The sequence below is a fragment of the Streptomyces sporangiiformans genome (assembly GCF_005768555.2).
Classification (GTDB): domain Bacteria; phylum Actinomycetota; class Actinomycetes; order Streptomycetales; family Streptomycetaceae; genus Streptomyces; species Streptomyces sporangiiformans.
On the sequence record NZ_VCHX02000043.1, the window covers coordinates 1 to 55875 of the forward strand.

The 55875-nt window shown below is 70.4% G+C and carries 55 protein-coding genes and 1 pseudogene (1 of these 56 only partly in view); 15 read left to right on the top strand and 41 right to left on the bottom strand.

Annotated features, from left to right (window positions below; translation table 11 throughout):
* Positions 1-368: 368 nt before the first annotated feature.
* The 5 genes from FGD71_RS02680 to FGD71_RS02700 form a co-directional block, all read right to left on the bottom strand.
* Positions 369-1226, bottom strand: a complete 858-nt coding sequence (locus tag FGD71_RS02680) for a sugar phosphate isomerase/epimerase family protein (RefSeq protein ID WP_119098730.1) — start codon at positions 1224-1226, stop codon at positions 369-371.
* A gap of 102 nt (positions 1227-1328) precedes the next feature.
* The coding region (locus FGD71_RS02685) for an ATP-binding cassette domain-containing protein (RefSeq protein WP_140935807.1) at positions 1329-2189 on the bottom strand (861 nt) is incomplete at its 5' end.
* A gap of 135 nt (positions 2190-2324) precedes the next feature.
* Complete coding sequence (locus FGD71_RS02690) at positions 2325-3401, bottom strand: ABC transporter permease (protein ID WP_162931001.1); 1077 nt, start codon at positions 3399-3401, stop codon at positions 2325-2327.
* Positions 3401-4417: a sugar ABC transporter substrate-binding protein gene (locus FGD71_RS02695; RefSeq protein ID WP_119098732.1), complete on the bottom strand. Its 1017-nt coding sequence runs from the start codon at positions 4415-4417 to the stop codon at positions 3401-3403. Before FGD71_RS02695 ends, FGD71_RS02690 begins: the two co-directional genes overlap by 1 nt.
* A 93-nt stretch (positions 4418-4510) precedes the next feature.
* Positions 4511-4810: a hypothetical protein gene (locus FGD71_RS02700; protein WP_119098733.1), complete on the bottom strand. Its 300-nt coding sequence runs from the start codon at positions 4808-4810 to the stop codon at positions 4511-4513.
* Positions 4811-4949: 139 nt separating this feature from the next.
* On the opposite strand from FGD71_RS02700, the gene FGD71_RS02705 reads away from it, so the two are divergent.
* On the top strand, positions 4950-5984 hold the full coding sequence (locus tag FGD71_RS02705) for a LacI family DNA-binding transcriptional regulator (protein ID WP_119098734.1): 1035 nt from the start codon (positions 4950-4952) through the stop codon (positions 5982-5984).
* A gap of 112 nt (positions 5985-6096) precedes the next feature.
* Here FGD71_RS02705 and FGD71_RS02710 read toward each other — a convergent pair whose 3' ends face one another.
* The 9 genes from FGD71_RS02710 to FGD71_RS02745 form a co-directional block, all read right to left on the bottom strand.
* Positions 6097-6555 carry an RrF2 family transcriptional regulator gene (locus tag FGD71_RS02710; protein ID WP_119098735.1) on the bottom strand — a complete coding sequence of 153 codons (459 nt, stop codon included), beginning with the start codon at positions 6553-6555 and terminating at the stop codon, positions 6097-6099.
* Between the two features lie 98 nt (positions 6556-6653).
* Positions 6654-7553 (bottom strand): TauD/TfdA dioxygenase family protein, encoded by a 900-nt coding sequence (locus tag FGD71_RS02715; RefSeq protein WP_119098736.1) that lies wholly within the window; start codon positions 7551-7553, stop codon positions 6654-6656.
* A gap of 121 nt (positions 7554-7674) precedes the next feature.
* Positions 7675-9048 (bottom strand): LLM class flavin-dependent oxidoreductase, encoded by a 1374-nt coding sequence (locus FGD71_RS02720; protein ID WP_119098737.1) that lies wholly within the window; start codon positions 9046-9048, stop codon positions 7675-7677.
* Positions 9049-9177: 129 nt separating this feature from the next.
* A complete protein-coding gene (locus FGD71_RS02725; RefSeq protein WP_119098738.1) occupies positions 9178-10218 on the bottom strand; it encodes an ABC transporter permease in 1041 nt (346 codons plus the stop codon).
* Positions 10215-11051 (bottom strand): ABC transporter ATP-binding protein, encoded by an 837-nt coding sequence (locus tag FGD71_RS02730; RefSeq protein ID WP_119098739.1) that lies wholly within the window; start codon positions 11049-11051, stop codon positions 10215-10217. Before FGD71_RS02730 ends, FGD71_RS02725 begins: the two co-directional genes overlap by 4 nt.
* Positions 11052-11055: 4 nt before the next feature.
* Positions 11056-12156, bottom strand: coding sequence for an ABC transporter substrate-binding protein (locus FGD71_RS02735; RefSeq protein WP_420878227.1), 1101 nt, complete (start codon positions 12154-12156; stop codon positions 11056-11058).
* Between the two features lie 174 nt (positions 12157-12330).
* On the bottom strand, positions 12331-12474 hold the full coding sequence (locus FGD71_RS47875; protein WP_205571078.1) for a putative leader peptide: 144 nt from the start codon (positions 12472-12474) through the stop codon (positions 12331-12333).
* Between the two features lie 117 nt (positions 12475-12591).
* A complete protein-coding gene (locus FGD71_RS02740) occupies positions 12592-13821 on the bottom strand; it encodes an acyl-CoA dehydrogenase family protein (protein WP_119098741.1) in 1230 nt (409 codons plus the stop codon).
* Positions 13822-13835: 14 nt separating this feature from the next.
* On the bottom strand, positions 13836-14405 hold the full coding sequence (locus FGD71_RS02745; RefSeq protein WP_119098742.1) for a winged helix-turn-helix domain-containing protein: 570 nt from the start codon (positions 14403-14405) through the stop codon (positions 13836-13838).
* Positions 14406-15245: 840 nt separating this feature from the next.
* On the opposite strand from FGD71_RS02745, the gene FGD71_RS02750 reads away from it, so the two are divergent.
* From FGD71_RS02750 to FGD71_RS02780, 7 genes are all read left to right on the top strand, one after another.
* Positions 15246-16397, top strand: a complete 1152-nt coding sequence (locus tag FGD71_RS02750) for an LLM class flavin-dependent oxidoreductase (RefSeq protein WP_119098743.1) — start codon at positions 15246-15248, stop codon at positions 16395-16397.
* Entirely contained in the window at positions 16394-16930 is a 537-nt protein-coding gene (locus FGD71_RS02755) for a GNAT family N-acetyltransferase (protein ID WP_119098744.1), read from the top strand. The genes FGD71_RS02750 and FGD71_RS02755 overlap by 4 nt, the downstream gene beginning before the upstream one ends.
* Positions 16931-16959: 29 nt before the next feature.
* Positions 16960-17955: an amino acid ABC transporter permease gene (locus FGD71_RS02760; RefSeq protein ID WP_119098791.1), complete on the top strand. Its 996-nt coding sequence runs from the start codon at positions 16960-16962 to the stop codon at positions 17953-17955.
* The gene (locus tag FGD71_RS02765; protein ID WP_119098745.1) at positions 17952-18758 is read left to right on the top strand and encodes an amino acid ABC transporter ATP-binding protein; all 807 of its coding nucleotides are present in this window, start codon (positions 17952-17954) and stop codon (positions 18756-18758) included. The genes FGD71_RS02760 and FGD71_RS02765 overlap by 4 nt, the downstream gene beginning before the upstream one ends.
* A 98-nt stretch (positions 18759-18856) precedes the next feature.
* Entirely contained in the window at positions 18857-19840 is a 984-nt protein-coding gene (locus FGD71_RS02770; protein WP_119098746.1) for an ABC transporter substrate-binding protein, read from the top strand.
* Positions 19841-19916: 76 nt separating this feature from the next.
* Positions 19917-20474 (top strand): NADPH-dependent FMN reductase, encoded by a 558-nt coding sequence (gene ssuE / locus FGD71_RS02775; RefSeq protein WP_119098747.1) that lies wholly within the window; start codon positions 19917-19919, stop codon positions 20472-20474.
* Positions 20475-20530: 56 nt separating this feature from the next.
* The gene (locus tag FGD71_RS02780) at positions 20531-21691 is read left to right on the top strand and encodes an LLM class flavin-dependent oxidoreductase (protein ID WP_119098748.1); all 1161 of its coding nucleotides are present in this window, start codon (positions 20531-20533) and stop codon (positions 21689-21691) included.
* Positions 21692-21776: 85 nt separating this feature from the next.
* On the opposite strand, the gene FGD71_RS49615 is transcribed toward FGD71_RS02780, so the two are convergent.
* The 10 genes from FGD71_RS49615 to FGD71_RS02830 form a co-directional block, all read right to left on the bottom strand.
* The gene (locus FGD71_RS49615) at positions 21777-21977 is read right to left on the bottom strand and encodes a hypothetical protein (protein WP_276147117.1); all 201 of its coding nucleotides are present in this window, start codon (positions 21975-21977) and stop codon (positions 21777-21779) included.
* 82 nt (positions 21978-22059) lie between these two features.
* Positions 22060-22899, bottom strand: a complete 840-nt coding sequence (locus tag FGD71_RS02790; protein ID WP_205571081.1) for a class III extradiol dioxygenase subunit beta — start codon at positions 22897-22899, stop codon at positions 22060-22062.
* 1 nt (position 22900) lies between these two features.
* Entirely contained in the window at positions 22901-23257 is a 357-nt protein-coding gene (ligA, locus tag FGD71_RS02795; protein ID WP_119098750.1) for a protocatechuate 4,5-dioxygenase subunit alpha, read from the bottom strand.
* A 32-nt stretch (positions 23258-23289) separates the two neighbouring features.
* The gene (locus tag FGD71_RS02800) at positions 23290-24033 is read right to left on the bottom strand and encodes an SDR family NAD(P)-dependent oxidoreductase (RefSeq protein ID WP_119098751.1); all 744 of its coding nucleotides are present in this window, start codon (positions 24031-24033) and stop codon (positions 23290-23292) included.
* Positions 24030-24311: a muconolactone Delta-isomerase family protein gene (locus FGD71_RS02805; RefSeq protein WP_119098752.1), complete on the bottom strand. Its 282-nt coding sequence runs from the start codon at positions 24309-24311 to the stop codon at positions 24030-24032. Before FGD71_RS02805 ends, FGD71_RS02800 begins: the two co-directional genes overlap by 4 nt.
* 19 nt (positions 24312-24330) lie before the next feature.
* Positions 24331-25038 carry an alpha/beta fold hydrolase gene (locus tag FGD71_RS02810; RefSeq protein ID WP_119098753.1) on the bottom strand — a complete coding sequence of 236 codons (708 nt, stop codon included), beginning with the start codon at positions 25036-25038 and terminating at the stop codon, positions 24331-24333.
* Positions 25035-26078 (bottom strand): aromatic ring-hydroxylating dioxygenase subunit alpha, encoded by a 1044-nt coding sequence (locus FGD71_RS02815; RefSeq protein WP_119098754.1) that lies wholly within the window; start codon positions 26076-26078, stop codon positions 25035-25037. Before FGD71_RS02815 ends, FGD71_RS02810 begins: the two co-directional genes overlap by 4 nt.
* A gap of 28 nt (positions 26079-26106) precedes the next feature.
* Positions 26107-27093, bottom strand: a complete 987-nt coding sequence (locus FGD71_RS02820) for a PDR/VanB family oxidoreductase (RefSeq protein WP_119098792.1) — start codon at positions 27091-27093, stop codon at positions 26107-26109.
* A 314-nt stretch (positions 27094-27407) separates the two neighbouring features.
* Complete coding sequence (locus FGD71_RS02825) at positions 27408-28157, bottom strand: PIG-L deacetylase family protein (RefSeq protein WP_119098755.1); 750 nt, start codon at positions 28155-28157, stop codon at positions 27408-27410.
* Positions 28154-29914 carry an AMP-binding protein gene (locus FGD71_RS02830; protein ID WP_119098756.1) on the bottom strand — a complete coding sequence of 587 codons (1761 nt, stop codon included), beginning with the start codon at positions 29912-29914 and terminating at the stop codon, positions 28154-28156. Before FGD71_RS02830 ends, FGD71_RS02825 begins: the two co-directional genes overlap by 4 nt.
* 283 nt (positions 29915-30197) lie before the next feature.
* Here FGD71_RS02830 and FGD71_RS02835 point away from each other — a divergent pair, with 283 nt between their 5' ends.
* The 3 genes from FGD71_RS02835 to FGD71_RS02845 all read left to right on the top strand — a co-directional run bounded on the left by FGD71_RS02835 (position 30198) and on the right by FGD71_RS02845 (position 33560).
* Positions 30198-31838 (top strand): sensor histidine kinase, encoded by a 1641-nt coding sequence (locus tag FGD71_RS02835; RefSeq protein ID WP_119098757.1) that lies wholly within the window; start codon positions 30198-30200, stop codon positions 31836-31838.
* Positions 31826-32473 (top strand): response regulator, encoded by a 648-nt coding sequence (locus FGD71_RS02840; protein WP_119098793.1) that lies wholly within the window; start codon positions 31826-31828, stop codon positions 32471-32473. Before FGD71_RS02835 ends, FGD71_RS02840 begins: the two co-directional genes overlap by 13 nt.
* Positions 32474-32648: 175 nt before the next feature.
* Positions 32649-33560, top strand: a complete 912-nt coding sequence (locus FGD71_RS02845; RefSeq protein ID WP_119098758.1) for an SDR family NAD(P)-dependent oxidoreductase — start codon at positions 32649-32651, stop codon at positions 33558-33560.
* Positions 33561-33655: 95 nt separating this feature from the next.
* Here FGD71_RS02845 and FGD71_RS02850 read toward each other — a convergent pair whose 3' ends face one another.
* Positions 33656-34813, bottom strand: coding sequence for a sensor histidine kinase (locus FGD71_RS02850; RefSeq protein ID WP_119098759.1), 1158 nt, complete (start codon positions 34811-34813; stop codon positions 33656-33658).
* 168 nt (positions 34814-34981) lie between these two features.
* Between FGD71_RS02850 and FGD71_RS02855 the strand changes: the two genes are divergently transcribed.
* On the top strand, positions 34982-35353 hold the full coding sequence (locus FGD71_RS02855; RefSeq protein ID WP_119098760.1) for a DUF4333 domain-containing protein: 372 nt from the start codon (positions 34982-34984) through the stop codon (positions 35351-35353).
* A 49-nt stretch (positions 35354-35402) separates the two neighbouring features.
* On the opposite strand, the gene FGD71_RS02860 is transcribed toward FGD71_RS02855, so the two are convergent.
* From FGD71_RS02860 to FGD71_RS02880, 5 genes are all read right to left on the bottom strand, one after another.
* Positions 35403-36449 carry a LacI family DNA-binding transcriptional regulator gene (locus FGD71_RS02860; protein WP_240436360.1) on the bottom strand — a complete coding sequence of 349 codons (1047 nt, stop codon included), beginning with the start codon at positions 36447-36449 and terminating at the stop codon, positions 35403-35405.
* A 93-nt stretch (positions 36450-36542) separates the two neighbouring features.
* On the bottom strand, positions 36543-37871 hold the full coding sequence (locus tag FGD71_RS02865) for a glycoside hydrolase family 27 protein (protein WP_240436361.1): 1329 nt from the start codon (positions 37869-37871) through the stop codon (positions 36543-36545).
* 51 nt (positions 37872-37922) lie between these two features.
* Positions 37923-39440, bottom strand: a complete 1518-nt coding sequence (locus FGD71_RS02870) for an alpha-N-arabinofuranosidase (RefSeq protein ID WP_119098761.1) — start codon at positions 39438-39440, stop codon at positions 37923-37925.
* Positions 39441-39791: 351 nt separating this feature from the next.
* On the bottom strand, positions 39792-40019 hold the full coding sequence (locus tag FGD71_RS02875; RefSeq protein WP_119098762.1) for a DUF397 domain-containing protein: 228 nt from the start codon (positions 40017-40019) through the stop codon (positions 39792-39794).
* The gene (locus FGD71_RS02880; protein ID WP_119098763.1) at positions 40016-40879 is read right to left on the bottom strand and encodes a helix-turn-helix domain-containing protein; all 864 of its coding nucleotides are present in this window, start codon (positions 40877-40879) and stop codon (positions 40016-40018) included. The genes FGD71_RS02875 and FGD71_RS02880 overlap by 4 nt, the downstream gene beginning before the upstream one ends.
* A 127-nt stretch (positions 40880-41006) precedes the next feature.
* Here FGD71_RS02880 and FGD71_RS48375 point away from each other — a divergent pair.
* Both FGD71_RS48375 and FGD71_RS02890 read left to right on the top strand, forming a co-directional pair.
* Positions 41007-41207: pseudogene (locus FGD71_RS48375) on the top strand (RNA polymerase sigma factor); the annotation flags it as partial.
* A gap of 1 nt (position 41208) precedes the next feature.
* Positions 41209-41850, top strand: a complete 642-nt coding sequence (locus FGD71_RS02890; RefSeq protein WP_119098765.1) for a hypothetical protein — start codon at positions 41209-41211, stop codon at positions 41848-41850.
* 154 nt (positions 41851-42004) lie between these two features.
* Here FGD71_RS02890 and FGD71_RS02895 read toward each other — a convergent pair whose 3' ends face one another.
* From FGD71_RS02895 to FGD71_RS02930, 9 genes are all read right to left on the bottom strand, one after another.
* A complete protein-coding gene (locus FGD71_RS02895) occupies positions 42005-43387 on the bottom strand; it encodes a protoporphyrinogen/coproporphyrinogen oxidase (protein WP_338120033.1) in 1383 nt (460 codons plus the stop codon).
* A gap of 1 nt (position 43388) precedes the next feature.
* On the bottom strand, positions 43389-44987 hold the full coding sequence (locus tag FGD71_RS02900) for a class I adenylate-forming enzyme family protein (protein ID WP_119098767.1): 1599 nt from the start codon (positions 44985-44987) through the stop codon (positions 43389-43391).
* Positions 44988-45109: 122 nt separating this feature from the next.
* Entirely contained in the window at positions 45110-46090 is a 981-nt protein-coding gene (locus FGD71_RS02905; protein WP_119098768.1) for a UbiA family prenyltransferase, read from the bottom strand.
* The gene (locus tag FGD71_RS02910) at positions 46087-47547 is read right to left on the bottom strand and encodes an FAD-dependent oxidoreductase (RefSeq protein WP_119098769.1); all 1461 of its coding nucleotides are present in this window, start codon (positions 47545-47547) and stop codon (positions 46087-46089) included. Before FGD71_RS02910 ends, FGD71_RS02905 begins: the two co-directional genes overlap by 4 nt.
* The gene (locus FGD71_RS02915; RefSeq protein ID WP_119098770.1) at positions 47547-49349 is read right to left on the bottom strand and encodes a class I adenylate-forming enzyme family protein; all 1803 of its coding nucleotides are present in this window, start codon (positions 49347-49349) and stop codon (positions 47547-47549) included. The genes FGD71_RS02910 and FGD71_RS02915 overlap by 1 nt, the downstream gene beginning before the upstream one ends.
* A complete protein-coding gene (locus FGD71_RS02920; RefSeq protein WP_240436362.1) occupies positions 49346-51184 on the bottom strand; it encodes a CoA transferase in 1839 nt (612 codons plus the stop codon). The genes FGD71_RS02915 and FGD71_RS02920 overlap by 4 nt, the downstream gene beginning before the upstream one ends.
* Positions 51181-51996: a class I SAM-dependent methyltransferase gene (locus FGD71_RS02925; RefSeq protein WP_240436363.1), complete on the bottom strand. Its 816-nt coding sequence runs from the start codon at positions 51994-51996 to the stop codon at positions 51181-51183. The genes FGD71_RS02920 and FGD71_RS02925 overlap by 4 nt, the downstream gene beginning before the upstream one ends.
* Positions 51997-52049: 53 nt before the next feature.
* Complete coding sequence (locus FGD71_RS48380; protein WP_240436364.1) at positions 52050-52376, bottom strand: hypothetical protein; 327 nt, start codon at positions 52374-52376, stop codon at positions 52050-52052.
* 100 nt (positions 52377-52476) lie between these two features.
* Complete coding sequence (locus tag FGD71_RS02930; RefSeq protein ID WP_119098773.1) at positions 52477-52977, bottom strand: hypothetical protein; 501 nt, start codon at positions 52975-52977, stop codon at positions 52477-52479.
* A 262-nt stretch (positions 52978-53239) separates the two neighbouring features.
* Here FGD71_RS02930 and FGD71_RS02935 point away from each other — a divergent pair, with 262 nt between their 5' ends.
* Positions 53240-54496, top strand: a complete 1257-nt coding sequence (locus tag FGD71_RS02935) for a nucleotide sugar dehydrogenase (RefSeq protein WP_119098774.1) — start codon at positions 53240-53242, stop codon at positions 54494-54496.
* Positions 54497-54518: 22 nt separating this feature from the next.
* Here the strand turns inward: FGD71_RS02935 and FGD71_RS02940 are convergent, their stop codons facing one another.
* Both FGD71_RS02940 and FGD71_RS02945 read right to left on the bottom strand, forming a co-directional pair.
* Positions 54519-55646 (bottom strand): DegT/DnrJ/EryC1/StrS family aminotransferase, encoded by a 1128-nt coding sequence (locus tag FGD71_RS02940; RefSeq protein WP_119098775.1) that lies wholly within the window; start codon positions 55644-55646, stop codon positions 54519-54521.
* Positions 55643-55875, bottom strand: the 3' portion of a protein-coding gene (locus FGD71_RS02945; protein ID WP_119098776.1) for a DegT/DnrJ/EryC1/StrS family aminotransferase. The gene runs 979 nt beyond the window's last position; 233 of the gene's 1212 nt are visible here — the last part of the coding sequence; its start codon lies off the right edge, out of view; it ends in the stop codon at positions 55643-55645. The genes FGD71_RS02940 and FGD71_RS02945 overlap by 4 nt, the downstream gene beginning before the upstream one ends.

Consider the following 55875-nt stretch of genomic DNA (forward strand, 5'->3'; position numbering starts at 1 on the left):
CGGCCCATGGTCAGCACTTCGAACGGCATCACGCACGTATCCCTTCGCTCCGGAGACTCCGGGGAGTTGTCACGGGAGGACTTAAAGCGCTTTAAAGGCGCTCACAGCGAAGAACGATGCCTTCGCTCAAATGTCATGTCAATAGGTGGTTACTGCGAGATTTCGCGATCTGATGGTCGCGCCCCGGGCCGGCGAGGGTCGGCGCCGGCGGAACCGGGTCTGTGCCCGCCACTCGGGCATGATCTGCTGGTCAGTCAGGTCGGGCCCGAGTGGCGGGCTGTGCCAGGCATACCGCTCGTCTGGGCACCGTGGGACTGCCTGAGGCGCGTGCCCGGCGTGGCCGCGCGCCGGGGCGTGGCCGTCGCGCGTCAGGACCAGGTGGCCAGGTATTCGTCGATCTTCTTCCGCATGAAGACGGAGGATTCCTTGGCTCGTTCTTCCCAGGCGAAGACGCAGGACGTCAGGGTGCCGTCGAAGCCGTTCGCGCGCAGCTCGCGGAAGAGCTCGCCGAAGTCGACCTCGCCCTGTCCGATGTCAAGGTGCTGGTGGATGCGCGCCGGGGTGCCAGGCGGGTTGAGGATGTAGCGGTTGCCGGACGAGGCCGTGTGGTCGAGCGCGTCGGCCAGGTGGACGTGGGTGAGGAGGTCACCGGCGTACTTGACGATGCCGGGGGCGTCGCTGCCGATGTGGAAGGTGTGCGGGGCGCAGTACAGGAAGGTGACGTTGGGGTGGTTGATGCCCCGGATGAGATTGACCGCGTCGTAGCCGTTCTCGATGAAGTCGTCCGGGTGGGGTTCCAGGGCCAGGCGTATGCCCTCCTGTTCGAACAGCGGCAGCAGCTCGTCGAGTGACTTCCAGAACTGGGCCTCGCTGCGGTCGGGGTCCTCCGGCCGCCCGTTGAACTCGGAGATCATGCTGTCCACGCCGAGGTCGGCGGCGATCTGGATGGACCGTTTCCAGTAGCGGACGGCCGCCTGCCGGGCGTCCTCGTCCGGGCCGGACCAGCGGAACAGGGGCAGGAGGGAGGAGATGCCGACGCCCGCCGTGTCCAGTGCCTTGCGGAACTTGCGTACGGTGGCGTCGTCCACGCGCGGGTGACGGAAGAACGGGATGAAGTCCTCCCGGGGGGAGAGCTCTATCCACTCGTAGCCCAACTCCGCTACTACGGAGGGTAGTTCGAGGAGCGGGACGTTGCGGATCATGTACGGGTCGAGGGCGATCTTCACGAGGGAGTGCCTTCCGGTGTGTCAGTGGGAGGAGTCGGCTCGCACGGTGTGCACATTCGGGCGGCGCCGCACGGCTTGCGGACAGCTGATGCGTGCTCCATGTCAGGACGTCCCTTCGGACGAGGCCGGTACGGGGGCGGTGAGGTCCTCCTCTTCGGGGAGCTCTTCGACGTCGACGCCGCGGACCGTCGCCAGTTCGTGTTTGAGGGCGGCGAGTTCGGCGCCGCCGGCCATGTGGTTGGTGAGTTCCTCGAGGCCGATCTCGCTGCGGGCGGCGCTGAGTTCGAGGGTGCCCAGGCGCAGCACGCTGAAGTGGTCGCCGACCATGTAGGCGTGGTGCGGGTTGTGGGTGATGAAGATGACGCCGAGGCCGCGGTCGCGGGCGGCGGCGATGTACTTCAGCACCACGCCGGACTGCTTGACGCCGAGTGCGGCGGTGGGCTCGTCCAGGATGAGCACGCGGGCGCCGAAGTAGACGGCGCGGGCGATGGCCACGCACTGGCGCTGGCCGCCCGACAGCGTGCCGATGGGCTGCTCCAGGTCGTCGAGGATGATGCCCATGGCGCGCAGTTCCTCGTCCGCGGTCTTCTTCATCCGCTCGATGTCGAGGCGGCGCACGGGCCAGGGGCCGCGGGTCATCTCGGAGCCGAGGAAGAAGTTCCGCCAGACCGGCATCAGGGGCACGGTGGCCAGGTCCTGGTAGACGGTGGCGATGCCGCGGTCGAGGGCTTGGCGCGGGGTGGTGAACCGCACGGGCCGGCCGTCGACGAGGAACTCGCCCTCGGAGTGCTGATGCAGCCCGGAGATGATTTTGATGAGGGTGGACTTGCCGGCGCCGTTGTCGCCGAGGACGCAGGTGACCTGGCTGGGGAAGACCTGCAGGTCGACGCCGTGCAGCGCGCGGACGTTGCCGTACGACTTGCCCGCGCCGCGCAGTTCTACGATCGGCCGGCCGTCTGCGGGNCGCGCGGACGTTGCCGTACGACTTGCCCGCGCCGCGCAGTTCTACGATCGGCCGGCCGTCTGCGGGTGCGGTGTCCTTGGGCGCGGCCCCGTCGGGCTCGGGGGGCGTGGTTTTGTTGGTGGTTGTCATGGGGGTCACCTCCGGGTCGCGGTGCGCTGGACCCACAGATTGATCAGGGTGGCGCCGAGCAGCATCACGCCGAGGAAGGCCATGAACCAGTCGGGGTTCCAGCCGGCGTAGACGATGCCCTGCTGCACCATGCCGAACATGAAGGCGCCGAAGACCGGGCCGATCGCGGAGCCGGAGCCGCCGGTGAGCAGGCAGCCGCCGATGACGGCCGCGGCGATGTAGATCAGCTCCTGGCCGACGCCCTCGCCCGACTGCACGGTGCTGAAGGAGAACAGCTGGTGCATGCCGACGAACCAGGCGCCGAAGCCGACCAGCATGAACAGGGAGATCTTGGTGAAGGCCACCGGTACGCCGACCGCGCGGGCGCTGGCCTTGTTGCCGCCGACCGAGAAGATCCAGTTGCCGTACTTGGTGCGCAGCAGCACCCAGGTGGCCAGGGCCGCGAAGACCAGCCACCACACAATGGTGATCTTCACCGTGACCCCGCCGATGTCGAAGGTCGAGGCGAAGATCTTCTTGGCCTGGTCGAAGCCGTCCATGTCGCTGATGTTGTCGGTGGCGACGTTGCCGGTGATCAGCTTGGTGACCGCGAGGTTGACGCCCTGCAGGATCAGGAAGGTGCCGAGAGTGACCAGGAAGCTCGGCAGCCCCGTACGCATGATCATCCAGCCGTTGAAGGCGCCGATCGCGAGCGAGACCAACAGCGCGACGATCACACCCACCCACACGTTCATGCTCAGTTGGTAGCTGAGCATGCTCGCGGTCAAGGCCGAGGTGATCACCGCGACACCGGACGAGAGGTCGAACTCGCCGCCGATCATCAACAGTGCCACCGGCAGCGCCATGATCCCGATGGTCGACGACTGATAGAGGATGTTGGCCATCGAGCTGCCGTCGCGGACGGGCGGCGCGGTGACGAGGAAGAACACGAACACCGCGACGGCGCCGAAGAAGACGCCAACTTCGGGCCGGGCGAGCAGCCGCAGCGCCAGGGGGCGCTGCGCGGTCCGCCCGTCGGTCTTCTGGGGGCCGGGGGCCGGCGGTGAAGTCACCGCCGGCGCAGCCTGCTGGGTCATACGGATCACCGAGTACCCTTCGCGGCGAACTTGGCGATCGTGTCGACGTTGGACTTGTCGACGAAGGCCGGACCGGTCAGGACCGGGGCCTCGCCGCCGCCCATGTAGTTGCCGTTGTTCTTGTAGAGCCACAGCGCGTCCACGGCGAGGTAGCCCTGCAGGTAGGGCTGCTGGTCGACGGCGAACTCGATGTCTCCGTCCTTGATGGCGCTGGTCAGGTCCTTGTTGAGGTCGAAGGTGGCGACCTTGGCCTTGCTGCTCGCGTCGGAGATCGACTGGATGGCGGTCAGGGCGAACGGGGCGCCCAGCGTGACCACCTGGTCGATGGAGGAGTCCTGCTTGAGCTTGGCGGTGATCGTGGACTTCACGGACGGCATGTCGGTGCCGTTGACGTACAGGTTGTCCGTCTTGCCCTTGAAGGTCTTCTCCACGCCCGCGCAGCGCTGCTCCAGGCCGACATGGCCCTGGACCTGGACCACGCAGATGGCGTGCTTGGCGCCGGTCTCGTTCAGCTTCTTGCCGAAGGCCTCACCGGAGACGGACTCGTCCTGGCCGAAGAACTCCAGCAGGCCCTGGTCCTTCCACTGGTCCATGCCGGAGTTGAGGCCGACGACGGGGATGCCGGCCTTCACCGCCTTGGCGACCACGGCCTTCATGGCGTCCGGCTTGGCGAGGGTGACCGCGATGCCGTCGACCTTCTGGTCGATCGCGTTCTGCACGAGGCTGGCCTGGTTGGCGGCGCTCTCGTCGCTGGAGTAGATGAGCTTGACGTTGTCCTTGGCGGCGGCGGTCTCGGCGCCCTTGCGGATGATGTCCCAGAAGGTGTCGCCCTGCGGGGCATGGGTGACCATCGCGACCGTCATACGGGGTGTACTGGCCTTGCCCGCCGACGCTTCGGCCGCCCCCTCCTCGGCCTTCTTGCCGCCCGAACTGCTGGAACAGCCTGCGAGGGTGAGCGCGGCCGCGGCGGCCACGGCCACGACGGGGACGATTCTGCGGGAACGGGGAAGGGATGTGTTCATGCTTCGTGCACCTCGCTGTGCAACTCGGAGGGTTCAGGGGGCAATGGATCCGCGGCTGCTGGATGGGGCCGGGGGCTGTCGCGACGGCCTCGGTCAGGCTCGCGGTGCGGGAGGGGAGATCAGACTGAATCCGGTTCGGCCGGTCTCAGAAGCGGGCGGGGGCACCAGGAACGTGGTCGGTAAGACGATGCCTCGGCCGGCATCGGTATCCGTGGAGCCGTAGCCGCGGGCCGCGTCGCGCGCGAGTGCCTTGTGGGCCTCCTCGACGGCGACCAGGCACAACTCAGGGAGCCCGGTGTCCTGCACGGTCGGGACCGTTCGGCAGCCGCCCGGGTGGGCGCGGTCGGCCATGCCGACGCCGATGGCGCCGACCCCGATCGACTGCGTCCTCACTGAGGCTCCCCACTCCCGAACTGGCTTCGTTAGATCGAACAACAGGACAATTTAAAGCGCTTTAAGTTCTGGTACTATCGGCTCGTTTCGCGAGCGTGTCAAGGGTGTTGCGCGAGGAGATTGCGGTCAGGAGGCGGACGTGGGCGATATCGGTTCCGCGCGTCGCCCGAACGGCACGAACAAACGCCCTCGACTCGAGGATGTGGCCGCCCGTGTGGGTGTGTCCACCGCGTCCGTCTCCCTGGTGCTGCGCGGGGTGCCCGGTCCCAGTGAGCGCACCCGGCAGCGTGTCCTGAAAGCCGCCGCCGAGCTCGGCTACCAGGTCGACCGCACCGCCAGCCTGCTGGCCAGCAGGCGTACCCGGCTGCTCGGCGTCATGGTCGACATTCACAGCCCCTTCCACGCCGAACTGGTCGAGCACCTGCACACGGCCGCCGAGGAGGTCGGCTACGACCTCGTCCTGAGCACCCTGACGAGCACCCGCGACGAGCACACCGCCGTGGAGACGCTGCTGGCCTTCCGCAGCGAGGCCCTGATCCTGCTCGGCCCGACGCTCCCCGCCGACACGCTCGCCGCCCTCGACCGCAAGGCCCCGGTCATAGCCGTCGGCCGCCGGATCGCCGACGCGGGGCTGGACGTCGTCCGCACCGCTGACGACGAGGGAGTCGGCCGGATCGTCGACCATCTGGTGGGTCGCGGCCACCGCGCGATCACCTACGTCGGCGGCGGCAAGGGCGTCATCGCCACCGACCGGCGCCGCGGCTACCACACCGCCATGCGCCGCCACGGCCTGGGCGCGCACATCAGGGTCCTGCGCGGCGACCACACCGAAGCGGCCGGCGAACGGGCCGCCCGCCAGCTCCTCGACGGTGCCGGCCCGCCCACCGCCGTGGTCGCCTTCAACGACCAGTGCGCCATAGGCGTCCTGACGGCTCTCTCCCGCGCCGGTGTCGCCGTCCCGGGCGAGGTGTCCGTCGTCGGCTACGACGACGACACCCTCTCCCGGCTCAGCTGCTTCAACCTGACCACCGTGAGCCAGAACGCGCGGGAACAGGCCCGGCACGCGGTGGCCGCCGCCGTGGAACGCCTGGATGAGGGCCGCACCGAACCCCGCGAGGTCGTGCTCACCCCGCACCTTGTCATCCGCGGCACCATGGCAGAGCCCGCGGCCTGACCCGCTTCCCGCTCTGGCGGGCGGGGAGCGGGTCAGTCGAGGGAGTCGTCCGTACGGCGAACGCCGTGCTCTCGCTCGCTCCGCGAGATCACGGCGAAAATCGCCCGGCGGGTCAGGGGTTGGCCCAGGCGCCGGGGGCGTCGGTCAGGGCGGATATGTCGGGGGGAAGTCCGGTCGATGCGATGTCGGCGAGCGACACGCCCTCGAGGATCGCGCGCACGTTGGACCGCAGGGCGATCCACAAGGGGAGCAACGACTCGGCAGGGCCCGAGTAGGAAAGGTCCGGGGGGCGGACCCCGCGCACCGAGACCAGCGGCCCGTCCACGACGCGTATGACGTCGGCGATGCTGATGGACTCGGCCGGCTTGGCCAGCCGATAGCCCCCGTTGCCGCCGCGCTGGCTGAGTACGAGGCCGCCCCTGCGCATATCGTTCAGGATGCTTTCAAGAAATTTGTGCGGGATGTCCTGGGCGTCGGCGATGGCCTCGGCCTTCAGTGGCCCGTCGTCCCGTGACGCGGCGAGTTGCAGCGCGGCACGTACCGCGTAGTCCGCCCTGGCTGAGATCCGCATGTGTGCATTATTCCGTACGGCTCCGGTCGGATTCCGCTGCGGGCGGGCCACCGGGCAGGCAGGTGCAGGTGTGCGCTGCCCGGCGGCAGGGGGGGGGCTCAGGCCGCGGCGGGTGTGTAGTGGGAGGCGTCGTCGCCCTCGACGACATGGCTGAGTGTGCCGTCGACACCGGCGGGGACGTCGCCCGCGACGGTCACCCGGTGCAGCAGTCGCGGCAGGTCGCCGTAGTCGTCGGGTGCGTAGTGCTGGGTGATGCGGTTGTCGAACAGGACGAGGTCGCCCGGCGTCCAGACCACCCGGGCGATGTTCTCCGGGCGGGTGACGTAGGACTGGAAGATGCGCAGCAGGTCGCGGGAGTCGGAGGTGCCGAGACCGACGATGCTCTGGGCGAAGCCGCCGATGAACAGCCCGCGCTCCCCGGTCTCGGGGTGGACGCGGACGACCGGGTGGGCGGTGCGGTACTTGCGGGAGACGAACCGCCTGCGGTGTTCGGCCGCCTTCTCGTTCTTCGGGGCGGCGTAGTCGTAGTCGTTGGTGTGCACCGCCCACAGTTTGTCCGCCAGCTCGCGCAGCGGCTCGGGCAGATCCCGGTACGCGGCGGCCGAGTTGGCGATGAGGGTGTTGCCGCCGTAGGGCGGGACCACGATGCTGCGCAGCGTGGACGCCTTCGGGGGCGTACGGACGAAGGTGACATCGGTGTGCCACTGGTTGGCGCGGATGCCCTCGTCGCCGTCGACGGGCAGGATGTTGGGCCGGCCGTCGACGGAGGGGACCGTCGGGTGGGCGGTGGTGAGCTCGCCGAACAGGGAGGCGAAGCGGAGCTGGCCCGCGTCGTCGAGCTGCTGGTTGCGGAAGACGAGCGCCTTGTGTTCCAGGAGTGCGGAGTCGATCTCGGTGACGAGAGCGGGGGCGAGGTCGCCGGAGAGGTCCACGCCGAGGATCTCGGCGCCGATACGGCCGCCGATCCTGCGGACGTCGAAGCCGGTGCTGGTGGTCATGTGCGGGTGTCCTTTCAGGAGGTGGTCAGTTGGGAGGTGGTCGTGGAGGCAGCGGGCGCGGCCCATGTGGTCACGGGGCCGCCACCGACGATCAGGACGTCCGTGGTGAGTACCGGCCCGGTCATGCGGGCACCCCCTCTTCCGCGGCAGCCCCGGCTTCCGCAGCCGCCGCGGCCAGCCGGTTGGCGGGGCGGGTCAGGCCGTAGTTCTCGCGCAGGGTGCGGCCGGTGTACTCGGTACGAAACAGGCCGCGCTGTTGCAGGATCGGCACGACGTGGTCGACGAAGTCCTCAAGTCCGCCCGGCAGATGGGGCGGCATGATGTTGAAGCCGTCGGCGGCGCCCTCGGTGAACCACTCCTCGATCTCGTCCGCTATCTGCTCCGGGGTGCCGGCGAAGACGCGGTGGCCGCGTCCGCCGCCGAGACGGGCGATCAGCTCGCGCAGGGTGAGGCCGTCGCGGCGGGCGAGTTCGGCGACGAGCGTGAAGCGGCTCTTGTTGCCGTTGATGTCCCGCTCCTCGGGGAGTTCGGGCAACGGCCCGTCCAGCGGCAGCCCGGTCAGATCGGTGCCCAGCATCCCGGACAGCTGAGCCAGTCCGTACTCGGGCACCTGAAGGTTCGTCAACTCCTCCTCCAGTGCCCGGGCTTCGGCCTCGGTCGAGCCGATGACGGGGGCGATGCCGGGGAGCACCAGCAGTTGGTCCTCGGTACGGCCGTGGCGGGCCAGCCGGGACTTGAGGTCCTTGTAGAACGCCTGGCCGTCGGCGAGGGTCTGCTGGGCGGTGAAGACGGCCTCGGCCCACTGGGCGGCGAACTCCTTGCCGTCCTCCGACGAACCGGCCTGCACCAGCAGCGGGTATCCCTGGGGTGCGCGCGGAACGTTCAGCGGGCCCTGCACCCCGAAGTACTCCCCGTGGTGGTTGATCTCCCGCACCTTGTCGGTGTCGGCGTAGATGCCGCGTTCACGGTCGAGCAGGATCGCGTCGTCCTCCCAGCTGTCCCACAACTTGGTGGCGACATCGAGGAACTCCCGCGCCCGCTCGTAGCGCAGGCCGTGCTCCAGATGCTCGTCCTGCCCGAAGTTGCGGGCCTCGTTGACGCTGCCGGAGGTGACGATGTTCCAGCCGGCCCGGCCGCCGCTGATGTGGTCCAGGGAGGCGAACTTGCGGGCGGTGTGGAAGGGCTCGTTGAAGGTGGTGGAGACGGTGGCGATCAGGCCGACGTGCTCGGTGACCGCTGCCAGGGCGGACAGCAGGGTGAGCGGTTCGAAGCCGCCGAGGGCGTTGTGCCGGACCTTCCCCCACAGGGCGAGGCCGTCGGCGAGGAACACCGAGTCGAGCAGGCCGCGCTCGGCGGTCAGCGCGAGCTGCTGGAAGTAGCGCACGTCGGTGGCACGTTCGGGCTGGGTGCGCGGATGTCGCCAGGCGGCGTCATGGTGGCCGGCGTTCATCAGGAAGGCGTTGAGATGCAGCTGTCGGAATCTGGGGACGGCCATGAGGTTCCTCGGATCGGGGGTGGCAAGACGATCGGGGCAGTGACACGGGCTGGGGGGAGAAAGACGGAGGGGAGACTGATGCCGGGGCGACAGACGACGGGGAGCCGGCGGGGCGAGAGGACGGCCGGGTCAGCCGCCGACGGGCACGCGCCAGGAGCTGAGTCGCCGCTCCACGGCCACCAGGAACTGGTTGAAGGTGACGCCGATGGCGGAGATCGTGATGATGCCCGCGTACATCTGCGGGATCGCGAAGTTGAACTGCGAGGCGTTGATCAGATAGCCGAGTCCCGCCTTGGCGCCGATCATCTCGGCGGCGACCAGCACCAGAATGGACACCGCTCCGGCCAGCCGGATGCCGGTGAACATCACCGGCACCGCGGAGGGCAGGATGACCTTCTGGAACAGCCGGGGTGCGGACAGATCCATCGACTTCGCCAGCTTCAGCAGCGTGGGATCGACGTTGCGGACCGCGCTGATGGTGTTGAGCAGGATCGGCCAGGTGCACGCGTACACCACGATGGAGATCTTCGAGGTCTCGCCGATGCCCAGCAGCAGCACGAACACCGGCAGCAGGGCCAGTGCCGCGGTGTTGCGGAACACCTCCAGCAGCGGGCCGAGGAGGTCGGCGACCGGCCGGTACCAGCCGATCAGCAGGCCGAGCGGCACGGCGACGGCCACGGCCAGACCGAATCCGCTGAACGAACGCGCCAGGCTGGCACGTGCGTTGTCGGCGAGCTGACCGTCGGTGGCCAGCCCCCACCAGGCGTCGGCGACCTCACTGAACGGCGGCAGGAAGGTCCGGTCGACCAGACCGAGCCGCGGCGCGGTCTCCCACAGGAGCAGCAGAGCCACGATCGCGGCGGACTTGGTCGCCCCCTTCACCAGCAGGTACGGCAGCCGGCGGACCGTCCAGAGAGCCGCCCGACGGACCCGGGCCGTCGAGGAGGGGGCTCGGCGCCGGTACGGCGGTGAGGCCTCGGCGGGCGGGGACGCCGTGGATGCGGCGGACGTGACCGACTTGGCGAGGGAAGGGGCCCGGACGGCTTCGGCGCTGCTCGCGGCGCCCGGCACCGTGGTCTCCTCGACCGTCTCGACCGTCTCGGTGCCCTCGGCCGTCTGGGCTGTCTCGGACTTCTCGGTCTTGGTGGTCGTGCCCGTTGTGGGGCTCATACGGAAGCCTCCTCCTTCTCCAGCTGCTGGGCCCTGGCCACCTCGTCGTGCAGCAGCGACCAGATCTCGTGACGGTGGCGCGCGAACTCGGGACTGGAGCGGAGGTCGTCCGTCGTCGTACGGGAGTCGAAGGCGATCGGCACGATCTGCTTGATGCGGCCCGGCCTGGATGTCATGACGGCGACGCGCTGTCCCAGGTAGACGGCCTCGTCGATGCCGTGCGTGATGAAGACGACTGTCTTGCCGGTGCGTTGCCAGATGCGCAGCAGCTCGTCCTGCAGTGACTCCCGGGTCTGGGCGTCCAGCGCGGCGAACGGCTCGTCCAGCAGCAGGACATCGGGGTCGTAGGCGAGGCTGCGGGCGATCGCCACCCGCTGCTTCATCCCGCCCGACAGCTCATGCGGATGGCGGTTCTCGAACCCGGTCAGGCCGACCAGCTCCAGGAACTCCCTGGCCCGTGCGGCACGTTGGCGCCGTGGGACGCCGGTGGCCTCCAGGCCGAACTCGACGTTGCCCAGCGCTGTGCGCCACGGCAGCAGCGCGTACTGCTGGAAGACGATGCCGCGGTCCAGCCCTGGGCCGGTGACGGGTTCGCCGTCCAGCAGGATCCGTCCGCCGGTGGGCCGGGTGAGGCCGCCGAGCAGATCCAGCAGGGTCGACTTTCCGCAGCCACTGGGACCGACCAGGACGACGAACTCGCCTGCCGCTATGTCCAGGTCGATGCCGTCGAGGGCGGTGAACCGGGTCGCGTGCCGGGCCCCCGCACGGTCCTTGACGGTGAATTCCTTCCGTACATTCTCGAACGCGATCTTGGGTGTGGTGGATTCCGGCATGGGATCAGCTCCCGCTCTTCGAGGCGGAGGGGGACTTCTTGTTGCCGTTGAACTCATTGGTGTAGAGGTCCGACAGCTTGACCTGGTCCTTCTTGATGTCGCCGCGCTCGACCAACCAGTCGATCCACAACTGGAGTTCCTTGCCGGTGATCCGGCCCGACCTCTCGGCGACGCCGAAGGACCGCCAGTACTTCAGCGGTGCGGTGTCCTCGTTGCGGCCGCGCTTCTTCACGATCTCCGTCATCCGGGCGACCACCTCTTCGCGCGGAGTGGAACGGGACCAGTCGATGGCCCGCCCGACGGCGGTGGTGAACACCCGGGCCGTGTCGGGGTTCTGCTCCAGAAAGCGGTCCGTCATCACGTAGGTGCCGGCGCTGAACGCGCCCAGCAGTTCGTAGTCCGTGAACAGCGCGCGAATGCCACCGGTTTCCAGGGCCTTGTCGCGCAGGATGCCGCCGAGTACGGCCACATCGATCTGTTTCTGACGCAGCGACTGCTCGGTATTGACCGGGGGCACCACGAGTGGCTCGGCCTTGCCGATCTGCGCCTGGGACAGACCACCTCGCTGGAGGTAGATGTCGAGCATGGCCTCGGAGTGGGCTCCGAGGGTGTTCATGCCGATCTTCTTGCCGATCAGGTCCTCGGGCGAACGGACCGGGCTGCCCTCGAGGACGTAGAAGCCGTTGTACGCGTACTTGTCGGCGCCGTAGTAGCTGATGACGGCCTTGATGGGGGCGTTGTTCGCGGCCAGTTTGACGACCGCGCCGTTGAAGGCGCCGCCGAAGTCGGTCTGGCCCGTTGCCGCGGACTGGATGTCCTGCGGCCCGCTGATCGTGTTGCCGACCCACTCCAGCTTCACGTCCTCCAGATAGCCGAGATCCTCGGCCAGCTCAGGCAGGGTGACCTGGCCCGCCCAGCCCTGGTACCGGAGCGTCTTGGTCTGGCTCTTGCCTGCCGTGGCTCCGGCGGACGTGCCGCAGCTCACGGCCACCGCCGAAAGACCGAGCAGAGAGAGGAATTGGCGTCGGGTCGATGCGGTCGTGGCCATGGAGAAGTCCTGTTCGAGATCGGTGGAGCGGCTGGAGTTCTTTCTGCGGATGCGCATCGCGAGAAATGACGTCAAGGCGGTTCCGGGAATGGGGAAACCTCAGCCGGAAATGGTGCGCCCGTGCTTGGAAGAAGGCAGGGCAGACGCCGAACGGCGGAAAAGGAACCTCAGTTGCGGGTGTCTTTGAGGAATCCGTCAATGGGAGAGCACGAGAGCGTGCCCGTCGGCGGGTTAGCGGCCGACGGCACAGATGGCGCTGGCCTGGCGTCGCAGATCGACGTGCAGACGCGCGGCGAGGTTCTCGGAGTTGCTCACATAAGAAGAGTCGCAGTGAAATCCGGTCACGTCAATGTCTCGTTCGGCTCTGTCTCGCATGCTGAATTCCCTGACATACGCGTGAAGTACGGCGTTCACAATCGCCCGGACGAGAAGCGCTGGAGTCCCAGGAGTCAAGCAAGCAGGATCAGGCAAGCAGGATCAAGTAAGCCAGGATCAGGCAGGCAGGATGAAAGGGGGATGCGCACCATTGAGGAAATAGTCCCCGACATCGCGAAGTCGGTGGGCGACGGGCTCGTACAAGGTGTGGGTGCGGGCATTGCGCCAGAAACGGTCGAAGCCCAGCCGCGAGGACGCCGAGCGGGCTCCTATGACATCCAGGGCCCGGGCGGTGGACTCCTGCACGGCTGTGGAGGCTGCGGCTTCGGCCACCGCCACGAGGACCGAGATCTCCGCGTACTCGTCGTAGGTGAGGTCTTTTCCGCGGTCCAGCCCGCTCTGCAAGGCTTCCAGCGCCTGATCGGTGAGGGCGGACGCGGAGCGGGTGAGGACGGTGAGTTCCCCGTAGGCGGTCAGCACATGCGGGTCCTGGGGAGAGCCGACCAGCCAGGCCGGCTGACCGGGGGAGTGGCCAGCCCTGCTGTACTCACGGGCTTCGGCGAGCACCCCCTCGGCCATGCCGAGACAGAGCTGGACGGAGATGAGCCGCCCGACCGGCGATGCCAGAGCGGCCAAGGGCGACAGGACGTCCTCGTCCGCGGACAGGGAGCAGAGTACGTCGTCGGTACCGATCGGCACGGCGTCGAACTCCACGCTCCCGCCGGCCGCGAGCCGTTGGCCGAAGGGGTCGGTGTCGCCGTCGACCTGCACGCCGCGACGGGAGGGTTCGACGACGACGGCGAAGGGTTCACCGGTGTCGGCCCGCAGGGCCCGCACGGCGAGGCGGTCGGCGACCAGGACCCCGGTGACGTAGCTCTGCCGGCCGTCCAGCATCAAGCCGTCGGCGGTGTCGGCCAGCGTCAGGGGAGGTTCCTGGCGGGCGAAACCGCCACCCCAGCACCACTGTTCCGCCGTGGACTGCCGCTCGATCCGCTCGGCGAGGTCCGGCTCGGTGAAGAACCGGGCCGTCCACGACAGGAAGTAGTGACAGCCGAGCAGTTGACCGATCGCGCCGTCGGCCGCGGCGATCTCCCGCACGACGGCGTAGGCCGTGCGCCAGTCCGCGCCTCCGCCGCCGAGCTCGGCCGGTGTCAGCAGCGTCAGCAGTCCGGCCTCACGCAGCCGGGACACCTCGTCGAACGGGGCCTTGCCCGCCTGGTCCCGGGCCACCGCGTCCGTGGCCAGGTCCTCCGCAGTCTCACGGGCCACGCGCAGCCAGTGTGCGCGGCCGGGCCCGGTCCGGTCGGAAGGTGAGACGGGGCGGGACGGCACAGGGGCGACACCCATGGAAACTGGTCTCCTCAAGACCGGCCGCAGGGTGCGGCGTCGGGGCTCTCCTGCTGGTCGGGCACGTACTTGTAGCCCACGCGCCGTACCGTGACGATCCGGTGCCGGTGAGCCTTGCCCAGCTTGCGGCGCAGGCGCGCGATGTGGACATCTACGGTGCGGCCGTCGCCGACATGGTCGTAGCCCCATACGCCGGCCACCAACTGCTCGCGCGAGTGCACACGGTCGGGGTCCAGAACGAGATGGGCCAGCAGCTGGAACTCCAGGTAGGTGAGGTCCAGTCTGCGCCCCTCGACCTCGGCGACATGGCGCGCGGAGTCGATGCGAACGACGTCATCTTCCGTCCGGCGCACAGGAAATGTCTCCGTGTAAGTAACCGGTCGGATCTCCGGCCGCGCCCCGTCCTTGGTGAAGAGATCGGCGGGGTCGGTGCCTTCGGGGACGAGTACGAGGTAGCCGAGGAGGGGCGGTGAACCGTGTTCCCCGGCGCCGCCCCGTGGGGTGTCGCCCACCAGGCGCAGATGGCGCATGTCGGTGAGCGGCGAGCCGAGTGGAGTGGCCTGGGCCGGAAGTGCCGTGGTCATGGCGGTCGTCCTTCAGAAGCGTGCGGGGTCATCAGACGTGCTGGGTGAGCTCGGCCTGATCACCGGGGGAGGGGGCGGAACGGCACGCGCGGCGTGTGGGGCTCGTGCCTTACACGCGACAGCAGGCGGCGCTGACGACGTGACCAAAGTCGACATGCCGACGACGAACGAGTCGTTGCTGCGTGGGGGACATGTCCATCATCCTGCGCATCCCGCCGGGCACCCGTCAACACTTTCCCAGTAAATCGATAGGAAATGCAGGAATCACCGGCGCCAGGAACGGCTCCATGCCGGTCCGGCATGCGGGTCGTGGTTGACGAGAAGCGAGATGTACTGCTCAATTGGTCGCATGAACGCTGAGCGGCACCTGGTCACCCGTGACCACATCGACTTCGGTCGGGTGTGGTCCGCCGCCTGTTGCGCCTGACTCGGCAGCGGGCTGCCCGGCGGCCCTTCCCTCCCTCGGTGTCCCCGTCGCGGGCCGAGCTCTTCCTTCGTAGCACCGTCGTACGCACGCGCTGACACGCGCTGACACATGCTGGTTGCGCTGACATGCGTTGACCTGCGCCGACATGTGGTGAACACGTGCTGAATCCGCGTAGGAACGGTCCTGCGACCGGACGCGCGCTGCCGTCGCCGCCCGACCTCGCCTGAGGCCCCTGCCTCGGCGACATCACTCCTGCTCACCCTGCTCACCCTGCTCATCCCGTTCACCCCTTTTCCCGTCACCCTGAAGCGCCGTCATACCCCGGTGCACGGAGGGCCGTTCGGCTCTGCCCGCGGGCTGCCCACGTGCTGCCCACGACACGGCCCCAGAGGACTTGAGGAAGGTCATCCCCCATGCCTGTGGAGTTCCTTGGCATCGCCGCCACCAACAACGGGTCCGAGACGACCCCGCGCTCCGGCGCCTCCTTCGACAGGGAGTACACCCTGCGACTCGCCCGTGCGCACGAGGACCACGGCTGGGACCGGGTGCTGTTCGCCTACGGTTCCGGGTCACCGGACCCCGCTCCGGCCGCCGCGTACATCGCGAGCAAGCTCGACCACCTCCAGATCCTGCTCGCCCACCGGCCGAACGTGTCGTACCCGACCTACGCCGCCAAGACCTTCGCCACCCTCGACCAGATCAGCGAGGGCCGGCTGACCGTGCACTTCATCACGGGCGGCAACAACCAGGAGCAGGGCCGCGAGGGCGACACCCTCACCAAGGACGAGCGCTACGCCCGCACCCGCGAGTACATCCGGATCGTCAAGAAGATCTGGACCACCCGCGAGCCCTTCGACCACGAGGGCGAGCACTACCGCTTCCACGACTTCGTCAGCGACGTCTTCCCGGTCCAACAGCCCCGCCCCGACGTGTCGTTCGGCGGCTCGTCCCCCGCCGCGTACGCCGCGGGGGGCGCCGAGGCCGACATCTACTGCCTGTGGGGTGAGCCCTTGGCGAAGACCGCCGAGCAGATCGAGAACGTGAAGGCGGCCGCGAAGGCCGCCGGCCGCACCGACGTTCCGCGCATCCAGGTGGCGTTCCGCCCGATCATCGCCCCGACCGAGGAACTCGCCTGGGAGAAGGCCCACCGCACGGTCGGCGCGATCAAGGCCCGCAAGGAGAAGGGCGAGGCGATCACCAAGCGCCACAACGGGCAGGCGCAGCCGCAGGCTGCAGCACCTCAAAACGTCGGCTCGCAGCGGCTGATCGCCATCGCCGAGGCGGGGGAGCGCTACGACCGCGCCCTGTGGACCCCGACCGCCGCCGCAACCGGAGGCGCGGGCAACTCCAACGCCCTGGTCGGCACCCCGGAGACGGTCGCCCAGGCGCTGCTGGACTACTACGACCTCGGCGTCGACATCCTCTCGGCCCGCGGCTACGACCTGCTGGGCGACGCGACCGACTTCGGCCGGTACGTGATCCCGATCGTCCGCGAGGAGGTCGCCAAGCGTGACGCCGAGCGGGCGGAGCGCGGCACGGGGAACCTCACGGCGGTGAACGGGTGACTTCTGTCGCACAACCACCGCCGTCACCAACAGAATTGACGATCACTCAGGTGGCAGTGTCGGACCCTCGCGTGGCACCGCTGCTGCGCGAACTGGGCGACGAGTACTCGGCACGCTACGGCCGGGATGCCCACGCCGAACTCGCCCGCTACCCCGACGAGGAGTTCACCGCGCCGTACGGCGGCGTACTGCTGCTGCTCCTCGAGCGCGGCGAGCCGGTCGCGGGCGGTGCCTTCCGCCGGTACGACGAGACCACGGCCGAGCTGAAGCGGATCTGGACGCACTCCGCCCACCGCCGACGCGGTCTGGCCCGACGGGTCGTCGCCGAGCTGGAACGCGAGGCGGGCACCCACGGCTACCGGCGGATCTACCTGACCACGGGGCCGCGCCAGCCCGAGGCGCGCGGCCTGTACCTGACCGCCGGCTACACGCCGCTCTTCGAGACGGAAGCCGACCCGGAAACCATCGGCCCGCTGCCCTTCGAGAAGCACCTGACGGCCGAAGCACCAGCACGAAAGGCAGCCGACCTGTGAAGCTCCGTGAAATCAGCACCGGCTCGCGCATCGCCGCCGCCTCCCCGGGCGCGGGCACCGAAGCCCCACCCGTGAAGGACGACCTCGCCTCGCTCAGGGTCGTCCCCGCCCGCCACTACGCCCGGTGGGTGGCGGCCGCAGCCGTGAGCGTGCTCGTCGCCCAGTTCGCGCACGGCCTGATCACCAACCCCGTCTGGGAGTGGCAGGTCTTCCGCGACTACGTCCTGTCGGAGACGATCGTCACGGCAGTGGGCCTCACGCTCCAACTCACCGCCTACGCCTCGGTATTGGGCTTCCTCCTGGGCACCGTACTGGCCTTCATGCGGCTGTCGCGCAGCCCGGTGCTCCAGACCGTCGCCTGGAGCTACATCTGGATCTTCCGGTCCATTCCGATGATCGTCCAGCTGGTGTTCTGGTTCAATCTCAGCGCCCTGTACGAGAGGTTGGGCGTCGGCATCCCCTTCGGCCCGGTGTTCTGGTCCATCGACAGCAACAGTCTGATCGGAACCATCGGGGCGGCGCTCATCGGGCTGTCGCTGCACCAGGCCGCCTACGCCGCTGAGATCGTGCGCGGCGGTGTCCTCGCCGTCGACCACGGACAGCTGGAGGCCGCCGCCGCACTGGGCATCCCCCGGCTCAGGCAGATCCGCCGGATCGTGCTGCCACAGGCCATGCGCGCCATCCTGCCCACCGCCGGCAACGAGATCATCGGCCTGCTCAAGGGCACCTCGGTGGTCTACGTCATGGCGATCGGCGAGCTGTTCTACCAGGTGACGGTGATCTACGGCCGCAACGGCCGGGTGATCCCGCTACTGATGGTCGCCACCGCCTGGTACGTGGTCCTCACCTCCCTGCTGTCGGTCGCGCAGTACTACGTGGAGCGGCGCTACGCCCGAGGCGCCAACCGCACCCCGCCGCCCACCCCGTTGCAGCGCGCCCGTCGTTTCGTACGCACCCTGCGGGCCGCGGCGGCACGGCGCAACCAGCCCGTCGTGCCCCTGAGCCTCGCGGGAGGCAGGCGATGAGTGATGTGACGGTTGACATCGAAGACGTGAAGGCCGACTCGGACCACGTGATGGTGGACGTCCACGGCGTCCACAAGAGCTTCGGCCCACTGGAGGTGCTGCGCGGCGTCGACCTCCGGGTCCGTGCCGGCGAGGTCACCGTGATCCTCGGCCCGTCCGGCTCCGGGAAGTCCACGCTGCTGCGCACCATCAACCACCTGGAGAAGGTCAACAGCGGCTGGATCAGCATCGACGGCGAGCTCATCGGCTACCGCCGCTCCGGCGGCAAGCTGCACGAGCTCAAGGAGAAGGACGTCCTGAAGCAGCGCACCCACATCGGGTTCGTCTTCCAGAACTTCAACCTCTTCCCGCACCTCACCGTGCTGGAAAACCTCGTCGAGGCACCGGTCTCCGCGCTGCGCCGCCCGCGCGGGCCATCGGAGGAGAAGGCCCGCCGCCTCCTTGACCGGGTCGGGCTCGCCGAGAAGACCGACGCCTATCCCCGGCAGCTGTCCGGGGGTCAGCAGCAGCGCGTGGCCATCGCCCGCGCACTCGCCCTCGAACCCAAGGTGCTGCTCTTCGACGAGCCCACCTCGGCGCTCGACCCGGAGCTGGTCGGCGAAGTCCTCGATGTCATCAAGGACTTGGCCGGCACCGGAACCACCATGATCGTCGTGACCCATGAGATCGGCTTCGCCCGCGAGGTCGCCGACACCGTGGTGTTCATGGACGGCGGTGTCGTCGTGGAGCAGGGGCCGCCCGCGGCCGTACTGGACGCCCCGCGGCACGAGCGCACCCGCGCCTTCCTCTCCAAGGTCCTCTGACTCAAGGTCCCCTGACCCGAGGTCCTCTGACCCAAGGCCATGTGCCCCCCGGCCCCCCGCTCATCCCTTTTTCGCAAGCCCACGCAAGGAGTACGACCGTGTCCATCAACCTCGCCCGCCGATCCACCGCAGTCGCGCTGGGACTCGTCTCCGCCCTCGTCCTCGCCGCCTGCAGCAACCCCTCCGACGGCGGAACCACCGAGGTCGCGGACAAGACCGGCGTCCGCACGAAGATCAACCTGAGCCCGGACCAGAACCGCATCACCACCGCCAAGGTCGACTCCATCGCCGCCGAGGTCCCGGCGAGGATCCGCAAGAGAGGAACGCTCGAACTCGTCTCCTCGTCCGGCTCCGCCGCGCCGTTGACCTTCTACGCCACCGACAACAAGACCATCATCGGCGTGGAGCCCGACCTCGCCCACCTGGTCGCCGATGTGCTCGGCCTCAAGCCGCACATCAACACGGTCTCCTGGGAGAACATCTTCGTCGGTCTCGACAGCGCCAAGTACGACGCCGGCCTCAGCAACATCACCGTCACCGAGGAGCGCAAGGAGAAGTACGACTTCGCCACCTACCGCGAGGACAACCTGGCCTTCGAGGCGAAGAAGGGCAGCGGCCTGAAGGTCACCGGGCCCAAGGACGTGGCGGGCAGGACCGTCGCCGTGGGCAGCGGCACCAACCAGGAGAAGCTGCTCGTGGAGTGGAGCAAGGAGAACGAGAAGGCCGGCCGGAAGCCGTTGGACATCAAGTACTACCAGAAGGACAGCGACACCTACCTCGCTCTCCAGTCCGGCCGGATCGACCTCTACCTGGGCCCCAACCCGACCGCCGCCTACCACGCGGCCACCACCGGGCAGACGCAGATCGTCGGTACGTACTCCGGTGCCGGCGCCACCCTGCAGGGCCTCATCGCGGCCACCACCAAGAAGGACAGCGGCCTGGTCAAGCCGCTCGCCGACGCGCTCGACGAGATCATCGAGAACGGCACGTACGCCAAGGTGCTGAAGCGCTGGGGCCTGTCCAACGAGGCCGTGACCAAGTCGGAGATCAACCCGCCCGGCCTGCCCAAGACCAACAAGTAGCCGTCGTAGAGGCGGGGCCCGAGTGCGTGGTCCCGCACCCGTCCCACGAAAACCTCATGCTCCCGAAGGGTCCGCCATGGCCACCGTCCTGTCCGTTTCCGGAAGTCCGTCCGTCAACTCCCGCACCGCCCGTCTGGTGCGCCACCTGGACCTGCGGCTCACCGCCGAGGGACACGAGGTGCTCCCCCTGGACGTCCGCACCATCCCCGCCGAGGCGCTGCTCGGCGCCGACTTCCGGCACCCGGCGATCGTCGAGGCGACCGAGCTGTTCGCCCGCGCCGACGGGGTCGTGATCGGCACACCCGTCTACAAGGCCGCGTACTCGGGACTGCTGAAGGCATTGCTCGATCTGCTGCCCCAGTACGCGCTGGAGGGAAAGACCGTGCTGCCGCTGGCGACCGGCGGGACCACGGCGCACGTCCTGGCGATCGACTACGCGCTGCGCCCGGTTCTCAGCTCCATGGGCGCCGCGCACATCGTCCAGGGCTGGTTCACGCTCGACAAGGACATCACGGTGGGCGACGACGGCACGCTGACCGTCGCGCCGGGCTCGGCCGAGGCCCTCGCCCAGGTCGTCGACCAGTTCTCCGTCGCCCTCGGCAGCCGTACGACCCTGCTGGCGGCCGCCGGATGAGCACCGTGACCGTGACCGTGATCGCCGCCGACGACGAACGAAAGGTGTGAACCTCCGTGAGCCTCACCTTCCACTGGTTCCTGCCCACCAACGGCGACAGCCGCCATGTCGTAGGCGGCGGCCACGGCACGCCGGTCACCGCGGCCGGCGGTGACCGGCCCCCGACGGTCGGCTATCTGAGCCAGATCGCCCGCGCGGCCGAGGACTTGGGGTTCGTCGGCGCGCTGACCCCCACCGGAGCCTGGTGCGAGGACGCCTGGCTGACCACGGCCATGGTCAGCCAGAACACCGAGCGGCTGAAGTTCCTGGTCGCCTTCAGGCCCGGCTTCGTCTCACCCACCCTCGCCGCGCAGATGGCCTCCACCTTCCAGCGGCAGACCGGCGGCCGGCTGCTCCTCAACGTGGTCACGGGAGGGGAGAGTCACGAGCAGCGCGCCTACGGCGACTTCCTCGACAAGGACGCCCGCTACGCCCGCACGGGCGAGTTCCTCCAGGTCGTCCGCGAGCTGTGGGACGGGGGGACGGTGGATCTGGCAGGCGAGCACCTTCAGGTCGAGGACGCGCGGCTCGCCCGGGTGCCCGACCCCGTGCCGGAGATCTACTTCGGTGGCTCCTCGCCCGTCGCTGGTGAGGTCGCCGCCCGCCACGCGGACGTCTATCTCACCTGGGGCGAGCCGCCCGCCGCCGTCGCCGAGAAGATCACCTGGATCCGGACCCTGGCCGAGAAGGAGGGGCGGAGCATCCGCTTCGGCATCCGCCTCCACGTCATCACACGCGACACCTCCGAGCAGGCCTGGGCCGAGGCGCAGCGGCTGCTCGACGGCTTCGACCCCGAGACCATCGCCGCGGTGCAGACCGGGCTGGCCCGCAGCGAGTCCGAGGGACAGCGGCGCATGCTCGCCCTGCACGGCGGCGGCATCCCCCAGGCTCCCGACTCCGTTCGAGCAGGGGGGACCCCCACCGGACTGGAGATCCACCCCAACCTCTGGGCCGGCATCGGACTGGTGCGCGGCGGAGCCGGCACGGCACTGGTCGGCAGTCACACCGAGGTCGCCGAACGGATCGCGGAGTATCACCGGCTCGGCATCGACGAGTTCGTGCTGTCTGGTTACCCCCACCTCGAGGAGGCCTACTGGTTCGGAGAGGGAGTCCTGCCGCGCCTTGCGGCCCAGGGCCTGTGGACCCACCCGTCCTACGAGGCGGACCGGGTGGCGTAACTCCCGCTCTCATCAAGTGACCGCCGCGGCTCCGAGAACCAGAAGCAGGCCCCGGACGGTGCCACCGCCCAGCCCGGCTGCGGAGTCAGACGGCGCTGACGAGGACGACGTGGACGGCGGTGCCGGCGCCGACGCTGAGGATGGTGCGGCGGCCGAAGGCGAGGTGGACGCCGATGGTGACGGCGACCGCGAGCAGGGCGTACGGCGTGGCGTGCGGGTCGGCGCTGACGGTGCCGTGCAGGGCGTCACGGCGAGGATCGCTGACGTTCCTCAGCACGCGCGTCATGACCATCCCGCGCGTCAAGAACGTGACCTCGCACTTACGATGAAGATCGTCAAGCCGGCGCCGTAACCACGGGCCCCGGTGCCTACCGCCCCAGGTTCTCGAACAGGACCATCCCGGCCGCCGTGTTCGACGCGGGCACGTGGTAGGTCTCGTGCACGCGGCGGATCCGGGGGCCCAGCGCGCCGCGCATGATCAGCCACATGATCAGCTCGATGCCCTCGGACCCGGCCTCGCGGATGTACTCCTCGCGCGTCAGCGCGGCCAGCTTCTCGGGGGCGTGCTCGATCGCGTCCAGGTACATCCGGTCGAAGTCCTGGTTGATCAGTCCCGCGCGGGCGCCCGCGAGCTGGTGCGACATGCCGCCGGTGCCGAAGACGGCGACCTTGAGGTCCTCGGGGAAGGACCGGATGGCCTCGCCGAGCGCGCGGCCGAGGGCCAGGCACCGCGCGGCGGTCGGCTGCGGATACTGGATGACGTTCACCAGGAGGGGAACGACCGCGCACGGCCAGCTCTCCCCGGGGTCGGGGCAGTACACCGACAGCGGCACGGTCAGACCGTGGTCGACGTCGAGCTCCTGATACACCGTCATGTCGAACGAGGCGTCGACCAGACTCCCGACGAGGTGGTCGGAGAACTCCGGGGCGCCGGTGACCACCGGAACGGGGCGGCTGCCCCACCCCTCGTCGGCCACTCGGTACGACGGGGCCGTCCCGAGCGCGAAGGTCGGGGTGACGCTCATGTCCAGGGCGTTGGCGTGGTCGTTGTAGATGACGACCGCGACATCGGGGGTGTGCCGGGCCATCCACGCACGCGCAGGCGCGTACCCGTCGAACAGCGGCCTCCAGTACGGGTCCTCGGTCTTCCCGTGGTCCATGGCCGCACCGATCGACGGTACATGTGAGGTGGCCAGACCCCAGATCACCTCAGCCAAAGCTCCGCCCTCCCGCTCTGAGTGCTTCCGCGAACTCCTCGGTGGTCATACCGGTGAACACACCGCCGAGGTACTGCATGGACTTCTCGTCGACCATGGCGAGCTTGAACACGTAGAAGATGGAGCCGCCCAGATCCATCATCCGCGTCCAGTCCCGACTCAGAACGGCGTCCCGCTGCTGCGCGTCGAGCCCGTACACATCGCAGTACGCGGCTTCGTCGGCCTTGAACCTCTCGCGGTTCTCGGCGTCCTTGAGGGACCCGCAGAGCCGGTTCAGCGCTCGGCCGCGACGGCTCTCGGCGGCGTCGAAGACGTAGGTGCCGGGGACCTGGGGTGTGCTGCTGGACATGCTGTTCCTCTCCTCTCCCGTGTTCGCGCCGGTCAGTGAAGGAGTCCGCCGCCGTCGCAGACGAAGGTCTGTCCGGTGACCATGACCGCGTCGGGGGACGCGATAAAGGAGACGAGCCCCGCGAAGTGCTCCGGGGTGACGAACTCCTTGATCGCCTGTTGGCGCATGGTCGCGGCGAACACCTCGTCGCCGGAGTGCGCCCGGGTGCCCGGGGTGGCGACCTGCGCGGGCGCCACCGCGTTGACCGTGATCCGGTGCTCGCCCAGTTCGCGCGCCATCACCCGGGTCATGCCGATGAGCGCGCCCTTGCCGGCCACGTAGGCGATCTGGCCCGGCGATCCCGTGAAGAAGGTGCGGGACGCGACATTGACCACCCGCCCGCGGTACGGGCTCTTGCGCAGCCACGGCACGCAGGCCTGCACCATGAGCAGCGGGCCGACGGCGTTGACGGCGAAGAAGCGGTGCAGTTCTTCCGGGGTTGTCTCGAGCAGCGGTGCCCGGCCGGAGAGCAGGCCGGCGTTGTTGACGAGGACGTCGACCCCGCCGTATGCCTCGGCGATCTCGTGCACCGTACGGCGGGTCGCGGCCGGGTCGCTGATATCGCAATTCCAGGCTCGGGCGCCCGGAATCGAGCCCGTGCTGTCGGGTTCGGCGATGTCCAGTGCCGCGACCGTGAACCCGTCCGCGGCCAGTCGGCGGGCGATGGCGAGCCCGAGGCCGCCGGCGGCGCCGGTGACCACCGCGACGCGCGGGCTCGTCTCGTCCGGTCCGGTCATGGCGCCTTCTCCTGCGGATGGGTGGCCAGCGCCTCCACGGTGATGTCCATCCACTTCCACATCGGCAGGGAGACGAGGGCGTCATGCAGCTCCGCCGGGTCGGCCGCCTCGTACAGACCGATGGTGGCGTTGCGGCCGGGAACCCGCCACAGCCGCTTGAGGATGCCCGCCTCGCGGAGCTGCACAGCTCGTGCCCGCTCGCGCATGCGCAGGTCCTCGCTGACGTCGAAGGGAGTGTCCGGGGGCAGGGTGTTCTCTGTGCGGACGAGGAATTCCATTGCGGGCGTCCCTTCAGGGTCAGGCTGCGGCGATCCCCAGCAGCAGTTCGGCCAGCGCACCGGGGGCGGTGACCATGGCTTCGTGTCCGGTGGCGATCTCGTGGACGGGCCAGCCGCGGGCGGCGGCCCGCTCGGCGTGCGGGGTGAACACCCGCATCCAGTCGGTGCATTCGATGAAGACACCGGGAACCTGGTCCACCTTGCCGGTGAGCCGCAGCGGCTCGGTGTAGGTGAGCCACGGATGCGGGGTGAGGCGGGGGGCGAGCCAGTCGAGGTCCGCCGGTTCCTCGACTCCCAGGACGCTCAGCGAGCGCACCGGAATGAGCCAGCCGAAACCGAGTCCTGACACGGACTCCCGGTAGTGCCCGGCGACGGTCGGGGGAAGCAGATCGATCGCCGCGTCACCGTCGCCGCCGACGAAGGCGTCGAGGTGGACCCGCTTCGCCACCCGGTCCGGGACGCGGTCCGCGACTCCGGTGACGACCTGGCCGGCGTAACTGTGGCCGACGAGCACGACATCCCGCGCGTCGTGGGCCTCGATCAGTGCCACGACGTCCTCGACGTGCGTGCTGAGCCCCACCTGTGGACTGAGCAGATGGGCGCGGTCACTCACCCCGGTCAACGTCGGTGTGTGCACTTCGTGCCCGGCCGCGCGCAGCAGCGGTGTCACGCGCTGCCACACCCAGCCGCCGTGCCAGGCTCCGTGCAGCAGGACGAAGACGCTCATACGGACGCCCCCGTGCGGCGCGTGCCGTCGCTCTGCTGTTCACGGGCGAGCATCTTGGCCACCGCGCGGCGTCCGCGCAGTGCGGCGAGGTCGGACCTGATGCTGGACTCGGCGATGCCGCCCGGGTCGGTGGCGTACATGATCTCCTGCGCCTCCAGGGCGTCGACGTCCTCCTGCATCACGGCGAGCTGCTGCTCGTGCTGGAACTTCGTGAGCTCCTGGTCGTCGATGAGGTAGTCGCGCCCCAGCGCGTAGAAGTCGTGGGTCTCGTTGCCGCGCCCCGGCGTCATCCCGTACAGCACCTTCATGTGGAAGCCCTCCGGTTCCTCGGTGCCGGTGGCCGCGACCCGGATGTTGAGGATGAAGATGCCCGGCGGGTAGAAGTCACCGTCCTGCCAGCGGTCCACCGGAGAGGTCAGCCCGCAGGACTTCTCGTAGAACGGAGGTGCCTCGATGCCGATCATGCGTCGGCTGAAACCGACCCGGTCACCGTCCACGGTCACGTCGATCGGGGTCGCGGCGACGGCGGCGTTGCCGATGCTCGTGGGGTGCAGGAACGTCTCGTGGGTGAGGTCGAGCAGGTTCTCGAGCAGCAGCATGTGCCGCGCCTTCAGCGGGACGACGCCGTGGACATGGGTCCACTGAGGGTCGCTCAGCCACGAGGTGTCGGGCAGCAGGCTCTCGTCGGCCAGTTCGGGGTCTCCGGGCCAGATCCAGATGGCGCCGTCCCGCTCGACCAGGGGGAAGCGGCGCAGCGCGGCCTTGGGCCGGTCGGCCTGCTCGGCGACCCCGACGCACATGCCCCGGCCGTCGAAGCGGTAGCCGTGGTAGTCGCACTGGAGGGTGCCGTCGTCGTCCAAGTGGCCAAGGGACAGCGGGTACTTGCGGTGGGGGCAGCGGTCCTCGACCGCGGTGATTGTGTGGTCGGGCAGGCGGTAGAAGCAGACCGGGACGTCCGTGATCCAGCGCTGCTTGAGCGTCCGGCCGATTTCGTCGGACCAGGCTCCCAGGTACCAGCCGTTGCGCACATGCGATGTCATGGCAGGTCCTTCCTTCGGTGACAGGGCATCAGAGGTCCAGCACGAGGCGGCCGCCCCGCGCGCGCGAGACGCAGATCAGCATCGTGTCGTTCGCGGCCCGCTCGTCCTCGGTGAGCAGGGAGTCGCGGTGGTCGACCTCGCCCTCCAGGACGGCGGTCTCACACGATCCGCAGATGCCTTCCTCGCAGGAGGACAGGACCGGGATGCCCGCCTGTCCCACGGCGTTGAGGACCGACAGCTCCGGTGGCACGGTCAGCGTCATCCCGGACGCCCGCAGTTCCACCTCGATCGGCTGCTCTTCCTCGGTGCCGGCGCTCTGCTGCCCGGCCGCCGCGGCGAACCGCTCGACGTTCAGGGCCCCGGCCGGCCAGGTGGCGCAGTGCGCCTCGACAGCGTCGATGAGTCCTGCGGGGCCGCAGCAGTACACCAGGGTGGACGGGGCGGGGCCGCCGAGGAAGCCGGCGAGGTCGAGCAGGCCGTACCGGTCCTGCGGCCGTACGGTCACGCGCTCGCCGTAGCCCTCCAGTTCGGGCACGAACGCCATGGACGCGCGTGTCCGGCCGCCGTAGAGCAGGGACCACTCGGCCCCCGCCGCCTCGGCCTCGGCGAGCATCGGGAGCAGCGGGGTGATGCCGATGCCTCCGCCGACGAACAGGTACCGGGTCGCGGGCCGCAGCGGGAAGTTGTTGCGCGGGCCGCGTACCCGGAGTTCGCCGCCCTCCTGGACGTGGTCGTGGATCCACTGCGATCCGCCGCGTCCGTCGGGCTCCCGCAGGACGGCGATGCGCCAGCGGGCCGTGTTCCCCGCCCGGTCCAGGGGGCCGCACAGCGAGTACTGCCGGGTGACACCCGTGGGCAGGACGACGTCGATGTGCGCTCCCGGCTGCCAGGACGGCATCGGTTCACCGGAGCGCGTGCCGAGTTCCATTGACACCACGCCGTCCGCCACGTCCTGTCGGGACAGCACGACGAGGGTGCCGTCGAACGCGGCCTCGCGCCGGGGCACTGGCGTCATCCGTGGCGGGTCGGCCGGCCGTGCGGACGGCGGGGCCTGGTCGAGGTGGATCCGCACGGGGCGGCCGGTGCTCCAGAGGGCCTCGACGACGGCGTGCAGGTCGCCCGCGTCGACGCGCCACAACGGCTCGCCGTAGCGGGTGTCCTGAGTGACGTCGCCCTGCGACAGGGCACCGGCCAGGAGGGCTCGCGTCCGGCTGGTCCCGTCGGGCATCGCGACATAGAGGGATGTGTCGCGGAAGGGAAGCCAGACATGGGTGACCCCGGGCTCCTCCGGCGTGCTCATCCGGGACTGCTCTTCGGCGCTCTCCTCCCTCACGCCAGGACCCCCGTCGTCTGCGGGTAGAGCCGTACGTACGCCTCGGCCATGGTCGTGTGCGACAGGCCCAGGTTCGGGCCGGCGTTCCGCTTCAGCTGTACGCCGCGTCGCTTGGCGAGGTCGGTGTAGTAGTCCCACATGTGCTGCTGGGCGGCCAGGCACTCCATGGCCTTGCGCTTCTTGTCGAAGACGGGGGTGATGTCCAGCAGGACGTTCGGCTTGAAGTCGCACTGCTCCGGCTGGTGCGGCTCGAAGAAGAACACCGGGGGAGCGCCGAGGGGTTCACCGGGCGCGTCGTAGCCGATCGCCTGGGCGAGCACGCGTGCCTGGAGCGCCATCCGGGAGGCCGCCGGATGGTCGCCGTTGTACGGGTCGGCCGGCGGGTGGGTGAGCACGACCGCCGGATCGACCTCGCGGTGGACCCGGACGATACGGTCCACCAACTCCGGTGTCTCCAGGAGGGGGTAGTCCCCGGCGTCCAGGAACTCGATCTCCGCGCCCAGCGCCGCGGCGGCGTTCGTGGCCTCGGTGCGGCGCAGCTCCTTGATCGCGTCGAGGCCGAGGCCCTCCCGCCAGGCCCGGGCCGACTCCCCGCGTTCGCCGAAGCTCAGGCACAGCACCTTCGCACGCTGACCGCGTTCGGCGGCCAGGGCGATGGCGCCGCCGGCCCGCCAGACGAAATCGCCGGCGTGCGCGCTGATCACCAGCAGTGCGCCGGCGGGCGAACGGGAGGTGGTGGGGGTCATCGGGACTCCTTGTGCTCGCGGGACAGAGCGGACGGGGCGGAACCCTCGGCCTTCTGGGCCTTCTGGGCTTCCTGGGCGTCATGGGGCTCCTGGGCGTCCTGGGTCTGCGGGGGCTCTTGGGCCCCCTGGGCCTCCGAGGCGTCCTGGGCTGTCCTCCTCGCCCAGGCGATTTCGAGCTTGCCGGTCGGGGTCCGCGGCAAGACGTCCGTCAGGACGACGGAACGCGGCACCTTGTAGCCGGCGAGGCTCCGCCGGACCCAGTCGCGCAGTTCCTCCTCGGTGACCGTGGCACCGGCCGAGACCGCCACCACGCCCGCGACCCGTTCGCCCCAGGTCTCGTCGGGGACACCGACGACGACGCAGTCGGTCACCGCGGGGTGCGAGAGCAGGACGTTCTCCACCTCCTGGGGATGCACCTTCTCCCCACCGGTGTTGATCACGCCCGAGCCGCGTCCGAGGAACCGGATCGCGCCGTCGGCCTCGAGCGTGGCGAGGTCGCCGGGGATCGCGTACCGGACTCCGTCGACGGTGCGCCACGTCGTCGCACTCCTGGCGGTGTCCTTGTAGTAGCCGAGCGGCATGGGCCCGCAGTAGGCGAGGTTCCCGGTCTCACCGCTGCCGGGCTCGACGCAGCGGTCGTCGGCGCCGATCACCTTCGTCGCGGGCACGGGGAAGAACCGCGCGGGCAGGTCCCGTACCGACGAGGTGACCGCGAAGGCGAAGGGGCCGCCCTCACTGGAGGCGATGGCGTCGATGATCGTGACGTCCGCACGCTCGTGCAGTGCCTTCTTGAGGCGGTCGCCCAGCGCCGTGCCGGAGCTGAGGAGCGTACGCAGCGAGCCCAGGTCGTACGGTGTGCCGATCCGTTCGGCGTGCAGGAGTTCGTCGACGAGCGGCTGACAGACGGCGTTGCCCGCGATGATGACCAACTCGACGCGCTGCTCGGCGACCGTGTGCCAGACGTGCTCCGGGGAGAGACCGCCCTGCCGCGCGGTGACCGCCCGGCCGCCCACCATCAGCGCGCCCATGGTGTTGAACAGCCCGGTGGCGTGCATGAGCGGCACGACCGGCATGGTGGTCGGGGCGCGGCCGTCGTGGTGCGCCTTGGTCGCGATGGCCACGGCCTCGTCGAGTGTCGCGGGGAGCTCGGTGATGCCGAGCGGGTGGAAGATCGGGACCACGAGGGAGTGGAGCAGATCGCTCTGCCGCCAGACCACGCCCTTCGGCTTGCCCGTGGTCCCCCCGGTGTACATGAAGAGCCGGTCCGATCCGGGGCGCGGTTGCGGATCACGCGGTGCGTGCGCCGCCTGCAGGTCCTCCAGCTCGGGCACGGCGGGCACGGCAGGGCCTTGTGCGGGCGGATCGCCTGCCCGCACGAGCAGCTTCAAGGTGCGCACGTGCCCTGCGGCATGAGTGACCCGGTCGGCCAGGGTGCCGCTGAAGACGAGGGCGGCCGCGTCGGCATCGGTGAGGAGTTCGGAGAGCTCCTCACCGGTGTAGCGGTAGTTGGCGTTCACCGGCACGGCGCCGAGCTTGAAGGCGGCGAAGACCGTCTCCAGGTAGGCGGCTCCGTTGTACAGGTAGCAGGCGACCGTGTCGCCCTCGCGGACCCCGGCCCCTTCCAGCGCGGCGGCCAGCCGTGAGGCACGCTCGTCGAACTCCCGGTAGGTGGTCTCGCGACCTGGCTCCGTGATGGCGACGGCATCGGGCAGCGCGCGGGCGACCGCCTCCCAGATCGTGCCGATCGACACGTCCATGTCTCGGACCTCCTCGTCCTCGGGGGGCCTCCTCAATCTAGGCAGGTGCCTCCTCGACGGGAACGCGAGCAATGACCCAACCGGCTCGGCGCTTCGACAGGGCGGCGAACAGGTCGAATGACGTAGTCCGGCGCCGAAACCGCGGGGCTACGATGCTGGGGCCGACCGCGAGTCACTCCCCGTCCGCTCACCAGCCTGCTCGGTCTGCCGACGTGCCACCAGGGCATCGGCGGCCTTCGGGGTTCGCCACTCGCCGATGATGACCATGATGAGGAGATCGGCCATGTCCGGTTCGCCGCTCGTGGGGTGGGACGATGTCGCCGCCGTCGCGCCGGACGGCCTCGCCGTACTGGACGACGCGGGCCGTTTCGTCCGCCTCAACCCGGCGGCGGTGGTGTTGTGCGGCGCGGGCGAGGAGGCCGAGCTGCTCGGTTCGCCGTCCCCGTTCGCGCTCCTGGAGGGCGCCGCCGCGGGCCAGGTCGGTCCGCTGGAGGAGCAGCCCGACGAGCAGCCGGACGAGCAGGTCGCCCACTGGGTTCCTGCCGCCGGAACGCGGCGCGAGTTCGCCTACCGGGCCCGCAGACTGCCGGCCGACCCGAAGTTCACGGTCGTGTCGTTCCGCGACGTGACCGACGCATGGCACCGGCAGCGCAGGATCGCGGCGATTGCCCAGACTTCGATCGCACTCGCCTCGGAGGGATCGCTCGGCTCGACCCTTGACGCAGTGGCCCGGCAGATCGTCCAGACCGACGGCCTGGCAGGCGTACAGATCCTGATCCTGGACGACACGGGCCGGGAACTGCGGCTGATGGGCGCAGCGGGGCTGCGGCACTGGGACGCCTTCCTCGACCGGCTGCTGGAGTGCCGCGACCGGGGCGCCCGGCTGTGCATGCTGGACACCCTGAAGGAGCGCAGGCCGATCGTCGTTCCCCACCGATGGGAGCAGATCCGCACGGACCCGGCCTGGGCACCGCTGCACGGCTACCTCGGCGAGCTGAACTGGGATTCTTTCGTCAGCGTTCCGCTGATGGCGCGCGGCCGCGCCGAAGGCGTGCTGAACGCGTACTTCGCGCCCGGGCAGGAGATCGGCAGCCGGACCCTGGAGTTCCTCGCCGCCATGGCGGAACAGGCCGCTCTCGCCGTCGACTACGCCACCCTGCTGCAGCGCGAACGCGAAGGGGCCCGTCGCAACGAGCGCCAGCGCCTCGCCCGCGATCTGCACGACTCGATCGTCCAGCAGGTGTTCTCCATCGGCATGCAGGCCAACGCCGTCGGGGTGCTGGGCGCGCGCGGCGGACCGGTTCCCGCTCAGACCGTACGGAAGTTCGCGGACGAGATCGGGGCACTCTCGCAGACCGTCCTCGCCGACCTCAGGGCGATGGTGCACGAGCTGCGCCCGTCCTCCTCGACTCGGCTCGGGCTGGAGGACGCGGTGAGCGCGCTCGTCAAGAGCACCGCGAACCGGACGGGCATCGTCATCCGGTTGTTCTGCGAGGCGGAAGAGGAACTCGAGGCGGTCGAACCGGAGCTGGCCGAGGACATGTACCGGATCGTCGCGGAGGCCATCCACAACGTGGTCAAGCACGCGGAAGCCACCGCGGTCACCATCCGCCTCGGCGTACGCGACCACACGCTGACCGCGCGCGTCCGCGACGACGGTCGCGGACTGCCGGAGAGCGGCGGGACGGCCGGTGCCGCCTGGGACCACGGCTACGGACTGACGACGATGCGGGAAAGGGCGGAACGATGGGGCGGCACCATGAGGATCAGATCCGGAGCGAAGAACGGTACGACCGTGAGCGTGGTCATACCCCTCCCCGTACGGGTGCCGGAGTCGGCGCCCGTGGACTCGGACGGCTCGCGGAGCGACCCGGGGACGGTGCCCCTGCAAGAGACACCGAACCCCGCCCGATCCGGGTCCTGATCGTCGACGACCACGCCGTCGTACGCCGTGGCATCCGGGCCTACCTGGAGGTCCTCGACGACATGGAGGTGGCCGCGGAGGCCGCCGACGGGCAGGAGGCGCTCACCAGGCTGGACGCGATGGCGGCGCACCGGGAACTGCCGGACGTGGTGCTGATCGACCTGCTCATGCCCAAGATGGACGGGGCCACGGCGATCGGAATGATCAAGACGAGTCATCCCGACGTCCGGGTCGTGGTGCTCACCAGTTTCGGCGAGATGGAACGCGTCCACGCCGCGCTCGCGCAGGGAGCCGCGGGCTATCTGCTCAAGGACGCCGAAGCGGGCGAGGTGGTCGCCGCGATCCGCGCGGCCGCCCGGGGCGAGGTCTTCCTCGATCCCGCGGTGGCCCGGGGGCTCACCCAGGAGATCGTCTCGCCGCCGACCGGGCTGGCCTCGCTCACCAGCCGGGAACGCGACGTCCTCGTCCTCGTGGCCGAGGGGCGGTCCAACCAGCAGATCGCCGACGAGCTGGTGATCAGCGAGCGCACCGCACGCACCCACGTGAGCAACGTGCTGCGCAAGCTCCGGCTCACCTCGCGGACCCAGGCCGCGCTGTTCGCGGTGCGGCAAGGGCTGGTACCGCCGCGGGCTTGATCCTCGTACGGGCTGGGCCGCCGCGGGGCGACTGACCCGCCGACCGCGACGGATGTCCCGGACCGGCCGGGACACAGGCCGGGGCCGGATGCCGTCATCGGCGGGATCCTCGCGAGCCCGGAACCTTCCTACGCTCGGGAGGTCGCCGTACGGACGCCCAGCTCAGGAGGACATCATGCTCGACGGACGGGTTGCCATCGTCACCGGTGCCGGCAGAGGTCTGGGGCGCGCCTACGCCCGCGCGCTGGCGGCGGCGGGCGCCGCCGTCGTCGTGAACGACCTGGACGCCGAGGTGGCCGCGGAGACGGCCGACGCGATCACGGGCGCGGGCGGAGCGGCCGTCGCCCACGTGGGCGCGGTCGGCGGTTCCGAGTTCGCCGACGCGCTGGTGCGGCGCGCGGTCGACGAGTTCGGCCGGCTCGACGTGATGATCACCAACGCCGGTGCGCTGCGCGACCGGACCCTGCGCAACACCACCGACGAGGACTTCGACCTCGTCGTCACCAGCCACCTGCGCGGTACGTTCACCTGCGGCCGCGCCGCGGCGGCCCGCTTCCGTGAGCAGGGCGAGGGTGGCCGGCTCATCCTGGTGGGATCGCCGGCCGGACAACGTGCCAGCTTCGGCCAGACCGCGTACTCGGCCTCCAAGGGGGCGATCGCCGCGATGACGCGCACCTGGGCGGTCGAGCTCGCGAAGATCGACGTCACCGTCAACGCCATCGTGCCGACCGCGCTGACCCGCATGGTCGCGACCATGGCCGGACTCGGTGACCTCGTGGCGAAGGTCGACGCGGGGGAGCCCGTGCCCGAGGCGGCACGGCGACAGGGCCTGGGCTCGCCGGACGACGTCGCACCGTTGATCGTGTACCTGGCGTCGAAGGAGTCGGCCCACGTCACCGGACAGGCCATCGCCGCCGGGGGCGACCGGATCGCCCTGTGGACGCACCCCGGTGAGGTCGCGGAGCAGTTCCGGCCGGGCGGCTGGACGGCCGAGTCGGCGGGTGAGCTCTTCTCCGGTGCCTATGCTGACCGGTTGCAGGAGTTCAGGCCCACACCACTCGACCTCGACGCCGTCGCGGAGGGATGACCCACTCCGGCCGCACCGGGAAAAGCAAGCGGGCCATGTGCAGTCGGGGTGACCGCACAGCGAACCGGGCGGGCTGTTCCCCGCCAAAGCCCCGCTCAGCGTCCCACCGGGAAGACGGCCCGGATCTCCCAGCCGTGGTGGGCGCGCGGCCCCGCGTACAGCTCGCCGCCGAGCGCGGTGACGCGTTCGGTCAGACCGACGAGGCCGAAGCCGCCGCCGTGCGCGGCGGCCGGGAGTTGGGAGCCGCCCCGGCCGTCGTCCGACACCGACACCCCCAGGCGACCGGCCTCGCGTCGCAGCTGGACGGTGATCTCGGTGGCGTCGGCAGCGTGCCGTCGTACGTTGGTCAGCGCCTCCTGGACGACCCGGAAGGCCGCCGCCTGCACCTCGTGCGGGATGTCGCCGGGCAGCGACGGGTCGCGGTGCACGGTGACGTTCTGGCCCGGGCTCGCGAACCCTTCCGTCAGCTCGACGATGGAGGCCAGGTCGCCCACCGGGCGGCGATCGGCCGCCTCCTCACCGGTGTCGCGCAGCACGCCGACCGTGCGGCGCATCGACGCCAGGGCTTCCGTCGCGGCGCGCTCGATACCCGCGAGGACGGGGTCGAGCTCGTCCGGCCGGCTGTCCGCCATCATCCGGGCCACCTGGGTCTGCACGAGGATGCCGGTGACATGGTGGGCGACGAAGTCGTGCAGGTCGGCGGCGATGGCCAGGCGTTCGGAGCGGCGGGTCTCGCTGACCGTGACGGTGCGGCGGTAGTCCAGTGAGCGCAGGTAGACGGCGAGTCCGGCGATGAGGCCGATGAGGATCAGGCCCACGACCAGGAACCCGGGTGTCTCGCCCCGCACCGACCGGGTGTACCGCACCGGCAGGGCGAGAAGGGCGACACCGTTCAGCACGCCGCACACCACGGCCCAGGGGCGCGGGCAGTGCCGTACGGCGATGAACAGCAGACACAGCAGCGTCGCCGCCTCGCCCGGGCCGAACAGGATCGACTGGCCGATCAACGGCGCACCCGCCGAGTACACGAGGGAGAGCGCGGCGGGTACGGCGGTGCGCAGCTGCGGGGTGAGCCATTCCGGCCGCCGCACGGCCGGAACCAGCAAGGCGGCGAGCCCGACCAGCAGCACCACCGTGATCGGCCAGACGCTGTAGCCCGAGCCGCCCGCGTAGAGAACGTCGACGACCGACGCCGCGAGCAGGAAGCCGACGCCGAATCCCTGGGCACAGCCCCGGCCGGAAAGGGAAGCCATGCGGGTCACCGTATGCACAGTCGCCGGCAGCCGTATCGGCCGAATGGCCGAAGGGGCGGTCAGCCGTCGCGCCATCCCTGACCTTATGGCCGAGGCGCGCGCCCGTGCCCGCGGACGAGGGTGGACCCCATCCTTCCCACGGACACAACGGACACACAGGAGTACGTGATGCAGCGCAGCAAGTTCGTCGTCGGCATCGTCGGCGGGGCGACCGCCGTGCTCGCGATCGGCGGTGTCGGCACCTACCTGCTCTCCGGCACCGAGTCGACCAGCGAGCTGGACGAGCACACCACGGTGACCGTCGGAGGCCAGAAGGCCCTGGCGGGCGACATCGTCGCGGGACGCGCACAGAGCAAGTACCACCCGCTCCCCTGGGTCGGGGACAAGGTCTCCGCAGTCACCTGCCCCACCGGCCTCAAGGCCGTCGCCGGGGCCACCCTCACCTGCACCGGCAAGAACAACGACGGCAAGAACGTCGATATCCCGGTCACCGTGGTCAAGGCCACGAGCGACTCCGTCACCTGGAAGTTCGAGCGATAGATCCGAGCGGTAGATTCGAGCGCGGGGTCAGAGCGCGGGGGGCGCGGGGTCAGAGCGCCGGGTTCGATCGCAGCCCGGGGCCGCCCGTCGACTCCCGGACCACCACGGAGAAGTCGCTGACGAACTCCTCGCGGTCCATCGACTCCGAGCCGCCGGGATCGGTCTGCTCGATCCGCCTGGCCAGCAGGTCGACCGCCCGCTGCGCCATCCTGGCGTGGTCCGGATCGATGGTGGACAGCGAGGGGACGAGGAACTCGCTCTCCTCGATGTTGTCGAATCCGATCACCTTGACCTGCTGCGGCACCCGCACCCCGGCATCGGCCAGACCACGCAGCACGCCCATGGCCACGGTGTCGGTCACGCAGAACACGCCGTCGAAGTCGAGCCCGCTCTCCACCATCCCGCGGGCGCGTCCGGCACCCGCGCGCAGGGTGAGCGCCTGCACGGTCTGCACCAGGTCGGGGTCCTCGGGCAGACCGGCTGCCCGCAGCGCCTGACGGTAGCCCGTGTGCCGGAGGCTGGACACGTCGACCTCCACGGTCACCGGCCCGCGCAGCACCGCGATGCGCCGGCAGCCCCGCTCGATCAGGTGGCGGGTGGCCGCTTGGGACGCGTCGACATTCGGCATGGCGACGTGATCGACGGGACCTCCGAAGATCCGCTCGCCCAGGATGACCACCGGGTAGTCCACCTTGAGCCGTTCGACATCGGCCTGACCCATGCCCACCGTGCTGAGGATGAGCCCGTCGTAGAGCCGGTTGCGCGACAGGGACAGCGCGTCGAGTTCGTTCTCGCGCGAGGCGCCGGTCTGCTCGATGCACACCCGCAGGTCGTGCCGCTCGGCCGCGGCGATGATGGCGGCGGCCAACTGACCGTAGTAGGAGCTGTTCACCTCGGGGACGGCAAGACCGACGGTACCGGTCCGGCCCTTGCGCAGATTGCGGGCCGCCACGTTGACGCGGTAGTCGAGGCGGGCCATCGCCTCGAGGACCTTCTCCCGCGTCGCGCTGCGTACGTTGGGATGGTTGTTGATGACGTTCGAGACGGTCATCGCTGAGACTCCGGCCGCCTTCGCCACGTCCTGGATCGTTGCCACGTACGCCCCCGGGGTCTGTGGTCTTCGCGAAGCCCCCGACATCATCGCATCTCAGCCCTGCCTCGCCGGTGCGAGGCAGGGGCTCGGCCTGGTTCAGGCGATGGCGCCGGAGGGCCCGGAAGGCTCGGACGGTCCGGACGGGGTGAGGCGGTAGAGGGCCGCACCGTGGGCGGGCAGGTCGGCGTGCAGCGCGTGGCCGTCGTGCGGGGTGTCGGTGCCGGTCCACAGTTCCCGGACACGGTCGTCGGGCCGGGCGCCTATCGAGCCGAGCGGGACGGTGACGCGCTCGGGGCGGTCGGCCAGGGAGAACACGGCGGCGTAGCGGGCATCCCCGTCGGTGTCGCGGGCGGTCCACAGGACGAGGTCGGTCTCGCGGAGTACCTCGCGGTTGTCGCCGCTGTGCCACAGGACGTCGAGGGCTTCGTCGTTGGTGAGCAGTTCGATCGTCTCCGGCGGGCTGGTGGGCAGGTCGCCGCCCATCATCAGCGGCGAGCGGGAGATCAGCCACAGCGTCAGCAGGCTGATCTGCTCGGGACGGCTCAGGGCGCTGACGCGGTCATCGCCCCTCTCGGCCCGGATGCCGATACGGCCCAGGGGCAGCATGTCGGCGTCCGCCCAGCCGCGTTCACTCTGCCACGGAGCCCACCGGGCCATCCGGGCGAACTGGGCTTCCACGTCCTCCCACCGGTCCCACAGGTCGTCGCAGACCCGCCACATCGTGGCGGTCTCCCGGAGATGGTCGAGGTGGGCGAGGGAGACGTCCGTTCCGGGAGACAGGCTCAGCTCGATGGGCCGGCCGCTGCGCGCGATGGCACGGGCGTACGCGGAGATCTCCCGCTCGTGGTAGGGGAACAGCATGTCGTCGGCCTTGATGAAGTCGACGCCCCACCGGGCGAATTGGGCGACCTGGGCGTCGTAGTACGCCTGCGCGCCCGGATGGTCGTGGTTCAGGCCGTAGTTGTCGGAGTTCCAGGGACAGACGGAGCCGGTGTCGGCGATCTCGTCGGCGGTCCAGTCGGTACCTGCCACGGGCAGGCGGGCGTCGACGGCGCGGCGCGGGATGCCGCGCATGATGTGCAGGCCGAAACGCAGACCGAGTTGGTGCACGCGGTCGGCCAGCGGCCCGAACCCCGCGCCGTTCGCCGCCGAGGGGAACCGGTTCGGCGCCGGCATCTGGCGGCCGTGGTCGTCCAGGACGAGCGGGGCGTCCGCGTTGTAGCCGTGCGCGCGGGCCGTTGGGTCGTACCACTGGATGTCCACGACCACGGTGTCCCAGCCGTGCGCGAGCATGTGGTCCCGCATGAAGGTCGCGTTGGCGAGGACCTCCTCCTCGGTGACGGTGGTGCCGTAGCAGTCCCAGCTGTTCCAGCCCATCGGCGGACGCAGGCGTCGTGCGGGAATCGATCGTGCGGAGCGGGTCATGTCTGAACTATTCCTGACGTCGGTTCTCGTCATGAGGCGGGTGGCGGTGGGTCAGCCCAGCGAGGTCTGGACGGTGAGGAACGAGTGGGGCGGCAGCGTCAGGGCCAAGCCCTGGCCGGTCGCCTTCAGGCCGTCGAAGGGGCGCGGGCGAACCGCCGCGGGGTTGGCCGCGGTGTTGTGGGCCTGCAGCCCGTCGGCCGTCAGGATGCGGGCGGTCGCCTCACCGATCGAGCCGCCGCGCAGGTCGAGCGTCACCTCCGCGGGCTCCTCGGCGTCGAGGTTGGACAGCGAGATGAGGACCGATCCGTCCTTGACGCTGGCCGAAGCGGACAATGTGTCCAGTTCGGCGTCTCCCACACGGCGGCGTGCGCCCTCCGTACGCAGGTGAACGGCGAGCGAGGCGGCGTCCTGGTGGCCCTTGTTCATCTCGAACACGTGGTACGTCGGGGTCAGGACCAGCGCGTCGCCGTCGGTGAGGACCATGGCCTGCAGGACGTTGACGGTCTGGGCGATGTTGGCCATGTACAGGCGGTCGGCGTGCCGGTGGAAGATGTCGAAGTGCGTGCCGGCCACGAGCGCGTCGCGCAGGGTGTTCTGCTGGTACAGGAAGCCGGGGTTGGTGCCGGGTTCGACGTCCCACCAGGTGCCCCACTCGTCCAGGACCAGGCCGACCGTGCGGCCGGGGTCGTAGCAGTCCATGACGGTGGAGTGGCCGGTGATGATGCGGTCGATCTTCTGGGCGGAGGCCATCGTCCGGTAGTAGTCGTCCGTGTCGAAGACGGTGGCGCTGCCCTTCGCCTCCCAGGGCCCGGCCAGCGTGTAGTAGTGGAAGGACAGGCCCTGGAAGAAGTTCTTCGGGGTGGCCTCGCAGCCGAAGCAGCTGATCTGCTGCATCAGCGTCTCGGTCCACTTGTAGTCCGCGTCGGTGGCGCCCGAGGCGATGCGGTAGAGCTTGTTGTCGCCGTGGTCCCGGCAGTACGTGGCGTACTGCCGGGAAAGGTCGGCGGAGTACTCGGCGCGCATGTTGCCGCCGCAGCCCCAGGTCTCGTTGCCGATGCCCCAGAACTTCACACGCCAGGGCTCCTCGCGGCCGTTGGCCTTGCGCAGCCGCACCATGGGGCTGTCGCCGTCGCGGGTCAGGTACTCGACCCACTCACTCATCTCCTGGACGGTGCCGCTGCCCATGTTGCCGCTGATGTACGGCTCGGCGCCGAGCAGTTCGCACAGGGCCATGAACTCGTGGGTGCCGAAGTGGTTGTTCTCCTCGACGTTGCCCCAGTGGGTGTTGACCATCCGGGGCCGCTGGTCTCTGGGGCCGATGCCGTCCTTCCAGTGGTACTCGTCGGCGAAACAGCCGCCCGGCCAGCGCAGGTTGGGGATGTTCAGGGCGCGCAGGGCCTCGACGACGTCGAGCCGGATGCCACCCTCGTTGGGGATCGGCGAGTCCTCCCCGACCCAGAAGCCACCGTAGATGCAGCGGCCGAGATGCTCGGCGAAGTGGCCGTAGAGGTGGCGGCTGATCTTCGGACCCTCGATGTCGAGGTTGATGACCGCGGTGGCGTTGGCCACGGAGTACTCCTGGGGGTGGGGTGGGGTGGGGTGGGGCGAGCATTTGTATCGATAAAATTTCGCATCGGCTTACGGACGTGTCAAGAGAGGTGCGGAGACATTCGGCGGTGCCGGTTGCACGGTGCCTGCACTGCACGGAGTGGGTGGTAACGGCCGACCGTAGCGGTCGGCCCGCCGTCCGGTTGCCGGACGTTTACGGACTGCGACGAGGAGCGGGAGAAGTGAGCCGCGCACCCCTACTTCGCGAATCGGCTTCGGCGGGCGGTCGACAAGGGACAGTGGTGTCCCAACTCGTAAGCAGAAGAGCCCTGTTCCGGCTGGTTCGGCGCGGGGTGCTCGTGCGCGCTGAGGTCAGGAACGGGTCGCGTATGTGAGGAAGGCAGTCCATGTCGCCGGGGCAAGGGCGAGTTGTGAGCCCTGCTTCACCTTGGAGTCGCGGACCTGGATTGTGTCGGGGCGGGGGGTGACGTCGACGCAGTGGGCGCCTTCGGAAGGCCAAGACAGAGCCACCTCGACGCAGTCTCCCGACCCGCTGCTGCTGTGGCTGCTCTTGAACCAGGTGAGTTCTGTGGTGCTCATAGGGCTCCTCGCATCCGCTCCAACAGGCCCAGGGAGTCGTCCAGGGGGAGAGCCTGTGGGCGCATCCTGGCATAGCGCATCTGGAGGGTGCTGACCACCTTCGAGTCGGAGACGAACTGGCCGCTCTCCTGCCCCTCGCAGTAGCCGAACCACTTGTTCTCCGGTGTTTCGAGTAGTTGCAACGGGCCATGCAATCCCGCATGGTGCTCCCGCGCCTGCGGCATCACCTGAACCTCCACGTTGCGCAGCTCAGCGAAATCCAGCACGCGGTCGAGGAGATCCCTTGTGACCTCTGCCCCACCCGTCCTCCGTAGGAGCAAGTGCTCCTCCAGGATGAAGCTGAACGCCGTGTTCGGCCGCTCCCGCAGCAGTCGTTGCCGTTCGGCCCGCGTCGCCCATTGGGCCTCGATCTGGTCGTCGCCCAGGGGCGGCAACTGGTCCACGAACAGCGTGCGCGCATACGCTTCGGTCTGCAACAGTCCAGGAATCAGACGGCACTCGTACGTATACAGAATCACCGCCTCTGCCTCCAGCCGCGCCCATTGCCGGAACCAGCTCGCGAGCCCCGGCTGCCGCGAGAGATGCCGCGCCGCTCCCCTCAGTGTCCCGAACGCGTCCAGGACCTCCTCCGCCCGCTCCACGAAGTCCGGCGGAGGGAAGCGGCGGCCCTGTTCGATCGAGGCCACCGTTGGAACCGAGTAACGCACCTTCGGCGCGAGCTCCTCCTGTGTCAGGCCTGCCCGCTTACGGAACGACTTGACCACCTCGCCGAACGCCTTCAGGCTGTCCGATGCCTCTGGTTCGCTGCCGCCCGCCGAGGGCCCCGCGTTACCGCCCGTTCCGCCAGTACCATCCGCCATGCCAGGACACCTTTCGCACGCCCGCCTCGCTCCTCCCCGCCCAACCCCGCCATGGTCACGGTCAGTTACGCATACTGTCCACTCTCCGCACCCGTACGCTGACCCAGCGTACCGGTCGCTGGCGCGGCTTCTTGCCTTGGCGGTGGCGGAGGAGTTGGAGTCGATGCCGGCGGCGCAGCGGCAGGTACTGGTGCTGCGCTACTACGCGGACCTGCCCATCCGTGAGATAGCGCTGGTCCTGCACGTCCCCGAAGGAACGATCAAAAGCCGTTTGCACACGGCCCAGGCAGCGATGCGGGCGCGGCTGCGCCAAGTGAAGGTGATCTGACATGACTCAGCTGACCGGCCCGGAGGAGCATCAACTGCGGCTGGCCCTCGGCATGATCGGTGAAGCGGCCGGCGGTGACGAACCCGACCCTCCGCCCAGTGCGCTCCCCGCCCGGCGGAAGCGTCCCGGCACCATCGTCGGTGCCCTGGTCGCCGTGGCCGCCCTGGCTCTCGTTCTCCTGGCATATGGGCTTGCGGACGGCGATTCAGGCGGAGCCCAGCAGGAGCAGGGGCAGGCGCTGAGCCACACGGAGATGATTGCCTGCTCTCCGATGATCGTCGAAGGAGACGTCGTGGCGGTACGCGATCACCCCGGACAGGACGATGCGGTCAAGGTGACCCTCACCGTTACGGAATGGATCAAGCCGAGCCAGGGCGCTGAGCGGCAGATTCAGTTCACCGCCCTGAGCGCCAAGGAGATGGGCGAGTATCCCTACCGGAAGGGCGAGCACATGCTGGTGGTCGTCAGGGACCGTCCCGACGAGCCGGCCGACACCTTCCGCGTCGACGGGGCGGGGACTTCACGAACCCTGGAGTTCGAGCGCAACCGGATCGATCAGAACCTGGCAGCGGCAGCGAAGACGGAGTGCCCCGCTTTCTGGCGCCACAGAGATGAAGACAGCGGCGGGCGGGCGGACAGCTGACGTTCGTGGTGGTGTGGTCCAGCAGCGCCTCGGGCCGCCACCGATCCTGCGTGGACCGGTGGCGGCCCGAGGTCTGGGAGGAACCAACAGCATCCACCAGGGCCGTCGAGGATCGGCGTACGGCCGGACGCATGCCGAGGAGCGCGATACCCGCTCATCCCCGGTCGGCGCTCAGGACGCGCTGTGCGGCGAGGTGGCCCGAACGGACGGCTGCCTCGCTGTTGGGGCGCAGCATCACCCAGTCGCCGGCGTACTCGACGCGTCGGACGGGACGGTCGAGGAATGCCCGCCGCAAGCGCAGCGCGGCCGGTGTCGCCTCGGGCAGGCCATGGGGCCAGCGCGCCACGAGCGTGGCACGCGTGGCTTCCGCGAGCCCCGGCAGGTAGCGCTCGCCGCGCCGGCGGAGCGTGGCCACGATCTCGTCGTCGGACCGCTCCAGCAGGGCCCGCGAGGAGTACGGGGAAGCGAAGAGGCTGACGAGGCCACAGCCTCTCGGCACGCGGTCGGCAGCCTTGATGTGGTCGAGCATGGCGCCGGCGAAGACCTGGTCGTCCACGGCGGAGACCTCCAGCGCGTAGGACGGCCTGCGGGTCGGACTCGGCAGCGGGCGGTCCAGCAGGCACATCACCTTCAGCATCGGGCAGTAGGTGCTCTCCGCGAGGTAGGGGCGTTCGTCGTCCGGCAGCGCGGTGTGCAGCGTGAGCGCCACGGGTGCGGGCACCGCCAGGACGACACGCCGGGCCGTCGCGGTCCTGCCGTCCGCCAGGTGCAGGCGTACGGCGGCGTCCCCCGGCTTGACGGCCACGACGGACGTACCCGTGACCACATCGACACGCTCGGCCAGCGCCCGGGCGAGCGTGTCCATGCCGCCGCGGTACGTCACCCAGCGCGTCCCCGCGCCGCCCACGGCACGCAGGAGCGCCGCCATGGGCCCGATCGCCGAGTGCTCCGCCTGCCAGCCGAAGAGGCCGCCGGCCAGCGGCTGCAGCAGGTAGTCGTACAGGTCGCGGTGGTAGCGGCGGGCGTAGGCGGCGATGGTCGCGTCCCGCATCGGCGTCGCCTCGGGGGAGTCCTGGTCGAAACGGTTTCCGCGGGCCATGAGCGCTCCGGTGAACCGCAGCCACGCGAGACGGCCCCGCCATGACATGCCCGCACCGGTGATGAACCCGGCCGGATGGCCGAAATTGGCGTGGGCGCGGCCGTCACGCCAGATCGCGATCCGGCCGCCCACGGGGACGACGGCGTCCTGGGCAGCCCCCATCGTCCGAAGCAACTCCCAGGTGGAGTCGTAGCCTCGCGTGGCGATCTGTTCCGCGCCCTCGTCGATGACATAGCCGTCGTGGTGGCGGCTGGCCATGCGTCCGCCGACCCGGTCGGCCGCCTCGAAGACCCGTACCGACCTGCCGGCCTCGGTCAGCACGTGGGCACTGGTCAAGCCGGAGATGCCGGCTCCCACGACGGCGACGTCCACATCTGTCTCGGTCATCGGCTGGGTGTCCCTCACGGTGTCGACGGTTCTCAGTGGCGGTGACGTGATGTCAGGTCCAGTGGCCGGTGCCGTACGGCGACGCTCCGTCGAGCAGCCGGTCGCGCAGCTCCTGTCGCCGGACCTTGCCCGTCGCGGTGAGCGGGAGCTGGTCCGCGGTCAGGAACACCGGTTCGTCCAGTGGCGGCAGGTCGGCCACGGCCCGGTGCCACACGGCGCCGTCCAGCGGCCGGCCGCCATGCGTCACGAGCACCGGCAGCGGCAGCCCGCTCGCCCGACCGAGCACCACCGCCTCCATGACCTCCTGGAGCCGGTCGTGGAGTACGTCCTCGATCTCGACGCAGCTGCCGCCGGGCACCGTGTCCACCTCGCGGTCGAGCAGCACCAGCCGGCCCGAGCGCGTCCTGACGCCGAGGTCTCCCGTGGCGAACCAGCCGCCGGCCAGCTTGGCCCGCAACCGCTCCGGCTCCCCGACATACCCGGTGCACAACGCCGCCGTCCGGGCCAGCACCAGGCCGGGGCGGCCCCGCGGGACAGGACGCAGCGTCTGCGGATCGACGATCCGCAGCCTGGCCTTCCCGGGGACCGGCCGTCCGAGGTCACGGGTGGTGGGATGGCGCTCACCGGTCGCGCGTACGGACTTTCTGGTGAGGCAGCGGAAGGTGAGCGGCCCGGTCTCCGACTGCCCCCACACCTGTACCCACAGCGGCCGGCGCCGTCGTGAGGCGGCGAGGAACGTCCGTACCGCGGGCGGGTGGATCGCGTCGAAGGTGTTGACGTACAGCCGCACGTTCCGGAACGGGTTGTCCGGCGAGGACGCGAGGGGCTGCCAGCGTACGAAGGCGGAAGGCACCGCCTCCAGCGTGGTCGGCGGATGGGCGCGCAGCACAGGCTCGGCTCGCCGCGGGTCGAAGCTGTCCAGGATCACCACTTCGCGCGGGGCGAGCCACAACACGCTGAGCGTCCAGGCGAGTCCCCGCCCATGGGCGTACGAGGTCGCCTGCGCGACGGTGTCGTCGCGGCGGCTGGAGACGACCGGCATGCGACGGGCCTCGGCGGTGACGATCCGGTGGATCAATGTCGTGGTCGAGTGGACGACCAGCTTCGGGATCCCCGTGGTGCCCGAGGTGTGCATGATGGCCAAGGGCGCGTCGTCGGCGGTTCGGCGGGGCGGCGGTGGCCGGTGGCCGCGCACGTCCGCCACCGGGACGGCACCCGGTGCGGGGCCGTCGAGGGTCAACGTACGGCGGACGCATGCCGTCAGGTCGGTCCCCGCCTCGTGGGCGGCCCTCAGGGTGGCCGCGGTGGTGACCAGAGCCGTCGCGTCGAGGCGTTTGAGCAGGACCTGGAGCGTCTCGGGCGGCAGGCGGTCGGAGATCAGCGCCGGCAGCGCGCCGATACGGGCGGCGGCGCAGGCGAGCAGGACGTAGTCCCAGTGGTTGGGCTTGATCACGGCGACGCGTTCGCCCGGCCCGACGCCCAGTGCGGCGAGCCGGCCCGCGGCCTCGGCCACCAGGGCGGCGAGGCCTTCGCCGTCGTACGCGGTGCGGTCGTCGTCCGCGAGGTCCAGCGGCCGGCTCAGGTGGACCGTCGTCCGGCTGCCGTGGTCGGCCAGGACGTCGAAGAACGGTCCGGGGGAGGGGAGGCTCATACGCATTCCTTGTTCCGACAGGGACGGCGGCGGACGACGGCGGCGGACGGCCGCGGACGAAGGGACCGGCGGATCGCTCGGGCAGGGGCTGGCGGGCGACAGGCGCCACAGGTCCGACGGGGTCACGCCGTACCGGCTCCCAGCAGATTGGCCGTCACCAGCGCGACGACCAGGATCCGGTGAGCCCGGATACCGGTCAGCCGGGCGCGCAGCACATCGCCGCGCACCATGCCGACGGTGAACTGCACGGCGCGGGTCACCGTCACCGGGAGCAGCACGAGCGGGAACCACCACGGAGCGACCCCCAGCGGTGCCGCGGCGACGATCACGGCGGTCTCCAGCAGACAGAGCGCGCCGACGAACACGGTGTTGCCGCGGGAGGAGAGGACGCAGGCGGCGGTCGGTCGGCGCACCGCCCGGTCACCGGCGATGTCATGGGTGTTGGAGTAGACACCGAAGAGCAGGGGGCCCAGACCGAACAGGAACGCCTCCACCACAGCGAGGCCGGTGATCCGCCCGGTGAGCAGACCGTAGGACGGCAGCACGAAGGCCCAGCCGACCGCGGCGAGGAACACCTCCTGGAATCCGCGGTAGCTCAGCCGCAGGCCCCACGAGTACTGCGGGATCACGACAGCGGCGGCCACCAGGCCGAGCACCGCCCAGGCCGGCCGCGAGGGCGCGGTGAACACGGCCGTCGCCCAGCACAGGGCGCCGGCGACGAGTGCTCCCCGGGCGAAGCGGACGGCGTCCGACTCGTGGAGCGTTCCGGCCAGCAGCGGCTTACGGGCGAGCTTGCGCGCCGGCGCGTCGGGGCCGTAGTTGGTGGCGTCGCTGCCGTCCCGGTAGCCGGTGACATCGTCGAAGGCGACCGCCGCGGCGACGAGGCACATCTGACCGAGCAGCAGCGCGGCCAGCGTGGCTGACACCGGCCCGCTGAGCGGTTGTCCCGGGAGCAGTGACCAGACGACGACCAGACTGAGGTAGTAGTCGATCATGCCGGCCTTCGCCAGCCGGAGGTATGCGCGCAGGCGCGCCCCGGTCGACCGGCCGGAAGGGAGACCGGACGGAACCCTCGTGGGCCCCACGGTGGGGGAGTGGGTCATCGTGCCCCTCCCGAGTGGTCGAGAACGTCGACCGCCGAGCGGCTCGCGGGCGTACGGTGCTGCGTTCCCTGTGCTCGGGCGCGGGCCAGTGCACCCAACTCGGCGTTGGTCAGGGGCGGTTGACCGGCGGGCGGTGCGGCGGGACCTCGTGCGGCGGTGAGCAGCATCGCCGGTGTGAGCAGCCGCGCGGGCGGCACCGTCAGGGCGTAGACCCCGATCACCTCGCGCTGGACGAGGGGATCGTGGTCCGCGATCGCGCCGAGCCGGTCCAGATAGCGGTCCCGCAGCCGGCTCGTCCGCGGCCCTCGCGCCCCGCGTGTCAGCGGGTTGCGCTGATCCACCCCGGCCGCGATCTGCCAGGCGGTGTCCGCGGCCCTCGTCACCGCGCGCTGGGCGTCGCGTGCCGTGTGGCCCCCGGCGTTCGTCGCGTACGCGTCGCGCAGGGCCAGAGCGCCCAGCGCGGCGACCGAGACGCCCTGCCCGTAGACCGGGTTGAAGGTGCAGGCCGCGTCCCCGAGGACGACGAAGCCCTCCGGCAGGCGGCGCATGCGGTCGTAGTGACGGCGGCGGTTGGCGGTACGGCGGAATCCCCGTGCGGGGCCCGCCGGTTCGGCGAGGGCCAGCAGCTCCGCGATGAGCGGGTGCGGAAGCCTGCGGGCGAAGTCGAGATAGCCGTCGGCGCCGGACGACGGTGTCGCGCCCCGGGTGCCGAACAGGGTGACCAGCCACCGGTCGTCCTCCACCGGCAGCAGAAGACCGCCCCGGCTCACCTTGCGCATGTCGAGCTGCATGTACACGGCCGGGAACCGCGCGGCGAGTGCCGCGGGCACGTGGTAGGGGCGCGTCGTGTAGGCGACGCCGCTGTCGACGACGGTCTCGGGCACGGCCAGACCGAACCGGGCGAGCCAGCGCGGCGCGGCGGAGCCGTGGCCGGAGGCGTCCACGACGACACTCGCGTCGAGGGACGTGAGGGTGCCGTCGGCGCGGTGACGGTACACGACGCCGGTGACCCGGCTCGCGTCGCCGAGCAGACTGATGACGTCGGTGCCGGACAGCAGTGTCGTACGGGCGCCTGCGACGAGGCGCTGGCGCAGCACCCATTCGATCAGGCCCCGGGTGCAGGTGAGGAGGGATTCCCAGGGGCCGTGCCGGGCCATCCAGCCGAACGGGCTGCGCACCACGATGCTGCTGGGCAGGCCGACTTGGGGAGCGCCGGCGTCGGACAGGGCGGCCAGCGTTCCGGGAGCCAGAGACTCGATCGCGGTGGCACCACGCGGCAGCAGGACATGCGCGTGATGACCCTGCGGGGCGCCGGGCCTCGGCGCCGGCCCGTCCGGCAGGTGGTCCCGGTCGATCACGGTGACCCGGTCGACGACCTCGGCCAGTGCGAGTGCGGCCAGCAGCCCGGCCACACCCCCGCCGATCACCACGCCGTGCTTGCGGTCGCAGTCGCCCATCAGCGCACTCCCTCTGGGGTCGGCCGGGCGGGCGGAGCGGGTGTCTCCCGCTCGCTTCCGCTTCCGGAGCTGGTGGTGGTGCCCGTGCTGGTGCTGGTGCCTGTGCCCGTGCCTGTGCCTGTGCCCGTGCCCATCCCCGTGCTGGTGCCGGTGGGCGTGCGGCCGGCCGCGAGCCGGGTCAGGGTCTTCCGGCAGACCTTGCCGGTCGGGCCGAGCGGCAGCTGATCCAGCGTCAGCACGTGGTCGGGCAGTTTGCGGCGTTCCAGCCCCCGCTCACTCTCGAGGTAGGTCCGGAGCGCGACGAGGGTGGGCGGCTTCGAGCCCGGGCGTGTGGCCAGGCAGGCGCACAGCCGCTCGCCCAGATCCGGATCGGGCACCGGGACGCACGCCACGTCCGCGATCGCCGGGTGACCGCCGAGATGACGCTCGACCTCGGCGGGGCTGATCGTGTGGCCGCCGCGGATGACGGTGTGCCGGAGCCGATCGAGCACCCACAGCTCCCCGTTGTCGTCGATCAACCCGCGATCCCCTGTTCTCACCCAGCCGTCGTGGGTGCGGTGGGCGGCGTCGAGGTCCGGCGCCGCGAGGTAGCACAGCGGGGTCATGGGGCCGCGTGCCTGGATCTCGCCGGCCTCGCCGGGCGGTAGCCCGCGCCCCCGCGGCCCGACGACCCGGATCTCGGCCACGGCGGGATCAGGCCGCCCCACGCGGCGCACGTCGTCCGCCGGACGGGCCCAGACGGTGTGGCAGTTGACTCCGTCGGACGATCCGTAGACGTTCACCAGCGGGCAGCCGAACCTGGCGAGGGCGGCGCGCAGGGTGCCCGGCTGCAGAGGGGCGGCACTGGAGACGACGGACCGTACGGAGGAGAGGTCCTCGCCCGTGACTCGCGGCGCGTCGGCGATGCGGCGCAGCATGGTGGGGACCGCGAAGACATGGCTCGGGCGGTGTCGCGTCACCGCTTCGAGCACCGCGGCGGGCTCGAAGCCGGGCGTGAGCACCAGCGTCCCCCCGAGCCGTACGAGGGCCACCAGCCCGAGCGAGCCATACGAGGACATGAGCGGCACCAGGACCAGGCAGCGCAGCGCGTCGCCACCGATCCCCAGCGCCCTGAGGTAGTTGCCCCGGCCGCCGGCCAGGGCGTTGTGCGAGTAGACGACCATCTTGGGCGCGGTCTCGGAACCGGAGGAGACCAGGATGCGGGCGGGGGCCTCGGGGTGCACGGCCGCCGGTTCCGGGGTATCAGCCGTCGCCGGACCGTCGAGCCAGGGATCGAGCGGAACACATCCGGGAGCGGGCGCACCGAAGGCGAACACGAACCGCAGGTCCGGCAGGTCCGGCCGCAGCCCGGCCAGGGTCCGTGCGAGTCGTCCGTCCTGCCACCCGGCCGTGGTGATCACGGCACTGGCCCGCGAACCGCCCAGCAGGGCAAGGGAGTCCTGGGTGCCCCGCCCGACGGGATACGGCAGCGCCACCGCACCGATCGCGGCCAGGGCGAGGTCCGTGGCGAGGGCCCGCCAGCCGTTGGGCAGTTGTACGCCGACCACGTCGCCCGCGCCGATGCCGGAAGCGGTGAGTGCCGTGGCGATCCGCTGGGCGCGCTCGTCGAGCGTCGCGTAGTCGAGTTCCCCTTCGGGGTCGATGACCGCGGGCCGTCGGGGGTGCTTCCGTACCTGTGCGCGGAAAAGCGTGGTGAGGTCCTGGTCGGGCACGAGCCCTTGCCGGGCGAATCGACGGCGCAGCTGTGCGGGTACCAGGTCGGGCACCGCGATGCCGTTGGCCGAGCTCCATGCCGCGGTCATGCCGAGAACTCCCAGGGGCTGTTGGGCAGCGTGCACTCGGCCCGGGTCAGCGCGGTGGCGAACCGCGGGTCGGCGATCAGCTCGGTGAGATCGGTGCACAGAGCGGCCGATGACACAGGGCCGTGCGGGACGTTCGCAGAGGCCGGGGCGTGTAGGGCGTCCGCGGTGACCCGGGTGTGTGGCGCGTCGGCGGTGGCCCAGGCATGTGACGCGTCCGCGGTGGCCCTGCCGTGTCTCGTCAGCACGCTCGCCGCGGACAGCAGCGACGTGTCCACGCGCCGGCCTCGTCCGGTGGTGGTGCGCGCCAGCAGGGCGGCGAGCACTCCTTCGGCGCAGACCAGGCCGCCGAGCACGTCCAGCAGCGTCATCAGTGAGGGCGTCGGTGGCTCGCCCGGACGCGCGGTGAGTCCGGCCAGCCCGCTGCCGGCCTGCACCAGGTAATCGGTGCCCAGCGGCGGGGTGGGGCCGAACGCCTCTCCCCAGCCGGACGCCCACGCGTACACGAGGCCGGGCCGGACCGCGGCCAGGTCCTCGGCGTCGAGTTCCCAGGCGGCCGCCTTGCCGGGAGCCCAGTTGTGCAGGAAGACATCGGCGCCGGCGGCGAGTTCACGCAGGACCGAGCGGCCGCCGAGGGTGTGCAGGTCCGCCTCGACGACCTCCTTGTCCCGGTTGAGCGCGAGGAACCGGGCGGAGCAGTCACCGGCCAGGGGAGGCACGCCGCGCGCCGGATCTCCGCCCGGCGGTTCGACCCGGATCACTCGCGCGCCCAGCAGGGCGAGCACGTGCCCGGCCAGCGGCCCCTGCACCCGCCGGGTGGACTCCACGACGACCAGCCCGCCGAGCGGGTGCCGGGGCGTGGGCGTGGGCGTGGGCGTCGGCTCGCCCGGTGCCGCCGGGTGCGCCGCGTGCCCGTCAGCGGGCAGTTCCGTGATGGTCCACGGTGCGCCGGACGCGAGAGCGTCCGCCGCGTCGAGGCCGCGGACAGGCACCACGCTGACACCCGCCTCGGCGGCCGCCGCGACAATCGCGGGATACGGATGCGCCGCGACGCCGCGGCGCAGCTCATCGGGGAGCGGGCAGACGGCGGCGGCATAGCGGTACTGGAACGGCCGCCAGCCGCGGGAGATCGCCTGGTGAGGGACGCCCAGCGCGCGCCAGAACCGATGCCAGTCCTCCGCGTCGAGCGTCTCGATCTCGAAGGTGACGTCGTCGGCGCTGGTGAACGGCGGTGCGGTACGCGCATCGGGCGGGCCGGCGGGCAACGGAACGGCAGGGGTGGGCTCATCGCCGGTCCCGCCGACCGCCCCGGACGCCGCTGCCAGGTACTGACTCATGGCGAGGAGCGCGCCCTGTGCGACGGAGGTGCGGACCTGGCGGATCCGGACTCCGCGGGTGGCGGAATGAAGCGCGGCGAGCACGCCGTGCACGGCCAGCACACCGGTGACCGCGGCTGCGTAGTCGAAGGGGAGCAGCGTGGGCCGTCCGTACCTGCGGCCGTGCACCTGGGCGATGCCGCAGGCGGCCTGGACCTCCGCCTCGGCCGCCAGAGGCAGTGCCACCGGGCCCGCCCAGTCGACGGCACATGTGATCTCGGCTCGGCCTCGCCCCGTACCGGCGGTGGCGACGATCGTCGCGGCGTCGCCGGGTTCGGTGCCGGTGCTCAGTGAACGATCGGCCGGCGCACAGCCGAGAAGCGTCAGATGCTCGGCCGCCACCGCCAGCGAGGTCGACGCGCCGAAGGAAGCCGCCGAAACGCCGGCGAGCGGGGGGCTCGACGTCTGCCCCCGTCGCCCCCGGTCGCGTACGTACTCCCCGACCGTCATCCCGACCGTCATCGTGGCCGCCGCCCCTGGACGGAGTAGATCGCGCAGGAGCTGGCCCGGAAGTCGGGGTGGCGCATCACCTCACGGACCTCGGCGAGTTGGGCGTCGGTCAGGCCGGCGGCGATGAGCCGGTCCCGTAGATGGTGGGTGTGGTGGATGAGCAGGTCGACGCCGGGTGACCCGGCGCGCCAGGGCATCAGGTACGGCACCGGATCGATGTCGGCCAGACCGGCGGCCCGCATGGCCGCGGCCGCGTGTCGGCCCCAGCTCCCGTCGGCACCCGCGTCCGCGAACATACGCGCCTTGGCTGCCAGAAACCGCTCGTAGAGCTCGGCGGCATCGCGACTGGGGGCCAGCAGAACCGGGCCGTAGTCGATGTCGAACTCGTCGAGCTGAAGGAGGCCGCCCGGACGCAGCGCCCGCACCAACTTGGCGAGTACGGCCTGCCGTTCGGGCAGGTGCAGCAGTACCAGCCGGGCGTGGACGAGGTCGAAGGCTTCCTCGGGCAGCGGGTCGCGTACCACGTCGTGACGCAGTACACGCAGGCCCGGCCGCGCCCGTAGATGAGCGGGGTCGATGTCGGTGGCCACCACCTCGCCGGTGGGGGCCACGCGTTCGGCGAGCCAGCGCGCGACGCTTCCGCCGCCGGCGCCCACCTCGAGGCAGTTCCAGCCGGCACGTACGCCGGTGGCGGCCAGCCGCGAGGTGGTGATCGGGTCGAGGGAGGCGGCGAGGCAGCGGTGCTGTTCGACCGCCTGTGTGTTGGCGTTGTCGAAGACGTATCCCTCGTGCCCTTCGCGTGCTTCTTGCAAGGGGAGCTGCACCGATGCTCCTGTTGGAGGGGGAGTGTCGGGGGTGATCGGGGCGGCCGCGGCCGTCACGAGGAGAAGCTGCCGCCGACCGGCGGCGTGTGCATCCCGTGCTCGGGGAGGATCGGGATCCCCGCGCTCATGCAGAACGGGTCCGGGTACAGGTAGACGATCCGCGAGGTGTGGTTGTTCAGGGTGTGCGCGGCCAGGGGAAGCCGATGGCATCCCTGGAGGTCGGTGTAGGTGTGCAGCGTGTCGATCTCGGTGGTGAACACCACGACCTTGTCGTCGTCCGTGGCGTTCTGGGCGAGGGCCGGAACCGCGGTTGCGACGACGAGACCGGCGGTCGCGGCAGCGGTGAGCGCTCTGCGGGACGTGCGGAGGATGCGGGACATACGGAGCATGGGGATTCGACCTTTCAGGAACGGGGGAGCCGCCAAGCCCTGCGGCGGCTCCCCCGTCGATTCAGCTGATTCGGTTGACGCGGCTCGGCGATTACTTGAACTGGACGTCGACCTTGTAGACGCCGGGCCGCTGGGCGGTGACCGTCGCCTCTCCCCGCGCGCCGTTGTAGTCGCCGGTACCGCCCTCGACCACGGCCTTGAACTCGTAGGGGTACTTGAGCGGGTTGAGCTCGATCTTGGCCTGGCCGCTCAGGCTGAGCTGATCGCCGTCGTTGAACACCACGACCGCCTTGCACAGCGCGCTCGCGGTCGTGACACCCTCAATGGCGTTGAAGGTGCAGCTGTCGTAGACCTTGCCGATCCGCCGGCCCAGTGTGTCGGTCACCGGGCCATTGCCGGCGAAGCCCCCGCCCAGGCTGGGCACTTGCGGGATCGAGGTCGTGGTGAAGTCGATGACGAACGACACCGGTTCGGGCGTCGTCGACTGGTCCGCCGCCTGGACCGGCGCCGCGCCGGCCGCACCCAGGGCGGCCGCGAGCGAGGCGGTGGCGAGGGCGGTGGCGATCCGCTTGCCTGCGACAGGTCTCTGCATGGAACCTCCTCTAAGATTTCGGGCCCATCGCCCGAAAACCACGCACAGTCGATCACAAAACGCAAATACGAACAGTCGGGCCCTCGACGTCCGCGCGATTCTCACCCCCGCGAGTGAGGGGACTCCCCTGATCGGAGCCCGGCCCGGCTCGCGCACCCTCCATCGCCCACCCCGATGTCAGAATCACCGCAGGCGGGGAAGGGGTTGTGCGAATGCAGCGGTGCCCTCCCGCCGCAACTCGGCGGGAACGAAGGAGTCGCGGATGGCATGCGGTCTGGTGGTCGTGGGTCTCGGCTACGTCGGGCTTCCGCTCGCCAGAACCGCCGGTGCCGCCGGAATCCCGGTCACCGGACTGGACGTGTCCGAGCGAGTCGTCACCGGACTGCGCTCCGGACGCTCGCACATCGAGGACGTGACCGACCAGGACGTGAAGGGGATACTGGCCGCGGGGTTCGACGCGACCACCGATCCGGCCGTCCTCGCGGATGCGGAAACCGTGGCGATCTGCGTGCCGACCGCCCTCGGTGCCGACCGGGCGCCGGATCTGGGCCCGTTGGTGCGGGCGTCGACGACCGTGGCCGGACACTTGCGTCCCGGCGCCCTGGTCGTCGTCGAGTCGACCTCCTACCCCGGCACCACCAGCGAGGTGATCCGGCCGATCCTGGAGGGAACCGGCCTGGTGGCGGGAGACGACTTCTGTCTGGCCTACTCACCGGAACGGATCGATCCGGGCCGTCGCACGTTCGGGATCCACAACACCCCCAAGGTGGTCAGCGGGCACACGCGCGCGTGTGCCAAGCGGTGTGCCGCGTTCTACGAGCGCTTCGTCGACACGGTGGTGATCGCCCGCGGTACCCGGGAGGCGGAGATGGCCAAGCTGCTCGAGAACACCTACCGGAACGTCAACATCGCGCTGGTCAACGAGTTCGCGATGTACTGCGACCGGCTCGGGGTCGATGTCTGGGACGTGCTGCGGTGCGCGGCGACCAAACCGTTCGGGTTCCAGCCGTTCCGGCCCGGCGCCGGAGTCGGCGGGCACTGCATCCCGGTGGATCCGGCCTATCTGATGCACAAGGCCAGCTCCGAAGGGTTCACCTTCAAGGTCGTCGCGGCCGCCCAGCAGGTGAACCAGGACATGCCCGCTCATGTGGCGCGCCGGGTCGCCGGGCTGCTCGCCGACGCCGGGAGACCCGTCCGGGGAGCGCAGGTGCTCCTGCTGGGGGTGAGCTACAAGCCGGACGTCGCCGACCTGCGCGAGTCACCGGCGATCGCGGTGGCACAGCAGCTGGCCGAGCTCGGCGCCCAAACCCTCTTCCACGATCCGCACGTGGCCCGGCTCGACGTCGACGGGACGCCGCTGCGACGGGCGGACCATCCCTACGAGGCCGCCGCGCACGCCGACATCAGCGTTCTGCTGCACGCCCACCGCGCCTACGACCTGGACCGGCTCGGCCGCTCCGCCCGGCTGCTGTTCGACGCCACGGGCCGGGCCCGCGGGGAGCGCGTGGTCAGGCTGTGACGCCGTCGGCGTCCCCCCCCCATCAAGGGCGGCCAGGGCCGGAGGCGAACGTGCAGACCGCGTCGGCGATCCGCTCCGCCTGTGCGTCGGTGAGCAGCGGGTGCACCGGAATCGACAGCGCGCGCCGGCTTGCCTGCTCGGCGGCCGGCCAGCGCCGCCCGGCCGGCGCGTAACCGGCGAAGGCCGCCTGGGCCGGGAGCGGCCGCGGGTAGTAGACGTGACCGGCGATTCCCTGCCGCGCCAAGTGGTCGCGCAGTGCGTCCCGCCGCTCGGTCAGCAGCGTGTAGACGTAGTAGCAGCGGCCGTTGCGGCCCGGTGGCGGTGCGAGGACACCGTGTTCGGCCAGGCCCGCGAACCGCTCGGCGTAGTAGTCGGCGATCCGTGCCCGTCGCTCCAGCCGCTGGGGGAGGCCGGGCAGCCGGTGGAGCTGGAAGGCGGCCTGGATCTCGTCGAACCGGCTGTTGTAGCCGATCACATGGTGGAGGAACCGCCGGCGGCCGTCCTGGCCGTGGTTGCGCAGCATACGGACGGCGCGGGCCAGTTCGGGATCGTCCGTCACGACGACACCGCCTTCCCCTGCCGTGCCGAAGCTCTTGACCTGGACGAACGAGTACAGCCCGGCCTCGCCCCACAACCCGGCCGGGCGGCCGTCGAGAACGGCCCCCTGGGCGACGGCGGAATCCTCGACCAGCCGCAGGCCGTGACGCTCGGCGATCTCCCGCAGCCGGGGCATGTCGGCCATCACGGAGAAGACGTGGGCCGGTAGCAGCACCTTGGTCCGCTCCGTGACGCACGCCTCCGCGTCGGACGGATCGATGACCATGGTCCAGGGGTCGATGTCGGCGAACACCGGCGTGGCACCCAGGTTGACCACGGTCGCGGCCAGTGGCGCGCACCCGAACGCGGCGACGATGACCTCGTCTCCGGGCCCCACCCCCATCGCGTGCAGGATCAGGGTGAGGGCGGAGGTTCCGCTGGAGCAGGCGACGACGTCGGCGACGCCGAGGTTCAGGGCGAGTTCCCGCTCGAACCGGGCGGTGTGGTCGCCGAGGATGAACCGCTGCTCCGGCGCGAGGCCGATCTCCCGGATGATCTCGAACAACGTCTCGTGATCGCCCTCGAAGATGTCCGGTGGAAAGAACTCGATCACGCGGCACCTCCACCGGCGAAGGCCTGGATCGTCTCGCAGACGTAGTCGACCTGATCGTCCGTCAAGTCCGCGTGCAGCGGCAGAGCGAGGGCGTACCGGCACGCGGCCTCCGCGTGGGGGAGGCCGCCTACGGAGTGGCCGAACTCGGCGAAAGCGGGCTGGCGGTGCAGGGGGATCGGGTAATAGGTCTCGGTGCCGATGCCGTGCCGGGCCAGGAACCGTGCCAGCT

What these genes read in the sequence shown, in the direction of transcription:
- FGD71_RS02695 (WP_119098732.1), bottom strand. Translation starts at nt 4,417, where the DNA reads ATGAACACATCCCTTCCCCGTTCCCGCAGAATCGTCCCCGTCGTGGCC.
- FGD71_RS02825 (WP_119098755.1), bottom strand. Translation starts at nt 28,157, where the DNA reads ATGACCCCCACCACCTCCCGTTCGCCCGCCGGCGCACTGCTGGTGATC.
- FGD71_RS02710 (WP_119098735.1), bottom strand. Translation starts at nt 6,555, where the DNA reads ATGCGGATCTCAGCCAGGGCGGACTACGCGGTACGTGCCGCGCTGCAA.
- ligA (WP_119098750.1), bottom strand. Translation starts at nt 23,257, where the DNA reads ATGTCCAGCAGCACACCCCAGGTCCCCGGCACCTACGTCTTCGACGCC.
- FGD71_RS02735 (WP_420878227.1), bottom strand. Translation starts at nt 12,156, where the DNA reads ATGCGCATCCGCAGAAAGAACTCCAGCCGCTCCACCGATCTCGAACAG.
- ssuE (WP_119098747.1), top strand. Translation starts at nt 19,917, where the DNA reads ATGGCCACCGTCCTGTCCGTTTCCGGAAGTCCGTCCGTCAACTCCCGC.
- FGD71_RS02850 (WP_119098759.1), bottom strand. Translation starts at nt 34,813, where the DNA reads ATGGCTTCCCTTTCCGGCCGGGGCTGTGCCCAGGGATTCGGCGTCGGC.
- FGD71_RS02800 (WP_119098751.1), bottom strand. Translation starts at nt 24,033, where the DNA reads ATGACCGGACCGGACGAGACGAGCCCGCGCGTCGCGGTGGTCACCGGC.
- FGD71_RS02820 (WP_119098792.1), bottom strand. Translation starts at nt 27,093, where the DNA reads ATGACGCCAGTGCCCCGGCGCGAGGCCGCGTTCGACGGCACCCTCGTC.
- FGD71_RS02815 (WP_119098754.1), bottom strand. Translation starts at nt 26,078, where the DNA reads ATGACATCGCATGTGCGCAACGGCTGGTACCTGGGAGCCTGGTCCGAC.
- FGD71_RS02720 (WP_119098737.1), bottom strand. Translation starts at nt 9,048, where the DNA reads ATGGCCGTCCCCAGATTCCGACAGCTGCATCTCAACGCCTTCCTGATG.
- FGD71_RS02725 (WP_119098738.1), bottom strand. Translation starts at nt 10,218, where the DNA reads ATGAGCCCCACAACGGGCACGACCACCAAGACCGAGAAGTCCGAGACA.
- FGD71_RS02745 (WP_119098742.1), bottom strand. Translation starts at nt 14,405, where the DNA reads ATGACCACGGCACTTCCGGCCCAGGCCACTCCACTCGGCTCGCCGCTC.
- FGD71_RS02880 (WP_119098763.1), bottom strand. Translation starts at nt 40,879, where the DNA reads ATGGCGGATGGTACTGGCGGAACGGGCGGTAACGCGGGGCCCTCGGCG.
- FGD71_RS02740 (WP_119098741.1), bottom strand. Translation starts at nt 13,821, where the DNA reads ATGGGTGTCGCCCCTGTGCCGTCCCGCCCCGTCTCACCTTCCGACCGG.
- FGD71_RS02830 (WP_119098756.1), bottom strand. Translation starts at nt 29,914, where the DNA reads ATGGACGTGTCGATCGGCACGATCTGGGAGGCGGTCGCCCGCGCGCTG.
- FGD71_RS02765 (WP_119098745.1), top strand. Translation starts at nt 17,952, where the DNA reads ATGAGTGATGTGACGGTTGACATCGAAGACGTGAAGGCCGACTCGGAC.
- FGD71_RS02810 (WP_119098753.1), bottom strand. Translation starts at nt 25,038, where the DNA reads ATGAGCGTCTTCGTCCTGCTGCACGGAGCCTGGCACGGCGGCTGGGTG.
- FGD71_RS02805 (WP_119098752.1), bottom strand. Translation starts at nt 24,311, where the DNA reads ATGGAATTCCTCGTCCGCACAGAGAACACCCTGCCCCCGGACACTCCC.
- FGD71_RS49615 (WP_276147117.1), bottom strand. Translation starts at nt 21,977, where the DNA reads ATGACGCGCGTGCTGAGGAACGTCAGCGATCCTCGCCGTGACGCCCTG.
- FGD71_RS02910 (WP_119098769.1), bottom strand. Translation starts at nt 47,547, where the DNA reads ATGGGCGACTGCGACCGCAAGCACGGCGTGGTGATCGGCGGGGGTGTG.
- FGD71_RS02935 (WP_119098774.1), top strand. Translation starts at nt 53,240, where the DNA reads ATGGCATGCGGTCTGGTGGTCGTGGGTCTCGGCTACGTCGGGCTTCCG.
- FGD71_RS02865 (WP_240436361.1), bottom strand. Translation starts at nt 37,871, where the DNA reads ATGACCCGCTCCGCACGATCGATTCCCGCACGACGCCTGCGTCCGCCG.
- FGD71_RS02920 (WP_240436362.1), bottom strand. Translation starts at nt 51,184, where the DNA reads ATGACGGTCGGGATGACGGTCGGGGAGTACGTACGCGACCGGGGGCGA.
- FGD71_RS02930 (WP_119098773.1), bottom strand. Translation starts at nt 52,977, where the DNA reads ATGCAGAGACCTGTCGCAGGCAAGCGGATCGCCACCGCCCTCGCCACC.
- FGD71_RS02855 (WP_119098760.1), top strand. Translation starts at nt 34,982, where the DNA reads ATGCAGCGCAGCAAGTTCGTCGTCGGCATCGTCGGCGGGGCGACCGCC.
- FGD71_RS02845 (WP_119098758.1), top strand. Translation starts at nt 32,649, where the DNA reads ATGCTCGACGGACGGGTTGCCATCGTCACCGGTGCCGGCAGAGGTCTG.
- FGD71_RS47875 (WP_205571078.1), bottom strand. Translation starts at nt 12,474, where the DNA reads ATGCGAGACAGAGCCGAACGAGACATTGACGTGACCGGATTTCACTGC.
- FGD71_RS48380 (WP_240436364.1), bottom strand. Translation starts at nt 52,376, where the DNA reads ATGTCCCGCATCCTCCGCACGTCCCGCAGAGCGCTCACCGCTGCCGCG.
- FGD71_RS02835 (WP_119098757.1), top strand. Translation starts at nt 30,198, where the DNA reads ATGTCCGGTTCGCCGCTCGTGGGGTGGGACGATGTCGCCGCCGTCGCG.
- FGD71_RS02750 (WP_119098743.1), top strand. Translation starts at nt 15,246, where the DNA reads ATGCCTGTGGAGTTCCTTGGCATCGCCGCCACCAACAACGGGTCCGAG.
- FGD71_RS02900 (WP_119098767.1), bottom strand. Translation starts at nt 44,987, where the DNA reads ATGAGCCTCCCCTCCCCCGGACCGTTCTTCGACGTCCTGGCCGACCAC.
- FGD71_RS02905 (WP_119098768.1), bottom strand. Translation starts at nt 46,090, where the DNA reads ATGACCCACTCCCCCACCGTGGGGCCCACGAGGGTTCCGTCCGGTCTC.
- FGD71_RS02890 (WP_119098765.1), top strand. Translation starts at nt 41,209, where the DNA reads ATGACTCAGCTGACCGGCCCGGAGGAGCATCAACTGCGGCTGGCCCTC.
- FGD71_RS02730 (WP_119098739.1), bottom strand. Translation starts at nt 11,051, where the DNA reads ATGCCGGAATCCACCACACCCAAGATCGCGTTCGAGAATGTACGGAAG.
- FGD71_RS02875 (WP_119098762.1), bottom strand. Translation starts at nt 40,019, where the DNA reads ATGAGCACCACAGAACTCACCTGGTTCAAGAGCAGCCACAGCAGCAGC.
- FGD71_RS02915 (WP_119098770.1), bottom strand. Translation starts at nt 49,349, where the DNA reads ATGACCGCGGCATGGAGCTCGGCCAACGGCATCGCGGTGCCCGACCTG.
- FGD71_RS02715 (WP_119098736.1), bottom strand. Translation starts at nt 7,553, where the DNA reads ATGACCACCAGCACCGGCTTCGACGTCCGCAGGATCGGCGGCCGTATC.